43 protein-coding genes, 2 tRNA genes and 2 rRNA genes are annotated in these 43,819 nt (G+C 52.1%); 46 read left to right on the top strand and 1 reads right to left on the bottom strand.

Annotation, left to right across the window (positions count from 1 at the left end; translation table 11 throughout):
- The first annotated feature begins 19 nt into the window (after positions 1-19).
- The 10 genes from rrf to rsmI all read left to right on the top strand — a co-directional run bounded on the left by rrf (position 20) and on the right by rsmI (position 6,729).
- A 5S ribosomal RNA gene (rrf, locus tag EVJ21_RS14980) occupies positions 20-135 on the top strand.
- Between the two features lie 84 nt (positions 136-219).
- Positions 220-1,641: an aminotransferase class I/II-fold pyridoxal phosphate-dependent enzyme gene (locus tag EVJ21_RS14975; protein ID WP_236633567.1), complete on the top strand. Its 1,422-nt coding sequence runs from the start codon at positions 220-222 to the stop codon at positions 1,639-1,641.
- A 2-nt stretch (positions 1,642-1,643) separates the two neighbouring features.
- Positions 1,644-2,285 (top strand): dTMP kinase, encoded by a 642-nt coding sequence (gene tmk / locus EVJ21_RS14970; protein WP_131466508.1) that lies wholly within the window; start codon positions 1,644-1,646, stop codon positions 2,283-2,285.
- Positions 2,282-2,611 carry a cyclic-di-AMP receptor gene (locus EVJ21_RS14965; protein ID WP_070329395.1) on the top strand — a complete coding sequence of 110 codons (330 nt, stop codon included), beginning with the start codon at positions 2,282-2,284 and terminating at the stop codon, positions 2,609-2,611. Before tmk ends, EVJ21_RS14965 begins: the two co-directional genes overlap by 4 nt.
- Positions 2,611-3,621, top strand: coding sequence for a DNA polymerase III subunit delta' (locus tag EVJ21_RS14960; RefSeq protein WP_131490787.1), 1,011 nt, complete (start codon positions 2,611-2,613; stop codon positions 3,619-3,621). The genes EVJ21_RS14965 and EVJ21_RS14960 overlap by 1 nt, the downstream gene beginning before the upstream one ends.
- 6 nt (positions 3,622-3,627) lie before the next feature.
- Positions 3,628-4,458 carry a PSP1 domain-containing protein gene (locus tag EVJ21_RS14955; protein WP_070329394.1) on the top strand — a complete coding sequence of 277 codons (831 nt, stop codon included), beginning with the start codon at positions 3,628-3,630 and terminating at the stop codon, positions 4,456-4,458.
- Between the two features lie 23 nt (positions 4,459-4,481).
- On the top strand, positions 4,482-4,817 hold the full coding sequence (gene yabA, locus EVJ21_RS14950) for a DNA replication initiation control protein YabA (protein ID WP_016510808.1): 336 nt from the start codon (positions 4,482-4,484) through the stop codon (positions 4,815-4,817).
- Between the two features lie 65 nt (positions 4,818-4,882).
- The gene (locus EVJ21_RS14945) at positions 4,883-5,617 is read left to right on the top strand and encodes a tRNA1(Val) (adenine(37)-N6)-methyltransferase (protein WP_070329393.1); all 735 of its coding nucleotides are present in this window, start codon (positions 4,883-4,885) and stop codon (positions 5,615-5,617) included.
- Positions 5,610-5,888 (top strand): GIY-YIG nuclease family protein, encoded by a 279-nt coding sequence (locus EVJ21_RS14940; RefSeq protein ID WP_016510809.1) that lies wholly within the window; start codon positions 5,610-5,612, stop codon positions 5,886-5,888. Before EVJ21_RS14945 ends, EVJ21_RS14940 begins: the two co-directional genes overlap by 8 nt.
- Positions 5,860-6,729: a 16S rRNA (cytidine(1402)-2'-O)-methyltransferase gene (gene rsmI / locus EVJ21_RS14935; RefSeq protein WP_070329392.1), complete on the top strand. Its 870-nt coding sequence runs from the start codon at positions 5,860-5,862 to the stop codon at positions 6,727-6,729. Before EVJ21_RS14940 ends, rsmI begins: the two co-directional genes overlap by 29 nt.
- Positions 6,730-6,745: 16 nt before the next feature.
- On the opposite strand, the gene EVJ21_RS14930 is transcribed toward rsmI, so the two are convergent.
- On the bottom strand, positions 6,746-7,039 hold the full coding sequence (locus EVJ21_RS14930; protein WP_070329391.1) for a transition state genes transcriptional regulator AbrB: 294 nt from the start codon (positions 7,037-7,039) through the stop codon (positions 6,746-6,748).
- 330 nt (positions 7,040-7,369) lie between these two features.
- Here EVJ21_RS14930 and metG point away from each other — a divergent pair, with 330 nt between their 5' ends.
- The 36 genes from metG to EVJ21_RS14750 form a co-directional block, all read left to right on the top strand.
- A complete protein-coding gene (gene metG / locus EVJ21_RS14925; RefSeq protein WP_131490786.1) occupies positions 7,370-9,328 on the top strand; it encodes a methionine--tRNA ligase in 1,959 nt (652 codons plus the stop codon).
- 53 nt (positions 9,329-9,381) lie between these two features.
- Complete coding sequence (locus EVJ21_RS14920; protein WP_131466510.1) at positions 9,382-10,149, top strand: TatD family hydrolase; 768 nt, start codon at positions 9,382-9,384, stop codon at positions 10,147-10,149.
- A gap of 14 nt (positions 10,150-10,163) precedes the next feature.
- Positions 10,164-11,453 carry a 3D domain-containing protein gene (locus EVJ21_RS14915; RefSeq protein ID WP_236633794.1) on the top strand — a complete coding sequence of 430 codons (1,290 nt, stop codon included), beginning with the start codon at positions 10,164-10,166 and terminating at the stop codon, positions 11,451-11,453.
- Entirely contained in the window at positions 11,446-12,006 is a 561-nt protein-coding gene (rnmV, locus tag EVJ21_RS14910) for a ribonuclease M5 (protein WP_016510695.1), read from the top strand. Before EVJ21_RS14915 ends, rnmV begins: the two co-directional genes overlap by 8 nt.
- Positions 12,003-12,881: a 16S rRNA (adenine(1518)-N(6)/adenine(1519)-N(6))-dimethyltransferase RsmA gene (rsmA, locus tag EVJ21_RS14905; RefSeq protein WP_071398628.1), complete on the top strand. Its 879-nt coding sequence runs from the start codon at positions 12,003-12,005 to the stop codon at positions 12,879-12,881. Before rnmV ends, rsmA begins: the two co-directional genes overlap by 4 nt.
- An 83-nt stretch (positions 12,882-12,964) precedes the next feature.
- Complete coding sequence (locus tag EVJ21_RS14900) at positions 12,965-13,201, top strand: Veg family protein (protein WP_070329386.1); 237 nt, start codon at positions 12,965-12,967, stop codon at positions 13,199-13,201.
- A 101-nt stretch (positions 13,202-13,302) separates the two neighbouring features.
- Entirely contained in the window at positions 13,303-14,166 is an 864-nt protein-coding gene (gene ispE / locus EVJ21_RS14895; RefSeq protein ID WP_071398629.1) for a 4-(cytidine 5'-diphospho)-2-C-methyl-D-erythritol kinase, read from the top strand.
- 73 nt (positions 14,167-14,239) lie between these two features.
- Positions 14,240-15,064, top strand: a complete 825-nt coding sequence (gene purR / locus EVJ21_RS14890; RefSeq protein WP_071398630.1) for a pur operon repressor — start codon at positions 14,240-14,242, stop codon at positions 15,062-15,064.
- A 136-nt stretch (positions 15,065-15,200) separates the two neighbouring features.
- A complete protein-coding gene (gene spoVG / locus EVJ21_RS14885) occupies positions 15,201-15,500 on the top strand; it encodes a septation regulator SpoVG (RefSeq protein ID WP_070329383.1) in 300 nt (99 codons plus the stop codon).
- Positions 15,501-15,683: 183 nt separating this feature from the next.
- Complete coding sequence (glmU, locus tag EVJ21_RS14880; RefSeq protein WP_070329382.1) at positions 15,684-17,039, top strand: bifunctional UDP-N-acetylglucosamine diphosphorylase/glucosamine-1-phosphate N-acetyltransferase GlmU; 1,356 nt, start codon at positions 15,684-15,686, stop codon at positions 17,037-17,039.
- A 45-nt stretch (positions 17,040-17,084) separates the two neighbouring features.
- A complete protein-coding gene (locus EVJ21_RS14875) occupies positions 17,085-18,041 on the top strand; it encodes a ribose-phosphate diphosphokinase (protein WP_016509622.1) in 957 nt (318 codons plus the stop codon).
- 55 nt (positions 18,042-18,096) lie between these two features.
- Entirely contained in the window at positions 18,097-18,654 is a 558-nt protein-coding gene (pth, locus tag EVJ21_RS14870) for an aminoacyl-tRNA hydrolase (protein WP_070329381.1), read from the top strand.
- 45 nt (positions 18,655-18,699) lie between these two features.
- Entirely contained in the window at positions 18,700-22,227 is a 3,528-nt protein-coding gene (gene mfd, locus EVJ21_RS14865; protein WP_131466516.1) for a transcription-repair coupling factor, read from the top strand.
- Positions 22,211-23,758 carry a polysaccharide biosynthesis protein gene (locus tag EVJ21_RS14860; protein WP_131466518.1) on the top strand — a complete coding sequence of 516 codons (1,548 nt, stop codon included), beginning with the start codon at positions 22,211-22,213 and terminating at the stop codon, positions 23,756-23,758. Before mfd ends, EVJ21_RS14860 begins: the two co-directional genes overlap by 17 nt.
- Position 23,759: 1 nt before the next feature.
- Complete coding sequence (gene yabN, locus EVJ21_RS14855) at positions 23,760-25,175, top strand: bifunctional methyltransferase/pyrophosphohydrolase YabN (RefSeq protein ID WP_131444162.1); 1,416 nt, start codon at positions 23,760-23,762, stop codon at positions 25,173-25,175.
- Positions 25,172-25,444 (top strand): RNA-binding S4 domain-containing protein, encoded by a 273-nt coding sequence (locus EVJ21_RS14850; RefSeq protein ID WP_070329377.1) that lies wholly within the window; start codon positions 25,172-25,174, stop codon positions 25,442-25,444. The genes yabN and EVJ21_RS14850 overlap by 4 nt, the downstream gene beginning before the upstream one ends.
- A 45-nt stretch (positions 25,445-25,489) precedes the next feature.
- Positions 25,490-25,864: an FtsB family cell division protein gene (locus EVJ21_RS14845; protein WP_071398636.1), complete on the top strand. Its 375-nt coding sequence runs from the start codon at positions 25,490-25,492 to the stop codon at positions 25,862-25,864.
- 75 nt (positions 25,865-25,939) lie between these two features.
- Complete coding sequence (locus tag EVJ21_RS14840; RefSeq protein ID WP_070329375.1) at positions 25,940-26,494, top strand: S1 domain-containing RNA-binding protein; 555 nt, start codon at positions 25,940-25,942, stop codon at positions 26,492-26,494.
- Positions 26,495-26,693: 199 nt separating this feature from the next.
- On the top strand, positions 26,694-29,096 hold the full coding sequence (locus EVJ21_RS14835) for a YhgE/Pip domain-containing protein (protein WP_236633564.1): 2,403 nt from the start codon (positions 26,694-26,696) through the stop codon (positions 29,094-29,096).
- Between the two features lie 143 nt (positions 29,097-29,239).
- A tRNA-Met gene (locus EVJ21_RS14830) sits at positions 29,240-29,316 on the top strand.
- Between the two features lie 9 nt (positions 29,317-29,325).
- Positions 29,326-29,397: transfer RNA gene (locus EVJ21_RS14825), tRNA-Glu, on the top strand.
- Positions 29,398-29,466: 69 nt separating this feature from the next.
- On the top strand, positions 29,467-30,702 hold the full coding sequence (gene tilS / locus EVJ21_RS14820) for a tRNA lysidine(34) synthetase TilS (RefSeq protein WP_236633563.1): 1,236 nt from the start codon (positions 29,467-29,469) through the stop codon (positions 30,700-30,702).
- 35 nt (positions 30,703-30,737) lie between these two features.
- On the top strand, positions 30,738-31,283 hold the full coding sequence (hpt, locus tag EVJ21_RS14815; protein WP_016509617.1) for a hypoxanthine phosphoribosyltransferase: 546 nt from the start codon (positions 30,738-30,740) through the stop codon (positions 31,281-31,283).
- Positions 31,284-31,389: 106 nt separating this feature from the next.
- On the top strand, positions 31,390-33,417 hold the full coding sequence (ftsH, locus tag EVJ21_RS14810) for an ATP-dependent zinc metalloprotease FtsH (protein ID WP_131458693.1): 2,028 nt from the start codon (positions 31,390-31,392) through the stop codon (positions 33,415-33,417).
- Positions 33,418-33,511: 94 nt separating this feature from the next.
- Entirely contained in the window at positions 33,512-34,276 is a 765-nt protein-coding gene (locus EVJ21_RS14805) for a type III pantothenate kinase (RefSeq protein ID WP_070329371.1), read from the top strand.
- A gap of 21 nt (positions 34,277-34,297) precedes the next feature.
- Positions 34,298-35,224, top strand: coding sequence for an Hsp33 family molecular chaperone HslO (hslO, locus tag EVJ21_RS14800; RefSeq protein WP_131490783.1), 927 nt, complete (start codon positions 34,298-34,300; stop codon positions 35,222-35,224).
- Positions 35,225-35,310: 86 nt separating this feature from the next.
- Positions 35,311-36,264: a cysteine synthase A gene (cysK, locus tag EVJ21_RS14795; RefSeq protein WP_071398644.1), complete on the top strand. Its 954-nt coding sequence runs from the start codon at positions 35,311-35,313 to the stop codon at positions 36,262-36,264.
- Between the two features lie 94 nt (positions 36,265-36,358).
- Positions 36,359-37,738 carry an anthranilate synthase component I family protein gene (locus EVJ21_RS14790; protein WP_304986237.1) on the top strand — a complete coding sequence of 460 codons (1,380 nt, stop codon included), beginning with the start codon at positions 36,359-36,361 and terminating at the stop codon, positions 37,736-37,738.
- Positions 37,735-38,319, top strand: a complete 585-nt coding sequence (gene pabA, locus EVJ21_RS14785) for an aminodeoxychorismate/anthranilate synthase component II (protein WP_131490782.1) — start codon at positions 37,735-37,737, stop codon at positions 38,317-38,319. Before EVJ21_RS14790 ends, pabA begins: the two co-directional genes overlap by 4 nt.
- The gene (locus EVJ21_RS14780; RefSeq protein WP_131466526.1) at positions 38,303-39,136 is read left to right on the top strand and encodes an aminotransferase class IV; all 834 of its coding nucleotides are present in this window, start codon (positions 38,303-38,305) and stop codon (positions 39,134-39,136) included. The genes pabA and EVJ21_RS14780 overlap by 17 nt, the downstream gene beginning before the upstream one ends.
- Entirely contained in the window at positions 39,133-39,918 is a 786-nt protein-coding gene (gene folP / locus EVJ21_RS14775) for a dihydropteroate synthase (protein ID WP_131466528.1), read from the top strand. The genes EVJ21_RS14780 and folP overlap by 4 nt, the downstream gene beginning before the upstream one ends.
- The gene (folB, locus tag EVJ21_RS14770; protein ID WP_201739247.1) at positions 39,911-40,276 is read left to right on the top strand and encodes a dihydroneopterin aldolase; all 366 of its coding nucleotides are present in this window, start codon (positions 39,911-39,913) and stop codon (positions 40,274-40,276) included. The genes folP and folB overlap by 8 nt, the downstream gene beginning before the upstream one ends.
- Positions 40,273-40,776 carry a 2-amino-4-hydroxy-6-hydroxymethyldihydropteridine diphosphokinase gene (gene folK, locus EVJ21_RS14765; protein ID WP_070329364.1) on the top strand — a complete coding sequence of 168 codons (504 nt, stop codon included), beginning with the start codon at positions 40,273-40,275 and terminating at the stop codon, positions 40,774-40,776. Before folB ends, folK begins: the two co-directional genes overlap by 4 nt.
- Before the next feature lie 22 nt (positions 40,777-40,798).
- The gene (dusB, locus tag EVJ21_RS14760; RefSeq protein WP_016509635.1) at positions 40,799-41,794 is read left to right on the top strand and encodes a tRNA dihydrouridine synthase DusB; all 996 of its coding nucleotides are present in this window, start codon (positions 40,799-40,801) and stop codon (positions 41,792-41,794) included.
- Positions 41,795-41,942: 148 nt separating this feature from the next.
- A complete protein-coding gene (gene lysS, locus EVJ21_RS14755; protein ID WP_070329362.1) occupies positions 41,943-43,433 on the top strand; it encodes a lysine--tRNA ligase in 1,491 nt (496 codons plus the stop codon).
- 322 nt (positions 43,434-43,755) lie between these two features.
- Positions 43,756-43,819: ribosomal RNA gene (locus EVJ21_RS14750) — 16S ribosomal RNA — on the top strand; the annotation flags it as partial.

Here is a 43,819-nt window from a genome sequence, read left to right as displayed (position 1 = left end):
TTCAGGGAACAATCCCTTGTCTGGTGGCGATAGCGAAGCGGCCACACCCGTTCCCATGCCGAACACGGAAGTTAAGCGCTTCAGCGCCGAAAGTAGTTGGGGGTCTCCCCCTGTGAGGATAGGACGTTGCCAGGCCATATGAAGGACGACCAAGCACATGCTTGGTCGTCTCTTTTTGTATAATTTATGCGTACGGTGTCGGATAAGGAGGATTTTCACATGACTCGAAAGCCTAAAAATAATCCATTCACGTTTATGGAAATGCTTGAACAGCACGTTCGGGAAGGACGTGTGTCGTTTCATGTGCCAGGTCATCATAACGGGACCGTGACAGATGATAGCCTCCCGACAGCATTTAATAAAATCATGCCGTATGATTTAACCGAACTTGCACATCTGGATGACCTTCATCACGCTGAAGGGATTATCCAGCAAGGTGAAGAGGCTCTTGGGACCCTGTATCAAAGTAAGAGTAAGTGGTTAGTCAACGGATCGACCGTTGGCAACTGGAGCATGTTAGCTGCGACAGTCAAACGAGGTGAGCGGGTATACGTCCAGCGAAACTCACATAAATCAGTTTGGAACGCAATTGAATGGTTGGGCTTAGAGCCGATTTTATTAACTCCTGAACTAGAACGGGGTAGCGGTCTGCCGACGGTCGTTTCCCTTCGTACTGTCGAAGCGGCAGTTACGCAATATCCCGGAGGAAAAGCGTTACTGCTTACGTCCCCGACTTACTATGGGGATATGGCAGATGTACGGGCAATCAGTCGTTTTCTGCAGACGTTAACGATTCCCTTACTTGTAGACGAGGCGCATGGGGCACACTTGATTCATCCGAATCTTCCAAACCGCTCAGCGATTTTTGAAGGTGCGAGCGCTGTCGTCCAGTCCGCCCATAAGACACTCCCGGCATTCACGATGGGGGCCTGGATTCACTATAAGGAAGATATTAATGAATCGCGTTTGTTTCATGCGCTTTCTTCCTTCCAAACGTCTAGCCCGTCTTACTTGATTATGGCATCTCTTGATCACGCTCGAGCTTATCTCGAAAATTTGAGTGACCGAGATTGGTCACTGATTCAAACGAGTCATTTAGCTTTTATTATGGAAATGAGACGTGCCGGTTTCACGATAAAAGTGGGCGACGATTTCACAAAAATGACGGTACTGACTTATCCGAAGAACGGTTTGATTTTTAGTAGACATCTATCTTCGATTGGAATTGATATTGAGCTTGCGGCCGAGGACCATGTGTTATTCTGTCTGCCGTTCCGGGAATTAAAAACGCAAGAGATCCATCATTGGGTGAAGCTGATTAAAAATGCTTCTCAGCATGTCCCGCTCATTGACGAGGATGAAACAATTTATCCGTTTCCGATGACGGAGCCTGTTTCGCGCCTTCATCTTATAAAAGAAGATACACACGTCGTGCGCCTTCCGTTCGATGAAGCGATCGGACGCGTTGCAGCTGAGACGATTATCCCTTATCCGCCAGGGATCCCTTGGATTTTAAAAGGTGAGACCGTGACGGATGAGAAAATTCGTGTGTTAAAAGAGTGGATTTCGTTGGGACGGAACCTCCAGGCGAACAGACATGTTATGATAAAACAAATTGATGTTATCGTAGAGGAGTTTTAAACGTGAAAGGTATGTTCATCACTGTCGAAGGTCCAGACGGGTCTGGAAAGACGACGCAGTTGCAATTGCTGGCTAACGCCTTGACTAAAAAAGGGTATGAGGTTGTTATGACACGAGAGCCAGGAGGAACAAAAGTCGGGAATAGCATCCGGGAAGTGTTATTGTCTCCAGAGCATGACGAAATGACACCACGCACCGAAATGATGCTGTATGCAGCGTCTCGTGCACAAAACGTGGATCAGGTGATTCGTCCGGCCATCGACCGGGGTGCCATCGTTGTTTGTGACCGGTTTGTCGATGCATCCATCGCGTACCAAGGGTATGGTCTTCAGTATGACTTAGAGCAAGTTGTGTCGCTCAATAAGTGGGCGACAGCTGGAGTCACACCCGATTTGACTTTCTTATTCGACTTAAGTCCAGAGCAGTCGAGTCATCGCATGAAAGAACGCGGGCAGTTAGATCGAATCGAGAGTCGGAACGAGGCGTTTCATCAACGCGTCTATGAAGGTTTCTTGACGTTACTTCAACAAAATCCTGGCCGAATGGTCCGAATCGACGCAAGCCAGACGATTGAACTCATCCAAGATGAAGTGTTCGATATCACGATAGAACGACTACACGAAAGAGGAGTGAACGAATTATGAAAATGGTAATCGCAATCGTACACGATAAAGACAGCGCGCGTTTGTCAGACGCTTTAATTGAAGAGGATTTTCGAGCGACGAAATTGGCTACGACCGGAGGCTTTTTGAAGGAAGGTAATACGACGTTCATGATTGGTGTACCGAAAGAACGCCTTGACGATTTGCTAGGTTTGATCAAATCGAACTGCTCAAGCCGCGATCAAATGATTACGCCGATCTCGCCTATGGGTGGACATGCCGATTCATACATTCCGTATCCTGTTGAAGTCCAAGTTGGCGGAGCGACTATTTTCGTCTTGCCGATTGAAGGATTTCATCAGTTTTAATGGGAATGGTCACACATATGCGATTCCAAGAGTTGACTGAATCACAGAAAGTCGTAGCAAAAGTGATTGAGAATTCGATTGCCGCTCAAAAAATCGGGCACGCCTACATTTTTTCGGGTGACTATGAACCTTATCTGATTGAAACGGCCCAATTATTTGCCAAGGCACTTTTTTGTGAGATGCCTAGCGGGGCTGAACCTTGTGGCGTTTGCCGAAACTGCAAACGGATGGATTCTGGCAATATCGTCGACTACATGGAAGTTGAACCGGACGGGGCCAGTATCAAAAAAGAACAAATCCAGCAGCTATTGAGCGACCTGTCGTTACGGGGAGCCGAGGGCGATCGTCAAGTCTATGTGATCCACCAAGCGCATAAGATGACGACGCAAGCAGCGAACAGTTTATTAAAGTTTTTTGAGGAACCCGGTGTCGGCAAACTCGCCATTTTGGTGACGACGCAACCTCAACTGCTTCTCCCGACGATTCGTTCCCGGGCTCAACACTTAGTATTTCGCCCCATTGACCGGGTCCACCTTGCTGAAAAACTGGCAGAAGAGATGCAATGCACGAACGATTTGGCACGTCTTGCCCTGACCGTTTATCCGAAATGGGACGATGCGCGCGAGGCACTTCACAACGACTGGTTTGTACAGGCGTACGGGCTAGTGGTACAATTAGTTGAAGTATTGACAAAACGGCCGCAAGAGTTGCTTTTGTTCGCCCAAGAGAAGTGGCTCGGTCACTTCAAAGGGCGCAATGAACTCCGAGTCGGCCTCGAACTGTTCGAAAGTTGGTTGGAGGAAGCTCTCCACTTCAAAGTTCGAACCGATTATGTCCCGGAACTGTTCACGAAAGAGCAGTCGTTATATACGGCTTTCGTGAATGATCGTCCGGTACACAAAATCGTCCATGCCATCGAATTCGTTCATGAAGCGATTCGACGGCTCGAGGCAAACGTCAATCCTCAATTAACGTTCGAACGGTTAACGTTCGATTTGCAGAAGGGATAGGAGAGCGTGCTTGAAGTAGTTGGAGTCCGTTTTAAAGAAGCGGGAAAAATCTATTACTTTTCACCAGGCGAAGCAACGCTTGAACGTGGAGACCATGTCATCGTCGAGACGGTGCGAGGAATCGAATACGGTGAAATCGTCCAAGTTGGTAAACAACTAGGTGAAGACGAAGTCGTCTTGCCGTTGAAAACGATCCTTCGTGTCGCCGATCAAAAAGATGCCGAAATCGTTCAAGACAACCGATTGGCAGCTGTTGACGCTCACGCCGTCTGTGAAGAAAAAATTCGCGAACATCGACTTGAGATGAAATTAGTAGATGTTGAGTATACATTTGATCGTAATAAAGTTATTTTTTATTTCACGGCTGAGGGGCGCGTTGATTTTCGCGAGCTTGTTAAAGACTTAGCGAGCGTGTTCCGGACACGGATCGAACTCCGACAAATCGGGGTGCGGGATGAAGCGAAGCTACTCAGTGGAATCGGTCCTTGTGGTCGAGTGCTGTGTTGTTCCTCGTTCTTAGGCGAGTTCGAACCGGTGTCCATCAAGATGGCCAAGGATCAAAACCTTTCCTTGAACCCTAACAAGATCTCCGGTGTATGCGGTCGTCTCATGTGTTGTCTCAAATATGAGAACGATACGTATGAAGAATTGAAACGAGACTTGCCAGACGTCGGGAAGCGAATCAAAATTCCAGAAGGTGACGGACGTGTCGTCGGTCTCAACATCTTGGATCAGTTGATTCAAGTCGAATTGAATGACCGGACTCGTGTTGTGACGTATACGATCGATGAACTCGTCGAAGTCGGTGCGGTCAAACGAAAACCGTTGAAACAGTGATGGGGTGCTGAGCAGTGGAGAGAATGGATAAAAAAGAAGTTATGATGCGGGTCGATGCCATCGAGCAACAGATGTACGTGTTGACGGAGCATTTAAGCGTGCTCAAAGAACAACTCGCCTATTTGCTTGAAGAAAACCAACATATGTATCTCGAGAACCATCACCTGCGTGAAAAGGTTGAGCAGCTTGCAGAAGTCGAAACCCCTGATGGCGATCCGCAAATCGCTTTGTCCGGAAAAGGACAGAACAACTTGGCGGCGCTCTATCAGGAAGGGTTCCATATTTGCAACTTGCACTACGGACAAGTCAGAAAAGATGGCGATTGCCTCTTCTGTATGTCGATGTTAAATAAGCATTAATCGGGGGCGATAGACGGAGGAAATCTCTGTCCGTCGCCTCTGTTGTTATATAGGAGGGAAACAGCGTGACTGTAAAACAAGGGGAGCGCCTTGACGATTTGCTTGGACGCCCCGGTAAAATCATCCAAAGTGATGATGTCTTTTCATTCTCATTGGATGCGGTGCTACTCGCCGAATTCGTTTGGGTACCGATTCAACAAGGAAAGTTGGTCGATTTATGCGCTGGCACCGGCGCAATCCCGCTCTTTTTATCTTATCGGACGAAAGGGACGGTGACGGGCGTCGAGATTCAACCCCGGCTCGTCGACATGGCGAATCGCAGCATTGAGGTGAACGGTCTCGAAGAGCGGCTTCACATCATCGAAGGAGATGTGAAAACGGCCGCCTCCAGTCTCGGCCATGCCCGTTATGATGTTGTGACGTGTAACCCACCTTACTTCCTGGCCAATGAGACGTCGCTTCGCAATCAAAATGAGCACCATACGATTGCTCGTCACGAAGTACTCTGTACGCTTGAAGATTGCATTCGTTCGGCAAGTCAGCTTGTGAAGCCAGGCGGGAAAGTCGCGTTCGTCCATCGGCCCGAACGGCTGCTCGATATCGTCACGCTCATGCGGGCATACCGCATTGAGCCGAAGCGGATGCAGCTCGTCTACCCGAAGGCAGGACGAGATGCGAACACATTACTTATAGAGGGGTCTAAAGATGGAAAACCAGGACTCACGATCTTACCTCCGTTTATCGTTTATGAGGAAGATGATACGTATACGAAAACGATGCGAGACATCCTCGATGCGTAACTATTATGCGTATATTCTCGAATGCAGTGACCAAACCTACTACACCGGTTACACGACCGATATCGAAAAACGGGTCACTGTGCACAACGCCGGTAAAGGTGCGAAATATACGAGGGCGCGTCTCCCGGTCAGTCTTCGATACGTTAAGTCGTTCGAGACGAAACAGGAAGCGATGCGGTATGAATGGTCGATCAAACAATTGACCCGCGCTCAAAAACAGCAGCTGATGGAGGGGACGACCAATGAATTCACAGAAAAGTTATCAAACTGAGGGGCCGACGCTTTATGTCGTACCGACACCGATCGGCAACTTAGAGGACATGACGTACCGTGCCGTCCGCATCATGCGTGAAGTCGATTTGATTGCGGCCGAAGACACACGGCAAACGATGAAACTATGTCGTCATTTCGAGATCGAGACGAAATTGGTCAGCTATCATGAGCACAATAAGCAAGTTAGCGGACCCCGTTTAATTGAAGACATTCAAAACGGTAAGTCCGTCGCCGTCGTATCGGATGCGGGCATGCCTGGTATTTCAGATCCGGGGAGTGACCTCGTCCGACTCGCGATCGAGGCGAAGCTGCCAGTCGTCGTCTTGCCGGGTGCGAACGCGGCACTCACGGCACTCGTCGCATCTGGCCTCGCGACAGAACGGTTCTTATACTACGGGTTTTTACCTCGTAAAAAGAAAGAGCGGACCGAAGTGTTGGCTTCCCTTCAATATGAACCGGGTACACTCATCTTTTATGAGGCACCGCATCGGTTGAAAGAAATGTTGACCGGGGTGAAGGACGTACTCGGTAATCGCGAAATCGTGCTCGGTCGAGAGTTGACGAAAACGTTCGAAGAGTTTTTAAGAGGCACGGTTGAAGAGGCGCTCGCATGGTGCGAGGGCGAGGTGCGTGGCGAATTCGTCGTCATGGTGAGCGGCTCTACAGAGTCGGCACCGACGAGCGACTGGTGGGAAGCGCTGTCGCCTTTAGAGCATGTCGACCGGTACATCGAAGACGGACTCAAACCGAACGCGGCCATTAAGCAAGTCGCGAAAGAGCGTGGCTTGGCACGAAGCGAAGTCTACGATGCGTATCATCAAGTCGACAAAAAAGAGTAAGCAAGGATTCCCTTGCTTACTCTTCGCTGTAGTAGTTCTCGAGCATGTTTTTCAACTCGACGAGAACGCGCTGTGCGCCTTCAGGTGAAAGGATGAGTTTTCCGTCAGCCAACTTGAAGTTGTCGTCAGATACTTCGCCTGTCACTTGGCATGTCATGTTCGGTTTGTATTTTTTTAAGATGATTTGTTCGTTGTCGACGTAAATTTCGAGTGCGTCTTTTTCAGCGATACCGAGTGTCCGGCGCAATTCAATTGGAATAACGACGCGGCCGAGCTCGTCAACTTTCCGTACGATACCTGTAGATTTCATTTTGTGTTTCCTCCTCCAATGATGTCGAAATCTCATGGTGACATGAATCGTCAAAATTCGACAATGTGGCTTCAGCAAAAAGCATACTAAACTTTCCAATTGCAGTCAACTGCTTACTATTGGAAATGCGCATTTTTCGAAAAATGACGATAAGGGAATCATATATCCATAAAATTCCCCGAAAGTTTGCACCTGAAACAAAGAAAGGGTTTTTTTGGAACATTTTTTATAAGCTAGTATCAAATTAATTCCAAACAATTGGTTTGGAAATTCTTTTGTCGAACCGTGTATAATGGAAATTGCAAATGTCGAAAGGATGGAGAACATACTATGGCGAAGCCAACTTTTTATATCACGACTCCGATTTACTATCCGAGTGCGAAACTACACATTGGTCATGCCTATACGACGGTGGCCGGCGATGCGATTGCTCGCTATAAGCGTTTAAAAGGATTTGACGTCCGTTACTTAACTGGGACCGACGAGCATGGACAGAAGATTCAAGAAAAGGCCCAAGAAGCTGGCGTGACGCCACAAGCGTTTGTCGATGAAGTCGTCAAAGACATCCGTGTGCTTTGGGACAAGCTTGAGATCTCATATGACGATTACATCCGGACAACTGACGCCCGTCATAAAGCGGTCGTCGAGCACGTATTTGAGACACTGCTCAAAAATGATGATATTTACCTCGGTGAGTACGAAGGGTGGTACTCAATCCCGGACGAGACGTACTATACAGAATCACAACTTGTTGATGGAAAAAGTCCTGACAGCGGCCATCCGGTGGAACTCGTGCGCGAAGAGTGCTATTTCTTCCGCCTCAGCAAGTATGCGGACCGGTTGATCGAGTACTTCGAGTCACATCCGGATTTCATTTTACCGGAATCGCGTAAAACTGAAATGATCAACAACTTCTTGAAGCCGGGGCTGCAGGATTTGGCAGTCTCGCGGACGACGTTCGACTGGGGTGTACAAGTCCCGTCGAATCCGAAACACGTCGTATACGTCTGGGTCGACGCGCTCACGAACTATATCTCCGCGCTCGGCTACGGGACAGATAACGATGAATTGTTCAATCGTTACTGGCCGGCAGACGTACACTTGGTCGGGAAAGAAATCGTTCGTTTCCATACGATCATTTGGCCGGCGCTGCTCATGGCGCTTGACCTACCGCTACCGAAGCAAGTGTTCGCGCACGGCTGGTTGCTCATGAAAGACGGTAAGATGTCGAAGTCAAAAGGGAACGTCGTCGATCCGATTCCACTCATCGACCGCTACGGTCTTGATTCGCTTCGCTACTACTTGCTCCGTGAAGTCCCATTCGGTGCAGACGGCACGTTCACACCGGAAGCGTTCGTCGATCGCTTGAACTTTGATCTCGCGAACGACCTCGGGAATCTTCTCAACCGGACCGTTGCCATGATCAAGAAGTATTTCGATGGCAACGTACCGGCTTATGCGGGGAATGTGACGGCGTTCGATGCGGAACTTCTCCGTATGGTAAACGAAACGACGAACAAGACAGAAGAAGCGATGGAGCATATGGAATTCTCGGTCGCCCTCGCAAGCATTTGGCAACTCGTCAGCCGAGCCAATAAATATATCGATGAGACACAACCATGGGTGCTCGTAAAAGATGAGTCGAAGCGTGATGAGCTTGCATCTGTGATGACGCACCTCGCGGGCGTACTCCGCCATGTCGCGATCATGATTCAACCGTTCATGACACGGGCGCCGAAAGAAATGTTCCGTCAGCTCGGACTCGTTGACGAAGACATGTCATGGGAAGCGCTCGATACGTTCGCTGCCTTTGATGGAGCGGTCGTGACGGACGGAACGCCGATTTTCCCACGTCGAGACGTGAAAGAAGAAGTCGATGCGATTCAAGAGATGATGCGTCAAGCTTCGCAAGCGCGCATCGAAGCGGAAGCAACGCCGACTGAAACTGAAGATGAGGACGTCCGTCCAGAAATCACGATCGATGTGTTCGACCAAGTTGAGTTTCGGGTCGGGCAAATCGTCGAAGCAGATAAGATCAAGAAAGCGAAAAAACTATTGAAGCTTCAAGTCGACCTTGGCGGCGAAACGCGACAAATCGTCTCGGGCATCGCCGAATGGTATGCGCCGGAAGACTTAGTCGGTAAAAAAGTGATCGTCGTCGCCAACTTGAAACCGGTCAAACTCCGCGGTGAACTGTCTCAAGGAATGATTTTAGCAGCCGATAAAGATGGTAAGCTAGAACTCGCCACCGTCTCAGAGAATATGCCGAACGGGGCCATCGTCAAATAATTTTGAGGGAGACTTCGGTCTCCCTCTCTTTGTCTAAATAAGGAGGATGCATCATGTTGATTGATACGCACACCCATATTAACGCTGAGCAGTTCAATGAAGATGTCGAGGCGACAATCGAGCGTGCTCGCACTGCCGGCGTCTCGCCGATGCTCGTCGTCGGATTCGATACACCTACGATTGACCGTGCCATTGAGTTGGCTGAGGCGTATGAGGACGTCTACGCCATCGTTGGCTGGCATCCGGTCGACGCGATTGACTGCACCGAAGCTGAACTCGCCCGAATTGAAGCGCTTATGGCACATCCTAAAGTGATGGCACTCGGGGAAATCGGCCTTGATTATCATTGGGACAAGTCACCGAAAGATGTACAGCAGCGTGTGTTCCGTCAGCAAATCGCAATCGCGAAGCGGACGAACATGCCGATCGTCATCCACAACCGCGAAGCGACGGCGGACGTGCTCGATCTGCTAGAAGAAGAGCACGCGGAAGTTGTCGGCGGCGTGTTTCATAGTTACAGCATGTCTGTCGAATTGCTCGAACGCTGTTTAAAGCTGAATTTTTATATCTCGCTCGGCGGACCGGTGACGTTCAAAAACGCCAAAGTGCCGAAGCAAGTGGCGCAGCAAGTACCGCTCGACCGTCTTCTTGTCGAGACGGATTGTCCCTATTTGACGCCGACACCGTTCCGCGGTAAACGAAATGAGCCGGCATACGTCACTTACGTCGCTGAAGAGATTGCAGCGCTCCGCGGCATGCCTTACGAAGCACTCGCCGAGGCTACGACCGCCAATGCGAAACGGCTGTTCCGACTTCCATGATGATTAGACGTTTTGTGTTGAGTGTAGGCGTCATTGTCGTTGCCGTCTTCGCCTACATGATGATGCAGCCGGAGAAGATTACGATTATCGATAACGGTGTCAAGATTGAGCACGATACACAGGCTGATTCGGTCATCGAAGTGCTCGCCGAGGCCGGGATCACGATCGATGAGGCTGACTATGTGACGCCGGCGCTCAGTGCGGACATCCCGCCGGAGCGTGTCATTCATATCGAACGGGCCCAAACGGTGTCGCTCCAGATCGGTTACGGTCAAATGGAGACGATCGATACCCGTGAGCGGACCGTTGGTGATGTCCTGCTCCGATACGGTGTGAGCGTGCGAGAAGGTGATGATGTCTATCCGTCGGTCAGAACACCGATCACGTCAGGCATGACGATTCGCTATCAGCCGGTCGTGGCGCTTGATTTGATCATAGGAGATGATGCGACAAAAGTTTATACGATGGCATCGACCGTGGAAGAGGCGTTACGAGAAGCCCGAATTGAGATTTCAGATAAAGATACGGTCGTTCCGGCGCTCACGGCCGAAGTGCGTGATGGGATGACGATCACCGTCAACATGAGCCGAGACGTCGTTCAATATGAGAACCGCTTAATCCCGTTCGAGATCATTGAAGAAGAGGATGCGACACTTGCAGCCGGGACGACCGAAGTGTCACAAGTCGGCGTCCCTGGTCTAGAGCGGACGCGGTATGCACTGACAGTTGAAAATGGTACAATTACAAATCGGACCGAGACAGACGTCGAAATGGTGCAGACAGTGCGACCGCAAATCATTAAGGTCGGTACGAAAGTCGCAACCGAGCGCGAAGCCGAGTTTGAAGCAGCCGAAGCGCCGACTGAGACCGTTGACTCGACAAGTCCATTCCGCGAGGAAGCGGAAATCAAAATCGAGGAAACGCCTCGGGCCGACGATGTCCTCGACTTCACATCAGCCAAACAACTCCTCGTCGAGGCCACCGCCTATACGAACAATGCAGAAGACACCGTGACGTATGACGGCAGAGTACTGACGCGCAGCGGCTATGACGTGACGGATACGATCCTTTATGAAGGAATGCGGATCATTGCGGTCGACCCGGCCGTCATCCCGCTCGGAACCCGCGTCTATATCGAAGGGTTTGGCATGGCGATCGCTCTCGATACAGGCAGCGCGATTAAAGGCAATATTATCGATATCATGATGGATACGAAAGAGGAAGCGGTCACGTTTGGTCGTAAGCCACTGACGATTTGGGTGATCCCGAAGCAAGAAGAGAAAGAAGGAACTGACAATGCGTGAGAAAATACAAGAAGTGATCGTCGTCGAAGGACGCGATGATACAACCCGGCTTCAAGAAGTGTACGACGTCGACACGATTGAAACGAACGGGTCGGCCGTGTCAAAACAGACGATCGAACGGATCAAACGTGCCCAGGAGACACGCGGTGTCATCATCTTGACCGATCCGGACTATCCGGGCGACCGGATCCGGGCCATCGTCGAAGAGCAAGTGAAGGGCTGTAAACACGCCTACCTCCCTCGGGCCGAGGCGAAAGACAAACGAGGGAAAATCGGCGTCGAACACGCGACACCTGCGACAATCCGTCGTGTGCTCGAGGCGGTTTATGAAACACGAGTTGAGACGGACGAGCCACTCGTCACGCGACAAATGGTGCTCGAGGCCGATTTGATCGGTGGAGCGGATGCCGCAACTCGTCGCAAGCGTCTTGGCGTCTTGCTCCGCATCGGGGAACCGAACGCCAAACAATTTGTGAAACGAGTCGAAGCGTTGCGCGTGACCATCGAGGAATGGGAGCGGGCACTCGCTCAGTTAGAGGAGGAAAATCATTGAAAGATATTGCAACGATTCATCGCACGAAAGCGATTTTACAACGTCACGGCTTCTCATTCAAAAAGTCGCTCGGACAAAACTTTTTAATCGACTTGAATATATTAAATAAAATCGTCGACGCCGCAGAACTAGGTGAAGCGAGCGGTGTGCTCGAGATCGGTCCGGGAATCGGCTCGTTGACGGAACAATCGGCCAAGCGGGCGCAAAAAGTGGTCGCGCTTGAAATCGATCAACGCCTTCTACCGATCCTTGAAGACACGATGGCGCCTTACCCGAACGTTCACGTCATTCATGGGGACGCGCTCGAGCTCGACATTCGCAGCATCGTGGAACGTGAGTTCTTGAGTGAAGGGATTGACGATATCGCGGTCGTCGCCAACTTGCCATATTATGTGACGACGCCGATTATCATGCGTTTGCTCGAGAGCCGGATCAAATTCCGTTCGCTCGTCATGATGATTCAAAAAGAAGTGGCTGAGCGCATCGGGGCGAAACCTGGCACGAAAGCGTACGGTTCGTTATCAATCGCGATCCAGTATTATGCGGAAGCGAGTGTAAGCTTTATCGTACCGAAAAGCGTGTTCATGCCGGCTCCAAACGTCGACTCGGCCGTGATCACGCTCAAGATGCGTCCGCGCCCGGCTGTCGATGTCGAAGACGAAGCCTTTTTCTTTGAAATCGCCCGCGCTAGTTTCGCGCAACGTCGAAAAACGATTTTGAACAACTTGACGAATCATCTCGGCAAAGATAAAAAAGTAGACCTTGAACGTCTCTTGAATGAAGCGGGAATCGACCCGAAACGGCGAGGCGAAACGCTTTCGCTTCAAGAGTTTGCACGCTTAGCAGACACAATTTTACCACTTAAAAATAGTTGACGACTGGATAGCGAGTCGCTATAATATTTACTCTTTATTTCCGTTTTAGAATATGCTATACTTGTAACAGTGAGGTGAAGCGTATGCCAAAGACGTTGCAAGAAATCAGACAAAAACTCGAATCACATGTTGGAGAACGATTGACGTTGAAAGCAAACGGCGGTCGTAAGAAAGTCGTTACTCGGTTTGGAACGCTCGTTGAGACGTATCCCGCGGTGTTCGTTGTCAAGTTGGATGAAGAGCATCACAACGTGGAACGTGTCTCTTATAGCTACGCTGATGTCCTAACGGATACAGTTAAAATTGAATTCAGTAATTGATCGATAAATGAGGGGCGGATGCATTGGCAGCTGCTTCTTTTTTTGTGCGTCCGTTTACGGTACAATGGCGAACAGGAGATACATTGGGAAGGGTGAACGATATGCGTACGATCAGTGTGAAAGCGCCGGCAAAAATCAATTTGACACTAGACGTCCTCGGGAAGCGGACGGACGGCTATCATGAAGTAGAAATGGTGATGACGACAGTGGACTTGTCCGACCGGCTCGAATTGACCGTACTCGATACGGATGAGATTCGAATCCAGTCTGAGCACGCCTATGTCCCGAGCGATCATCGGAACTTAGCTTACCGTGCGGCCGATTTGTTGCGGAAGCGGTTCGACATCGCAGAAGGAGTCGAAATCGTCCTCGATAAACAAATCCCGGTCGCAGCAGGGCTCGCCGGAGGATCAAGTGATGCGGCGGCGACGCTTCGGGGAATGAACGAACTGTTCGAGCTTGGTTTGACGCTCGAGGAGTTAGCAGAGCTCGGAGCCGCGGTCGGTTCAGACGTCTCGTTTTGTGTGATGGGTGGAACCGCGATCGCCCGGGGCCGCGGTGAGATATTAGAGACGATTCCGTCACCGCCGCCGTGCTATGTCGTGTTGGCGAAGCCGAAGCTCGGTGTATCGACGGCTGACGTGTATCGAGCCGTTCAGATGGAGAAAATCGTCCATCCAGACACTGCGGCGATGGTTAAAGCGATTCGTGAACGGGACTTTGACGGAATTTGTGCGAACCTCGGTAACGCGCTTGAAGGTGTCACGCTTGAACTGCATCCCGAAGTCCGTCAAATCAAAGAGACGATGCTGCATTGTGGTGCTGATGGCGTGTTGATGAGCGGCAGCGGCCCGACTGTATTCGCGCTCATCGAGCACGAGCAAAAAGCGCACCGCGTCTATAACGGACTGAAAGGATTTTGTCCGGAAGTGTTCGTCGTTCGGATTCTCGGCAAAAAACATTGAACAAAGACGAATGAAAGTGATATATTCTGTTTAGAACATTCGTCTATTATTGACAAAGTGAAGGGGAATCCGTATGAAAATTCGTAGAAGTGGTCGTCTCGTCGATATGACCCGTTATATGCTTGACCATCCACATCAGCTCGTCTCGTTATCGATGTTTTCGAGCCGCTATCAGTCTGCTAAATCATCGATCAGTGAAGATTTAGTCATCGTCAGTGAAATGCTCGCCCACGACGGTACCGGGAAATTGATTACCGTCCCAGGTGCGGCCGGGGGAGTCATGTTCATTCCAGGGTGGAGCAAAGACAAGTCGCTATCGATGATCGATAGCTTGTGCGATCAACTGTCGAAACCGGAGCGTCTGCTTCCGGGAGGCTATTTATACTTAACCGACGTGCTTGGTAATCCGCGTCAAGTGAAACCGATGGGACAAATCTTTGCCTCGGTGTTTGCGGACCGTAAAGTCGACGTCGTCATGACGATTGCGACAAAAGGGATTCCGCTCGCCTACGCGGTCGCTGAGCAATTAGGTGTTCCGTTCGTCATCGTCCGGTCCGACAGCCGTGTCACGGAAGGGTCGACCGTCAGTATCAATTACGTTTCCGGCTCGTCAAAAGCGATCCGTACGATGGCGCTCGCCCGTCGAAGCTTGCCACGAGGCGCAAACGTCTTGCTCATCGATGACTTTATGAAAGCAGGCGGGACGATCCGTGGGATGATGAGCCTGTTGAATGAGTTCGAGGCAAACCTCGCGGGTGTCGGTGTCTTGATGGAAGCCGAAGGTGCCGAGAAGAAAATGGTAAGTGAGTACGTCAGCTTGATGAAGTTGACGAACGTTGATGCAGATGAAGGACTCGTCACAATTTCACGCGGTAACGTCGAACAGTTCTTAAAGTGATTGGCAAAAATTTGATTTCGTTTTATGATGAGAGGGTATATCAGTCATACGGAGTCAATCGGTTCGCTTGAATCACTTTAACCTTTTAGTGAAAGTACACCATGGCATAGACAACGAAGAAAAGGGGATGCGAAACATGCAGATCACAGACGTAAAAATTCGCAAAGTGACGACGGAAGGTAGGATGAAGGCGCTCGCTTCAATCACGCTTGACCAAGAGTTTGTCGTGCATGACCTTCGAATCATCGAAGGAAGCACCGGGCTCTTCGTCGCGATGCCGAGTAAACGAACGCCGGAAGGCATTTTCCGAGACATCGCTCACCCGATCAATGGAGATATGCGCCAAAAAGTCGAGGCGGCTGTGCTCGAAGCCTACGGCACGGTCGATGTTTCCACTTACGAAGCACAGGAATCATACAACGGTATAAACGAATAATGACTCGACAGCGGATGGGGACCCTTCCGCTGCCTTTTTGCGTTTGATTAGTTACGAATGGTTACAACGGTTGAAACCGCGTCACGGTTTCGATATAGTAGAAACGGTGTATTCAGGATTTAAATATAGAAAAAACCGAACGATTGAATAAAAACAGTCGATTAAGATAGGGGCGAATCAAGAATGGATCGTTTTGCAGTCATTTTGGCAGCAGGTAAAGGGACGCGTATGAAGTCTAAGCTCTATAAAGTGCTTCATCCGGTCCTTGGAAAACCGATGGTCGAACATGTCGTCGACCAACTCGACAAAATCGGGGTCAGTCGTCAAATCGTCATCGTCGGTCACGGGGCTGAAGCGGTACAAGAGACGCTAGGCTCGCGCGTCGAGTACGCGGTCCAAGAACAGCAACTTGGAACGGGCCATGCGGTTCAAATGGCAGAAGCTGAGCTCGCTGGTAAATCAGGTGCGACGCTTGTCGTCTGTGGTGACACACCACTTCTCACAGCGGAAACGTTGGAGGCGCTCCTTGCCCATCATGAGGCGCAGCAAGCGAAAGTAACGGTACTGACGGCGATCGCTGACGATGCGACCGGTTATGGTCGTGTCATCCGTGGAGAAGACGGTAACGTGACGAAAGTCGTCGAACATAAAGACGCCTCTGCTGCAGAGCAAGCGATTCTTGAAATCAATACGGGAACTTACGTGTTTGACAACGAATTATTGTTTGATGCCCTCAAACAAGTCGGTAACGATAACGTTCAAGGTGAGTATTACTTGCCAGACGTCATCGCGATTGCGAAAGAAGCAGGCGAAGTTGTCGCGGCCCATACCGCGCCGACGTTCGGTGAGACGATCGGTGTCAACGATCGCGTCGCTCTCGCGCAGGCTGAAACACTCATGCGCAAGCGGACGAACGAACGCCTTATGCGTGAAGGTGTGACCTTCATGGACCCGGCCTCGACATACATTTCGCCGGACGCCGTCATCGGATCAGATACGATCATCTACCCAGGGACAGTCATTCTTGGCAAGACGGTCATCGGTTCGGAGTGCGTGATCGGACCGAACTCGGACATCCGCAACAGTGTGATTGAAGACGGTGCGACCGTTCGTCAATCGGTACTCAGTGATAGCCGTGTCGGAAGTCATGCGCAAGTTGGGCCGTTCGCCCACCTTCGTCAACAAGCAGTCCTTGGCGCCAATACGCGCGTCGGCAATTTCGTGGAAATCAAAAAATCAACGTTCGGGGACGGTGCGAAAGCATCGCATCTCAGCTATATCGGAGATGCCTCGATCGGTGAACGTGTCAATCTCGGATGTGGATCGATCACGGTCAACTATGATGGTAAGAATAAGTTTGAGACGGTCGTTGAAGCAGACGCGTTTGTCGGATGTAACGTCAACTTGATTGCCCCGGTAACAGTCGGGAAAGGTGCGATCGTCGCTGCCGGTTCAACGATTACAAACGATGTCCCTGAAGAAGCTCTCGCGATTGCGCGCGAGCGTCAAACGAACAAAGAAGGTTACACGAAACGCTAAGTTGCTGCCTATTACTATGGAAAACGATGGAGGAGAATCCTAAACATGTCTACTGTATATGAACGTGAAATTCGCCTATTTAGCTTAAACTCGAACCGCCCGTTAGCTGAAGAAATTGCCAAAGAAATCGGTGTCCCACTCAGCGACTGCCAAGTGAAGCGGTTTAGCGACGGAGAACTTTACATCAATATCGAGGAGAGCGTCCGAGGCGACGATGTGTACATCATCCAATCGACGAGCTCACCAGTGAATGAAACGCTCATGGAATTGCTCGTGATGATCGATGCGCTGAAACGGGCCTCGGTTCGCACGATCAACGTCGTCATCCCATACTATGGTTACGCACGCCAAGACCGTAAAGCACGGTCGCGTGAGCCGATCACAGCGAAACTCGTTGCCGATCTGCTTACGGTAGCCGGAGCGACACGCGTCATCACAATGGACTTGCACGCCGCTCAAATCCAAGGTTTCTTCAATATTCCAGTAGACCAATTGTTAGGTGTCCCGCTCATCTCGACGTATTTCGAGACAGATGAGTTCAAAGCAAAAGATATCGTCGTCGTCTCACCAGATCACGGCGGTGTCACGCGCGCGCGGAAGCTCGCAGAACGTTTGAAAGCACCAATCGCCATCATCGACAAACGACGCCCGGAAGCGAACGTGGCCGAAGTCATGAACATCGTTGGCAGCGTTGAAGGCAAAACAGCCATCTTGATCGATGATATCATCGACACGGCCGGTACGATCACACTCGCAGCAGACGCAATTGTCCAAGCGGGAGCAAAAGAAGTATACGCTTCATGTACCCACCCGGTTCTGTCTGGCCCGGCAATGGAGCGAATCGACAACTCGTCAATCAAAGAACTCGTCGTCCTTAACACGATCGATTTGACTGGTCGCGAGTACTCGAGCAAAATCAAGCAGATGTCGGTTGCCCGTTTGCTTGGGGAAGCGATCATGCGTGTCCACGAGCACAAATCGGTGAGCACGCTGTTCGATTAAAAAAACGAGGCCCGAAGGCGTTCGCCTTTGGGCTTTTTTGTTCAGGAGGAACATGATGAAATGTATCGTCGGTCTCGGGAATCCGGGTAAGAAATATGGAATGACCCGTCATAATATCGGGTTTTTAGCAATTGATCGGTTAGCGGACAAGCACGGGATCACGCTTGACGAAGCCAAGTTTAAAGCAGTCATTGGAACGGGAAGAATCAATGGAGAGCGGGTCGTCCTCGTCAAACCGCTCACGTACATGAATCTATCAGGTGAAGCGGTCCGTCCGATTCTCGATTACTATAAAATCGATATCGACGATTTACTCGTCATCTATGATGATTTAGACATGGTCCCAGGCAAACTCCGCCTGCGTCCGAAAGGGAGTGCCGGTGGACATAATGGCATCAAGTCATTGATTCAGCACCTCGGGACGATGGATTTTAAACGGCTTAAGCTTGGCGTTGGACGTCCGCCGCACCCGATCAAAGTTGTTGATTGGGTACTGATGAGTTATCGAAAAGAAGATATGTCCGAATTGAACGATACGCTCGACCAAGCCGTGGCTGCCGCAACAGATTTTGTGGACACGGACTGGGTCGCGCTCATGAATCGATATAACTAAAGGGTCACAGCACCCTTTTTTGTCGTATAAGGTGGAGGAAAACAAATGAACGCTTTAGAGAGATTTATGGTGACACTGCCGGAGACGAACGTGATTCGAGACCGGTTGCCTAAAGTCGACCGTCAACTCGTCACGGGATTGACGACAAGTGCCAAAGCGCTCGTTTTGGCCGGTTTGGCGAAACAGTCGACACGCCGTCTCGTTGTCGTCACCCATAACATGTACCAAGCCCAAAAGATGTTCGACCAGCTTGAGCCGCTTGTCGGACCGAGCAAGACGTTGCTCTATCCGATTGACGAGACGCTCGCCGGTGAACTGTCGCTCACATCCAGTCCCGAGCTCCTCGCCGCGCGAATCGAAGCCAGAACACGTCTCCTGACCGAAGAGGGAGGCGTCCTTGTCGTCCCGCTCGGTGGCTTGCGTCGTTTCGTACCGAGTCCGACCGATTGGCTGTCGAGTCATCGGACGATCAAACCAGGGCAAGAACTTGATTTAAAGCCGTTTGCCTCAACACTGATTGAACTTGGTTACGAGCGGACGGCCACGGTGACGGCACCGGGTGAGTTTTCGGTCCGCGGCAGCATTCTTGACGTCTATCCGCTCACGGAAGCGAGACCGTATCGAATTGATTTGTTCGACACGGAAGTCGATTCCGTCTTCACGTTCGATGCGGAGACGCAACGGTCGTTAGGTGTCGTTTCGGAAGCGGTCATCACGCCGGCGACCGAGTTCGTCGCATCGGTCGAACAGTTGAAAAAAGCCGGGCAAGCGCTCGAACGGCAATACGACCGGACGCTCGAGCTGATTGAAACCGAGACGATTCGACAAGCGCTTGAATCAGGTATCGCCCGCGACATCGAGCAGTTCGGGCGCGGTGATGTACCGGAGAAGCTCGGGAAGTACACGCCGCTACTTTATACGTCGACGCTGCTTGACTATGTGGGTGCTGATTCGGTCCTCATGTTGGACGAAGTGGCCCGCATCGAGGACGCGGCGGACGTGCAAGACCGTGAAGAGGCCGAATGGTTCTCGTCACTGATCGAACGCGGGGAGTCGGTCAGCAACTATACGCTCGCCGTGCCGATGCACAAAGTGTTCCGAAGCTTGAAACAAGTCGCGTTCTCGCTGCTGCCATCACGGCGTTCGGGGATCCCGGAGACGAATACGGTCCATCTCAGTTGCCGCCCGCTCCCTGCCTTCCACGGACAGATGCACTTGTTGAAGCAAGAAGTCGAGCGGTGGCAACAAAGTGATCACCGGATCGTTTTCCTCGCCGGGGATCAAATGCGGGCAGACAAAGTCGTGGCGCTCCTTGAAGACTACGGGATCCCGTCTACGTTCACGAATGTTGACGGGGAGCTGTTGCCACGCCATGTCCACGTCATGATCGGACAGGTCGAAGGCGGATTCGAGTTATCGACGAGCCGCCTCGTCGTCGTCTCGGAAACGGAACTGTTCAAGCGGGTCACGAAACGGAAACGGCAGACGAAGAATTTGACGAACGCCGAACGGATCAAGAGTTATCAAGAGCTGAAGCCGAATGATCATGTCGTTCATATCCATCACGGGATCGGGAAATACTTAGGGATCAAAACGATCGAAGTCGGTGGGATCCATCAAGATTACCTCCATCTCGTGTACGCCGGGGATGACGCGCTTTACGTGCCGGTCGATCAAATCGACCTCGTCCAAAAGTACGTCGGGGCCGAAGGGAAAGAGCCGAAGATTTATAAACTCGGTGGGACGGAATGGAAGAAGGTCAAATCAAAAGTCGCCAAGTCGGTCGAAGACATTGCCGACGAGTTGATCAAACTTTATGCGGCCCGAGAGGCATCGGTCGGCTTCGCCTTCCCGGCGGACGATGACGAGATGAGCCAGTTCGAATCGACCTTCCCGTACGCCGAGACGGAAGACCAAGTTCGATCGATTGCCGAGATCAAGGCGGATATGGAACGGTCACGCCCGATGGATCGCCTGCTTTGCGGCGACGTCGGATATGGCAAGACCGAAGTCGCGATTCGGGCGGCGTTCAAGTCGGTGCTCGCGGGCAAACAAGTCGCGTTCCTCGTGCCGACAACGGTGCTCGCGCAGCAACATTATGAGACGATGCTCGAACGGTTCAGTGAATTCCCGATCAACGTCTCGGTCATGAGCCGTTTCCGCTCGAAGAGTGAGCTGGCGGCGACGAAAAAAGGACTGAAAGAGGGAACGATCGACGTCGTCGTCGGGACGCACCGCGTGCTGTCGAAAGACGTGACGTTCGCCGATCTCGGCCTCGTCATCATCGATGAAGAACAGCGGTTCGGGGTCAAGCATAAAGAGCGCCTGAAACAGCTGAAGACGAACATCGACGTCTTGACGCTGACGGCGACACCGATTCCGCGGACGCTTCATATGTCGATGATCGGAATCCGTGATTTATCTGTCCTCGAGACACCGCCGGAGAACCGTTATCCGGTTCAGACGTACGTCATGGAATACGACGGCATCGTGTTGCGAGAAGCGCTCGAGCGCGAGCTCGCCCGTGGCGGCCAAGCGTTCTTCTTATATAACCGAGTCGAAGGGATCGAGCGGAAAGCCGAAGAGATTCGGGCGCTGTTGCCGGATGCCCGTATTGCGACGGCACACGGCCGGATGACCGAGACCGAGCTTGAAAGTCAGCTCATCAGTTTTCTTGAAGGAGAAGCCGACGTCCTCGTCTCGACGACGATTATCGAGACCGGCATCGACATCCCGAACGTGAACACGCTCATCGTGCACGACGCCGATAAGATGGGGCTGTCGCAGCTGTATCAGCTTCGAGGACGTGTCGGCCGATCGAACCGGATCGCGTATGCGTACTTCACGTATCGGAAAGACAAGCGATTGACCGAAGTTGCGGAGAGCCGCCTCCAAGCGATCAAAGAGTTCACCGAGCTCGGCAGCGGGTTTAAGATCGCGATGCGTGACTTATCGATTCGCGGGGCCGGCAACCTGCTCGGTGCCCAACAATCCGGGTTCATCGACTCGGTCGGGTTCGATCTGTATTCACAGATGCTGTCAGAAGCAATCGAAGAGCGGAAAGACCGCATGCGCGGTCAAGCGAAACAAGTCGTCTTCAAACCGGAAGTCACGTTCCAAGCGGATGCCTACATTCCGGACGATTACTTGTCGGACAGTGAACTGAAGATCGAGATGTATAAGCGTTTCAAATATGTCGATACACCAGAAGCATTGTTCGCGCTTCAAGACGAGCTGATCGAACGGTTCGGAGAATTCCCGGAACCGGTCGCGTTGCTCATCCAACTGACGCGTCTGCGCATTTACGGGGAGCTGGCGAAAGTGACACGGATCAAACAGTCACCAGAGCGGATCGATATCGTGCTATCGATGGAATCGACGACGGCACTCGATGTACCGTCGTTCATGGAATGGACGATGCCGCTCGGACGAAAACTCGGAGTCGGGCAAGACAACGGGGCGCTCAAACTGTCACTCAGCGGACGTATGCCAGTTGTCGAGCTGTTGAATGATGCCGACACGGTCCTTGAGGAACTCGTGAAGCGGTTGGTGGTCCATGCGGACGCCAAGTAAGTTTGCGACAGGTGTCGTTTTATTTGCGCTCGCAGGATACATTTCAAAATTTATTAGTTTTGCCTATCGGGTCCCGTATCAGAACATTGCCGGTGATTTTGGGTTATACGCTTACCAGACGGTATATCCGTTTGCGGCGATCGTCGCCTCGCTCGGGATTTACGCGATGCCGGTCGTGATTGCCAAAATCGGGGTCGGGGCACAAGGTCCAAGACAGAAGTTAGAAGTCCTCTGGGGCAGTTTTTATGCGCTCCTCGGCCTCGCTGTCGGCCTCGTGGTCGCGATGTTCGCGCTTGCGCCTGTCATCGCGCGCTTGCTCGGTGACCCCGAACTGGCGACGACGCTCCGGGTCATCAGTCTCAGCTACTTGTTGATGCCTGCGCTTGCGGTGCTGCGCGGGTCGTTTCAGTCAATCGATGACTTGCGACCGAGCGCGCTGTCGCAGGTGCTTGAAAACTTGATTCGGGTCGCGGTGTTGCTCATCTCACTGCTCGTCGGTGTCCGCTTTGGACGTGACGCATATGAACTCAGTCGCTATGCTTATGCGGCGACGTTAGTCGGCGGGAGTGTTGCTGTCGTCGTCTTATCGATTTGGGCGAAAGGGTTCCGAATCGTCGCGGTCCGTGCCGCAACACTGCGCGCCGTACTGCGTGTTCTCTTGACGAGCGGGCTTGCGGTCGGATTTGCGTCGCTCGGTATTCTTTGGATGCAACTCGTCGATTCATTCACGATCGTCAATTTGATGGGCGGCGATTATTCGGCCAAAGTGAGTAAAGGCGTGTTCGACCGTGGCTATCCGCTCGTGCAGTTTGCGATTCTCTTCACCACGGCACTCGGGATGGCGAACGTGCCGAACTTAGTCCGCCATTACCGGGCCGGGCGACTCACGGCGACGGCAACGGGCCTCAGTTCGATGATTCGAGTGACGACCACGGTCGCTGCGGCTGCAACGATCGGGCTGATGGGCGTCATGTGGCCTTTGAACGTAGCGTTGTTTGAAAATGCTGACGGTACAAGAGCGCTTGTATTGTTATCGACGAGTACGTTCGCGGCCTCGCTCGCAGTCGCGAGTATGACGTGCCTTCAAGCGATCGACAAAGAGCGGACGGCCGCTTTTGGTATGCTGTTTGCCATGATTGTAAAGTTTGCGATCAATTTGCTGCTCGTTCCGCGTTATGGGATTGACGGGGCGGCAGTCGGTACATCGCTCGCATTTTTAGCGATGGCGGCCTTTAATTTTAATCGTCTCGACCAGAACATCCCGCTCGGTACGTTTCGGTTGCACCATTACGGACTGCTCTTAAAGACCGTCCTACCTATGGGCATCGTCTTGCTCGGTTTGAACGCGTTAGCGTCTGAGTCACTATATAACCGCGTCAACGCACTCGGTTGGCTCGGTTTGATGGTGGTGTGCGGCGGCGCTTTGTACGTCTGGCGAGCGGTCAGGGAACAGGTGCTGACGATCGAAGAATGGGAGATGATTCCGTTTGGAAATCGACTCATCAATTTGATTGATAAAAAGGAGACCTAATATGAGTTATGGAATTACCGTCGTCGGACTCGGCTCCGGCGAACTCGAGCAACTTCCGCTCGGGGTATATCGTCATTTGAAACAGCAACCGCTCGTCTGGTTGCGCACGAAAGAACATCCGGTCGTCAAAGAGCTCGAGGCGGAAGGGGTTCATTTTGAATCGTTTGACCACATTTACGAATCAAACGATACGTTTGAGGCCGTCTATAAACAAATCGTTGAGACGTTGCTCGACAAGAGCGACGAACTGGCGATCACATATGCGGTCCCGGGCCATCCGTTCGTCGCCGAGCGGACGGTCGAACTGCTCGTCGAACAAGGGGCGGACGTGACGTTCCTCGGCGGACAGAGCTTTTTGGACGCCATGTTTCAGGCGCTCCAGATTGATCCGATCAATGGGTTTCAACTGCTCGATGCGACCGCACTCGACGTTGAACGGCTCCAAGTCACGCAGCACGTGTTAATCGGTCAAGTGTACGACGGGTTTGTGGCCGGGGATGTGAAAGTACAATTGATGGAACGTTATCCGGACGAACATCTTGTCAAGCTCGTCACGGCGGCCGGAACAAAACGAGAGCGAATTTCCGAAGTTCCGCTCTACGAGATGGACCGGGTCGCTGAAGTCGACAATTTGACGACGCTCTATGTCCCGCCACTCACTGACGAGACGCACCTCGCGCGGGAGTTTGCGACGTTGACAGATATCATCGCGACACTCCGCGGTCCGAACGGCTGCCCATGGGACCGAAAACAGACGCACGCATCACTGCGGAAATATTTACTCGAAGAGGCGTATGAGTTGATCGAGGCGATCGACGAAGAGGACGATGATGCGATGATCGAAGAACTCGGAGACGTATTGCTCCAAGTCATGCTTCATGCGCAAATCGGGGCCGACGAAGGGTACTTTAACATTCGTGACGTGATCGGCGCGATCAGTACGAAAATGGTCCGTCGCCATCCGCACGTCTTCGGTGACGTGACGGTCGCAGACGCCGACGACGTGGTTTCGAACTGGAATGCGATTAAGCAAGACGAAAAAGGGGAAAATAAACATTCGCAGCTCGATGGTGTGCTCGTGACCCAACCGGGGTTAATGCGTGCCGAGCAACTCCAAAAGAAAGCGGCTCAAGTCGGGTTCGAGTGGGATGACGTAACCGGAGCGTTCGAGAAGCTCGAAGAAGAGTTACAAGAGTGGCGAGACCGTCCCGAAGACGAACAAGAACTAGGGGACGTACTGTTCTCAGTCGTCAACGTAGCCCGTTATTTCGGGTTGAACGCGGAACAAGCACTTGAACGGACCAATCAAAAATTCAAGAGACGATTTGAATATATCGAAGCGAACGGATCGCTCAGCGACATGACGCTCGAACAGATGGATCGGCTTTGGGATGAAGCGAAGGAGAAGGGATTATGAGACTAGATAAATTTTTGAAAGTGTCGCGCTTGATCAAACGACGGACGTTAGCGAAGGAAGTGGCCGATCAAGGCCGTATCCGCTTGAATGGCCAAGTCGCCAAGGCCAGTACGGACGTCAAGGCCGGTGATGAGCTCCAAATCCGATTCGGGAATAAGCTGGTGACGGTCATTATCGATTCGATTGCCGAGCATGCCCGGAAAGAGGATGCGAAAGAAATGTACCGGTTGATCAAAGAAGAAAAGGTGAACAGTGGTACGGAAGCATAAAAAAAAGGTATACTGAACATAATAGGTCAAGAGGAAGGTGATTCGATGAATGGACGTAACCCGATGGAACGCAAACAGCGGATTCGGGCTCTCGACGAACGGAGAGAACAGCTGGAAAAAGAACAGAGCCGGCGACGTATCCATCTTCGACGCCGCCTAGCCGTGGCCTCACTTGTCTTTTTGTTGTTGATTGTCTTCATCGGCCAGAGCTATTTCTCAAAGATCGGATATGTAGCGGATCAAGAGCTAAAGCAAGACGAGGCTCGTGTCGAGCTTCGTGAAACGAAGGAAGAACAAGCGGAGCTAAAAGAGCAGGTTGAACGTTTACAAGACGAAGAATACATCGCCAATCTTGCGCGCAACGAGCTGTTGTTCTCGAAAGATGGCGAGATTATTTTTTACTTCTCACCAGAGGAATAAGTAGGTTCGTTGACCGTTGACGAATCGACTCGTATAATTGTAGGGAATCATTCAAAAAAAGGAGTACATTATTTTATGTCAATTGAAGTAGGAAGCAAGGTACAAGGTAAGGTTACAGGGATTACGCATTTCGGAGCGTTCGTAGAGCTCCCTAATGGAAAAACGGGTTTGGTGCACATCAGTGAAGTGGCAGATTCTTATGTCAAAGACATCAATGAAGTCCTAACGGTCGGTCAAGAAGTCACAGTCAAAATCTTGAACATCGAAAGTGATGGCAAAATCGGGTTGTCTATCAAAAAAACTGTCGATCGTCCTGTTAGCGAACGCCCAGAACGTCCAGCCGGCGAACGCTTCTCACGAGGCCCTAGTTCAGGCGGCCCTGGTCAAGGTGGCCCACGTCCGGGCGGTCCACGTCCAGGTGGTCCTGGTCAAGGTCCACGCGGCGGCGGTGGCCCACGCGGTGGCGGCGGTCCCCGTGGCGGTGGCGGCGCACGTCGTGAAGTACGTCGTGAGCCAGAAACGTTTGATACGTTGATGACCAAGTTCTTGAAAGATAGCGACGAACGCCTTACAACGTTGAAGCGTCAAACTGATTCAAAACGCGGTGGACGTGGAGCCAAGCGCGGGTAACCCTTCGTAAACCATCAGCTTCTACTCGTAACGATAACGCCACGGACACAGGTCCGTGGCTTTTTTTCATGGCGCGACAATTGTCGGCGCTTTTTTTGTTATAAAAAATAACTAAAAAAGGTTGCAATTTTTCGACGGAGCGAGCACAATAGGGAACATGAAAAATAGTTATGTTTTATAAGTAAAGGTGGAGAAACAAATGAACGGATGGAAGTTGTGGAAAGCAGAATGGCAGAGCATCGGTAAAAATCCGCGGGTATGGATTCCGATTCTCGCGGTCGCGCTCGTGCCGCTCATGTATGCGGGCATGTTCTTGTGGGCATTTTGGGACCCTTACGGCCAAATGAAAGATTTGCCCGTCGCGATCGTCAATGATGACCAAGGGGCCACGTTTGAAGGGGAGGAACTCGCTGTCGGTGACGAACTCGTCGATAAGTTGACGACCTCGGAAGCGTTCCAATTCGTCGAAGTGTCGAAAGCAGAAGCGGACGCCGGGTTACAAGATCACGCCTTTTACATGGCAATCGAAATCCCGGATGACTTTTCAGAGAAAGCGACGAGCGCGCTGTCCGCTGACCCTGAGCAATTGGAACTTCGATACATCGCGAACGAGTCGTATAACTTCCTCGCCGCTCAAATCGGAGGTTCGGCGATGGAACAAGTGAAAGGCGAACTGTCGACTGAAGTGACGAAACAGTATGTCAACGCCATGCGGGACGGATTGAAAACCGTCGCTGACGGATTAGATGAAGCCGCAACCGGTGCGACGGAGCTTGCTGACGGATCAACGACCGCTAAAGAAGGGGCCGTTAAGCTAGCGGACGGCTCGCGACTGCTAGCTTCAAAACAGCAGGAACTAGCGGACGGCGCAGCCAAGCTCGATGACGGACTCGGTGCGCTTGAGTCTGGGACGGCTGATCTCGTCGACGGGAGCCAGCGTATCCAAACTGGGAGTTCCACGCTGTCAGACGGTGTCCATCGTGTCGACGCCGGGGCCGCCGTGCTAAAAGACGGTACGACTCAGCTCGTCGACGGAACGAGCGCGTTCTCTTCGAAGTTAGGCGAGTTGCATAGCGGGACGCAACAGCTTGACGCTGGAATTCATGAACTCGCAGCCGGACTCGAGGACGCACAGGCCGGAAGCGGCCAACTCGTCAACGGCTCGAGCACACTCGCAGAAGCGCTTAGTGCGGCTAGTGCCGGAAACGAAGCACTTGTAGCGGGAACGGTAGGTGTCACCGCTGGCATTGACCAAATGAAAACGGAGTTGTTAGGCCAGCAAGAGCAACTGATCGCCAAGTTGTCTGCGCTCGCCGAATCAGGCACGCCCGCAACGCCAGACATGTTGCAAGCAATCGTCGCTGAGTTGTCTACAGGTATGCAGGCAACGGAAGCAGGTTTCGCATCGCTTTCAGAGGGCGCGTCTCGTGTCACGGAAGGCCAAACGGCACTCGGAGACGGGTTGGGACAAGCAGAAGCCGGTGCCACTGAGCTCGCAGCCGGATTGGTTGCGTTGAATGACGGACAGACTCAGCTCGTCAACGGGGCCGCGGCGCTGAGCAAGGGGTCAAGCCAAATCGAGCAAGGTGCTAAAACCGCGATGGATCGTTCGGGTGAACTTGCATCGGCAAGCGTTCAATTGAACGAAGGGGTGGCGACGCTTCATGACGGGACGACGGAACTGGCGTCGGGGAGTGATCAATTGGCTGACGCCACGCTCGCCTTGTCTGAAGGAAGTACGAAACTCGCCAACGGGGTCAAAACGGCGGGTCAAGGAACGGGTACCCTCGCTGAAGGGGCATCGCGTCTGGCTGAAGGGGGCCAAACACTCGGTTCTGGAAGTTCGGACCTGGCGGAAGGTCTGACTGAACTAGAGTCCGGGAACGGAAAACTTCGTGACGCCTTACTCTCGGGTGCGGAAGCGGCTGACGTCGACATTAGCGATGAGAACGTTGAAATGATGGCGGGACCGATTCAAATCGTGAACGACTCGATTCATCACGTACCGAACTACGGGACAGGATTTGCACCATACTTCATGTCGCTCGGTCTCTTCGTCGGGGCACTCTTGTTGTCAATCGTCTATCCGCTCTATGATCCGGCTGGCAAACCGAAGCGGAGTTTATCTTGGTTGTTATCGAAATCGGGCGTATTAATCGTCATCGGTTTCGTTCAGGCGCTCGTCTTAAACGTGGCGATGATGGCGTTGCTCGGACTCGAGGTCGAGTCACCGCTTCGCTTCTTCGGTTTCAGCTGGCTCGTCAGTATTACGTTCTTATTGATTGTTCAGTTGCTCGTCACGACGCTCGGGAACCCGGGACGGTTCGTTGCCATCGTCTTATTGATTCTTCAATTGACGACGTCGGCCGGGACGTTCCCGCTTGAATTGATTCCACGTGCCTTGCAGCCGTTCAACGCGTTACTTCCAATGACGTATACGGTGGCCGGCTATAAAGAGATTTTGTCGGCGGACGGGCTCAGTTATTTACAAGGGGCGATTCTATACTTGGCGCTCGTGTCGGTCGGTTGCTTCTTCTTGCTCTGGGGATATTTCCGCATCGCTTGGAAGAAAAAATATCGACCGGCTCCGTCGGAAGCGTGATGCACAATCAACCGAAAATCGTGTATAGTGTATGAAATGGCACTATACACGTTTTTTTGTGAAAAAAGTTTTAAAAAAGAATTGACACGGACGTGGCTACTGGTTATTATAGAAAATGTGCTTAGGACACAACACAATAACATGGCGGTGTAGCTCAGCTGGCTAGAGCGTACGGTTCATACCCGTGAGGTCGTGGGTTCGACTCCCTCCGCCGCTACCATTTTATTTAGGCCCGTTGGTCAAGCGGTTAAGACACCGCCCTTTCACGGCGGTAACACGGGTTCGAATCCCGTACGGGTCACTTACCTAAGCGAAAAGAAGCCATCTCAACTTGAGATGGCTTCTTTTGTTATATCAAGGAGGAGCGACGATGACGAAAGTGCTGGTGGCCGTATCGGGTGGGATGGATTCGATCGTCTTGTTAGACCGCGTCGTGAGAAGCGGTGCTGACGTCGGGGTCGCCCACGTCCATCATGGACTTAGGCCTGAGTCCGATGAAGAGTTTGAGTTCGTGAGACAGTTGGCGAAAGCGTACGGTGTGCCGTTTCACGGGAAGCGTCTTGCGTTTCCGGACGGGGGATCGCAAGCCGTCTATCGGACGGCGCGGTATGCATTTTTTGAAACGGTCATGCGTGAAGACGGGTATACCGAACTGATGACGGCTCATCACGGCGATGACGAGCTCGAAACGGTACTCATCCAGCTTCATCGAAACGTCGTCGAAGTGACGGGGATCCCGGAACGTCGTCCGTTCGCCGGAGGGACAATCGTTCGTCCGTTGCTGACGGAAACAAAACGACAGCTCTTGGCGTACGCGTTAGCGAACGGACTCGTCTGGCGAGAAGACGCGACGAATGAGCAGGCGAATTATTTGCGCAACAAGATCAGACACCACATCGTCCCGCAGCTCCTCGATGTTTGGCCGAACGTGGTTCAAGACGTCGGTAACGCGGCCCGTCGGCAGCGTGAGCTCTGGCATAAGCGCTACGACGACGTCGGGAAGTGGATGGTGCGCCACGTCCGTTATAATATGAAAACGTTTCATGTGAAACTTGAAGACGTGGCCGGTTTGAACGAACCCGAACGATACGTACTCGGCCGACTCTTATCGGCTAGATATGGTGTCGAGATGGGCGAAGCCATCCGTCGTCTCCTCGGTAGTCCAAAAGGAACAGGACGATACGACCTTGAAGGCGGCGCGCGCCTGCAAAAGTATGATGGGGTGATCAGCCTCGTCCCCCATACCGATCTAGTGCTGACTGAAGCACCGGGTGACCGAGTGATCTCGAGCCTCCCGGTCCAGACGTCTTTTGGCGACCGCGAGCTCTCACTTGAAGTCATCACAGGCAAGGACGGGATCCCCCTCGAGGCGCTCACATTCCCGTTGACCGTCCGCTCCGTCCGGCCAGGGGATGTGATGAAACTCTCGATCGGGACGAAAAAAGTCGCCCGAATCTTGGTCGATGCGAAAATCCGGCGTGAAAATCGTCCGTTTGTCCCCTTAGTAGTTGACGCGACAGGGAGGATTGTCGCTATAGTAGGAGTAAGAGTTTCGGATTTTCCGGATAAGTCAGATGCGATTTGCCCACGATTAATGGTAAAATGATGATTGTGTCGGATTAGAAAGAGGAGGATTTCAAGATGTCATTAATGAACGATATGGAAAAGGTGCTTATTTCAAGTGAAGAGATTCAAGTAAAGGTGAAAGAACTCGCGACAACGCTCAGCGAAGAATATAAAGAAGAGTTTCCACTTCTCGTTTGCGTATTGAAAGGCGCGATGCCGTTCATGTCAGACCTTGTCAAAGAAATGGACATCCATTTAGAGATGGACTTCATGGACGTATCGACGTATCACGGTGGAACGTCATCGACAGGTGAAGTGAAAATCGAGAAAGATTTAAACACGTCTGTAGAAGGACGAGACATCTTGATTGTAGAAGATATCATTGATAGCGGGCTCACGCTCGGCTATCTCGTCGATCTCCTCAAATATCGGAAAGCCAAGTCGGTGAAGATCGTTACGTTGCTCGATAAACCGACGGGTCGCAAGAACGGTCTATCGGCAGACTATAGCGGTTTCGTGATTCCGCACGAGTTTGTCGTCGGCTACGGTCTCGATTACGAAGAGAAATATCGTAACCTTCCTTACGTCGGTGTGCTCAAGCCGAGTGTTTACGGGGGCTAACGTTTTTCTTTTGAAAATGTGACGTGTTAAGATAAAAGAAATATCCCAAAGTATACACATATACTGAATGGGCGAGAACATCGTTTCTCGGAATAGGAGGCAGAGAATGAATCGTGCAGTGAAAAACACCTTAGTGTTCGGTGTGATTTTCCTGGCCTTGATCTTGTTCCTTCAATATTTACAGAACCCGAGTAGCCAGAGCGAAACGCTCTCTTATTCGAAGTTCTTGGAATATGTGGAAGATGATCGGATCGAAACGGCAACCGTACAGGAAATCCCGGGAGCCATCTCAATTACAGGTGACCTTACAGGAGACGAAGACCAGCGTTACGAAACGAATATCCCGGCTAACGAGGCCGAATACGCCGAAGTGCTCTCGCAACTTCGTGCGAATACCGACATTCAAATCGAAGAGTCAGAGTCGAGTGGTAGCTGGTTTAGCATCGTATTCGCGATCTTACCGTTTATCATCATCTTCATCTTGTTCTTCTTCTTGCTCAACCAAGCCCAAGGCGGCGGTGGCGGCGGTCGTGTGATGAACTTCGGGAAATCGAAGGCGAAACTCTACGACCAAGAAAAACGTCGTGTAACGTTTGATGACGTTGCCGGGGCGGATGAGGAGAAACAAGAACTCATCGAAGTCGTCGAATTCTTGAAAGACCCTCGCAAGTTCTCGAGACTTGGAGCGCGCATTCCGAAAGGCGTCTTGCTCGTCGGTCCTCCGGGAACAGGTAAGACGTTACTCGCTCGTGCAGCTGCGGGAGAAGCCGGTGTACCGTTCTTCTCGATCTCAGGTTCTGACTTCGTCGAAATGTTCGTCGGTGTCGGGGCGTCGCGTGTCCGCGACTTGTTCGAGAACGCGAAAAAGAACGCACCGTGTATCATCTTCATCGATGAGATCGATGCGGTCGGACGCCAGCGTGGTGCCGGTCTTGGTGGCGGCCACGACGAGCGTGAGCAAACGCTCAACCAACTTCTCGTCGAGATGGATGGATTTAGTGACAACGAAGGAATCATCATGATTGCCGCGACGAACCGTCCGGACATTCTTGACCCGGCCCTTCTTCGTCCAGGTCGATTCGACCGTCAAATCACGGTTGACCGCCCGGATGTTAAAGGCCGTGAAGCAGTACTCAAAGTTCACGCCCGTAACAAACCGCTCGATTCGACAGTTGACTTGAAGTCGATCGCTCAGCGGACGCCTGGATTCTCAGGTGCTGACCTTGAAAACTTGTTGAACGAAGCAGCGCTCGTCGCAGCCCGGTCTGACCGTTCAGCGGTCTCGGTCGTGGATGTCGAGGAAGCGATTGACCGTGTCATCGCTGGTCCTTCTAAGAAGAGCCGCGTCATCTCGGAGAAAGAACGCCAAATCGTCGCCTATCATGAGGCGGGTCACACGATTATCGGGATTGAACTCGAGAACGCAGACGAAGTGCACAAAGTGACAATCGTTCCACGTGGAAACGCTGGCGGATACGTCGTCATGCTTCCGAAAGAAGATCGTTACTTCATGACGAAACCTGAACTCGAAGATAAAATCGTTGGTCTCCTCGGGGGCCGCGTGGCGGAAGACGTCATCTTCGGTGAAGTATCGACAGGAGCAAGCAATGACTTCCAACGCGCGACTGGTATCGCTCGGAAGATGGTCATGGATTACGGGATGAGCGACAAGCTCGGACCGCTCCAACTTGGATCGAACCATGGAGGACAAGTCTTCTTAGGTCGCGATTTCCAAACGGAACAAAACTACTCGGATGCGATTGCACAAGATATCGACCTCGAGATCCGGGACATCATCAACCGTTGTTACGCGAAAGCGAAACAGATTTTGACGGACCGTAAAGACGATCTCGAGCTCGTCGCGAAGACGTTGCTCGAAGTCGAGACGCTCGATTCGAAACAGATTCGTCACTTGATCAAGACGCGCGAATATCTTCCGCACGAACCAGAAGAGCCGTCTGAACCATCGAAAGATGATGCAAGCGATGAGGCGAAGAAAGATGAGGCGGCCGTCAAGCACGGACAAGTCATCGATCAGCCTGGAGTCGTTCAAGAAGCGAAGCCGGACGTTGTCCCTGAAGGCGATAAGCCGGAAGCGACACCGACGGAACGCCCGAACAACGAATCACGGTAAGTGTAAGAGACGAATGCCCTAAATAAGGCATTCGTCTTTTTTCGTGTTATAATTCGAGCGAACTGTAATTGACAACAAAGTGAGGAACCATATCATGATTTTAGTGATCGATGTTGGGAATACAAATATTGTCCTCGGGATGTACGATGGTGAGACGCTCGTCCATCATTGGCGCATCTCGACGGACCGCACGAAAACGACCGATGAGTACGGTATGCTCGTCAAGTCGCTGTTTGACCACTCGAACGTCTCGTTTGACCAAATCGACGGCGTCATTTTGTCTTCGGTTGTTCCACCAGTCATCTTCCCGCTCGAACAGATGTCACAGCGCTACTTCAACGTCCGGCCGATCGTCGTCGGTCCTGGCGTGAAAACAGGTCTCGACATCCACGTCGACAATCCGCGTGAAGTCGGGGCGGACCGCATCGTCAACGCGGTCGCAGGTATTGCCAAGTACGACGGTCCATTGATCATTGTCGACTTCGGTACGGCGACGACGTATTGCTACATCGATGACAAACGCCGTTATCACGGCGGGATCATCTCCCCGGGGATTATGATCTCGGTCGAGGCGCTCTATCAACGGGCCGCGAAATTACCGCGCATCGAGCTCGCGACCCCGCCGACCGTCGTCGGGAAAAATACGATCCAAGCGATGCAATCGGGCACGTATTACGGGTATGTCGCCCAAGTCGACGGTATCGTCAGTCGCGTCAAGCGTGAAGTCGGGGAAGCGACCGTCATCGCGACAGGTGGGCTGGCCCGTTTGATCAGTGAACATGCCGAAACGATTGACGTCGTCGACTCGTTCTTGACGCTCGATGGACTTCGTCTCATCTATGAGCGCAACCAGAAATAAACTTTAAAGGAGTTACTCAATATGATTCAACCAGAACAACAAGCGTTACTTGACCAAATGAAAGACGACTATCTCGTCCGTGCCCTCGGGTTCGGTGGAGAAGTCCGGGCGTTCGCCGTACGGACGACGAAAACGATTTTCGAAACGCAACTTCGCCATCAGACGACACCGGTCGCCTCAGCCGCGCTCGGTCGGACGATGACGATCGGGACGATGATCGGTTCAATGCAAAAAGGAGCCGCGCGCGTCACCCTTAAAGTCGAAGGCGATGGACCAATCGGGAAAATCATCGTCGATGCGGACACGGCAGGAGACGTTCGCGGATACGTGTCACACCCGCGTGTCGAGGGCGGAACATTCGTCAACGACCACGGATTGACGAAGTTGAAAGTTGGCGAAGTCGTCGGCCGCGGCACGGTCTCGGTCATCAAAGACCTCGGGCTAAAAGACTTCGTTGGCGGTTCGTCCGAAATTCAAACAGGTGAGATCAGTGAAGACTTCACGTACTACTTCGCGACGTCGGAACAAGTGCCTTCAGTCGTCGGAGCAGGCGTGCTCGTGCTTCCGGAAGATGAATCGATTTTAGCTGCCGGCGGGATTATCGTCCAGTTGATGCCGGACGCTTCAGAGCAAACGATTCAAGCGTTAGAAAACGCATTGAAGACGTTCCCGCCAGTGTCGGTCCTCATCGGAGAAGAGAAGACGCCGGAAGAGATGCTGCATATGCTCCTCGGAGATAGCTTAGAAGTACTCGACCACCAAGCGATACAGTTTAACTGTACGTGCAGCCGCGATCGGATGGAAAGTGCGATCATCGGGCTCGGTACCGAAGAGATCCGTCAAATGATCGAAGAAGATGGCGGCGCGGAAGCGGTTTGTCACTTCTGCGGTGAAAAATATCACTTCTCGGCTGAACAGCTCGAAGTGATGAAACAGCTAGCACGCTGAGGCTGTCGTTCCAAATTGCATATTTTCAATCCGATAGGGTATTATTACAATATCGGAATAGTCGGAATTATGAAGGAGGAAATGAAATGCGTATCGTAGATTCAGTGACAGACTTAATTGGCAAGACTCCAATCGTGAAGTTAAACGGGCTGACTGGCCCGGATGACGCGACGGTTTACATGAAGTTGGAATATATGAACCCTGGTTCGAGTGTAAAAGACCGGATCGCCTTAGCGATGATCGAGGCCGCTGAGGAAGAAGGCGTCTTAAAGCCGGGTGACACAATCATCGAGCCGACGAGTGGGAACACGGGCATCGGACTCGCGATGGTCAGTTCTGCTAAAGGCTATAAGGCAATTCTCGTCATGCCGGAAACGATGAGTATGGAACGACGCAATCTGCTTCGCGGATATGGTGCCGAGCTGATTTTGACGCCTGGTCCTGAGGGGATGGGCGGAGCGATCCGTCGGGCGACAGAAGAAGCTGAGAAAAACGGCTACTTCCTCCCGCAACAATTCAATAATGCGGCCAACCCGAACGTCCATGAAATGACGACCGGCCCTGAGATCGTTGATGCGTTCGACGCGTCAGGTCTTCAAGTCGATGCTTTTATCGCTGGTGTCGGTACAGGCGGAACGATCACAGGAGCGGGTAAAGTATTGAAAGCCCACTATCCAGACGTGCAAATTTTAGCGGTCGAACCAGTCGACTCTCCAGTCTTATCTGGAGGGAAGCCAGGACCTCATAAAATTCAAGGCATCGGGGCCGGCTTTATCCCGTCGATTTTAGACACTGAGATTTACGAAGGTGTCCTTCAAATCACGACAGAGCAGGCGTTCGAGTACGCGCGTCTCGCGGCTCGGACGAACGGTGTGCTCGGTGGCATCTCGTCAGGTGCAGCCATCGCGGCCGCGGTCGATACGGCGAAGCGCCTTGGAAAAGGCAAAAACGTGCTCGCGATCATCCCGTCAAACGGAGAACGCTACCTTAGCACGCCGCTCTATCAGTTCGACGAAGAATCAGATAGCGTTCGCGCATAAACAAACGGCAGTTACCAGAAGACATCTTCTTTCGGTAACTGCCTTTTCTTGTGTACAATTAGAGGCATGAATGAGTGGAACGGGGGGATTTGGCGTGAAAACGACAGCGTTCAAAACGATGCGAACGACAAAAGAGAGAATGTATGAGACGTATATGACGTTGACGGAAGCGGGCGAGCGCTATGCGTGGCTCGAGAGCGGGAGGGCTGGACGTTACACGATGGCCGGGATCGAGCCGTTCGGTGCGCTTCACGTGAAAGATGGGACTGGAACGCTCGTCATTTCAGATAAGACCGAGACGTTTTATGGCCAACCGCTCGACATCGTCGAGCAAGTGCGGGCCCGTTACGTTGCCGCAAGACCAGAAGGAGCACCGCCATTCTTCGGCGGGATGATCGGTTATGTCAGTTACGATGTCGCCCGGACACTCGAACGCTTGCCGCGTCAAGCGGAAGATGATTTAGGGACGCCCGACGTCTCGTTCTTGTTGTTTGACGAAGTGGCGGTATTCGACGAAGCGACGTCGCTCCTCTATTTGCTAGTCACCGCCGATGAAGAAGTAGAAGCGAAGCTCGAGCGCTGGGCTGCCTTATGGCAGACAGAGACGCATTACGCGTTCAGACCGGTCGCGCAAGCACCGCTCGAGCGAGCGCGTTCTCTATCGCAAGGTGAATTCGTCGAAGCTGTGCAGAAAATTCAAGACTACATCGTCGAAGGCGACGTGTTCCAAGTGAACCTGAGCGTCCGCCAATCGGAAGCGCTGCTCGCGGACCCGCGCCACGTCTATGACACGTTGCGCCAAATGAATCCTTCACCGTACATGGGGTACTTCGTCGACGATTTTTTGACGATGGTGTCGGCTTCGCCAGAACTGTTGATTGAGAAACACGGGACGTCGATCTCGACACGCCCGATCGCCGGGACACGGCCGCGCGGACGGGACGAGGCAGAAGATATGGAACTAGCGCGGACGTTGCTCGACAACGAGAAAGAGCGGGCCGAGCACGTCATGCTCGTTGATTTGGAGCGGAACGACCTCGGGAAAGTGGCCGCTTATGGGACGGTGCACGTCGACGAATTGATGGTCATCGAGAAGTACTCACACGTACAGCACATCGTTTCGAACGTGCGCGGCACGATGCGAGACGGTGTGTCCGGGTCAGAGGCGCTCGGGGCGATGTTCCCGGGCGGAACGATTACCGGTGCCCCGAAAATTCGGACGATGGAAATCATTGAGGAACTCGAACCGGTTCGACGTGGGATTTACACGGGGTCGTTCGGCTGGATCAGTTGGGACGACGACCTCGTCTTTAACATCACGATTCGGACGATGGTCGTCAAAGACGGCATGGCCCATGTCCAGGCCGGGGCGGGGATCGTCATCGACTCCGACCCGGTCGCTGAATATGAAGAATCGTTGTCGAAAGCGAAGGCGCTATGGGCCGCGAAAGAAATGACGGAGGCGACGGTATGATTTTACTCATCGATAACTACGACTCATTCACGTACAACTTGGTTCAATACTTTGGTGAGCTCGGAGAGGACTTGATCGTGCGTCGTAATGACGACGTTACGATCGAAGAGATTAAACAGATGGGTCCGAGTTATCTCGTCATCTCGCCAGGTCCGCGGACGCCGAGCGAAGCGGGAATCAGCGTCGACGCGATTCGGACGTTTGCTGGGAAGATCCCGATTTTCGGGGTGTGTCTCGGTCACCAAGCGATCGGTCAGGCGTTCGGCGGGAAAGTCGTCCATGCGGACCGCCTCATGCACGGGAAGACGTCACCGATCGAACATGACGGCAAGACGTTATTTAAAGACATCCCACAGCAGACGATCGTGACGCGGTATCATTCGCTTGCCGTCGAGCGCGCTTCATTGCCGTCCTGTTTAGAAGTGACGGCTGAGACGAGCACGGGAGAGATCATGGCGCTACGCCATAAAGAATTGCCGATCGAGGGCGTCCAATTTCATCCTGAAGCCATCTTGACGGAACATGGGAAAGACATGATTAAAAATTTTATCGAGGCGTATCGTCATGTGGCTTTGGCATAACGGCGAACTGCGCGGCAGTTCAGAAGTGACGGTGCCGGTTCAGGACCACGGTTTTTTGTACGGGATGGGATTGTTCGAGACGTTCCGGACGTTTGACGGGGTCCCGTTCTTGTTCGACCTCCATTGGTGCAGGCTTGAGAAAAGCATGGACGCTCTTTGGATCGATCTACCTTATACGAAGCAGGAAATCAGACAGGCGATTCAAGACGTCGTGCGTCAAAACGAGGCGCCGAACGTATATATCCGACTGAACGTCTCCGCCGGTGTCGCTCCGCTCGGTCTGCACGACGGGCGTTACTCACGGCCGAACGTGACGTTGCTCGTCAAACCGTTACCGGACACGTTCGAACCGACCGAGAAACGGCTTGAGGCAATCCCGTTTCCGAGAAGTCGACCGGAAGCGGCGTTCCGTTTGAAGTCGCATCACTATATGAACAACATCCTTGGAAAACGGGCCTTGGTCGACCGGGAAGCGGAAGGTTTGTTCGCGGACGAGGCGGGACGTGTCGTCGAGGGACTCGTCTCAAACATCTTTTGGGTGGAACAGGATGGGCGGCTATGGACGACGCCGCTTGAGACCGGGGCGCTTGCCGGCGTGACCCGGCACTGGCTGATGGAGACGTTTGACGTGCTCGAGCGTGATGTGACGTTTAAAGAACTCGAGCAAGCGTCCGAAATTTGGCTCACGAACTCGGTGCAACAAATCGCACCGGTCACCGCTTATGCCGGCCGGACGTATCCAGGCAAGCAGGGTGCTCGATTTACAGCGTGTTGGTCCGAGTTACGACGAGCAATTGAAAGTGAGGGAACAGCATGACAAAAATTATGGGCATTTTAAACGTGACGCCAGATTCGTTTTCAGACGGTGGGCGTTATAACGCAGTCGAGCAAGCGCTCGAACACGCTAAACGGCTCGTTCAGGACGGGGCCGATGCGATCGACGTCGGAGGCGAGTCGACAAGGCCGGGCGCACAGTTCGTCACGGCGGATCAAGAGATCGCCCGCGTCGTCCCGGTCATTCGCCGCCTGAAAGAGGAGCTTGACGTCCTGATCTCGATCGATACGTACAAACCTATCGTTGCGCGAGCGGCACTTGAAGCAGGCGCTGACATCATCAATGACGTGTGGGGGTCGAAGTGGGACGATCAATCGATGGCGGAAGTGGCCAAAGAGTTTAACGTCCCGATCATTTTGATGCATAATCGAGACAATCGAAACTATGGACACTTCATCGAAGAAGTCGTCGGCGACATACAAGAATCAATCGCGATCGCCCGTGCCGCCGGTGTTCGTGATGACCAGATTTGGTTAGACCCCGGCATCGGCTTCGCCAAAGACTACAACCAAAACTTAGAGCTCATGAATCGGCTCGACGTCATCACGAATCTCGGGTTCCCCGTTCTGCTCGGGACGTCACGTAAGTCGTTCATCGGCCAGACACTTGATTTACCGACCGAGGAGCGGGTCGAAGGGACGGTCGCGACGACATGTCTCGGGATTGTGAAGGGGTGCGCCTGGGTACGGGTGCATGATGTGTTAGAGAACAAACGGGCGTCACGGATGATGGATGCGATGTTAGGAGGCGGACAAGTTGGATAAGATGTTTGTGAACGGGATGCGTTTTTACGGTTACCACGGTGTATTTGAAGAAGAGAACCGGCTCGGTCAGCGATTTAATATTGATTTGATGTGTGAGTTAGACCTGACCCCTGCCGGCCAGTCCGATAATTTGGAGGACGGCGTCAGCTATGCCGGACTCTATCAACTGACAGAAGACATCGTCACAGGCGAAGCGGTCAACTTACTCGAAGCACTCGGTGAACGGATCACGACGGCCGTGCTCGCCCACAGTGACAAGATTCAAAGTGTGACGGTCAAGGTCATCAAACCGGACCCGCCGATTCCGGGTCATTATGATTCAGTCGCGATTGAGATGACGCGGAGGCGTAACGGATGATGTATGTGGCGCTTGGTTCGAATATCGGTGAACGGGAGCGTTATTTGTTCGGTGCCCTTCAAGAGATGGAGGCGGCCGGTCTTCATGTGACGAAGCAATCGAATGTATACGAGACGGCACCGGTCGGCTATACAGATCAACCATCGTTTTATAACATGGTCGTCGAAGTCGAGACATCGCTAGGGGCGGACGATGCGCTCGTTCGTCTCCAACAGGTTGAGCGCGGTCTTGGGAGAGAGCGTCTGTTTAAGAACGGGCCGCGTACGATCGACCTTGACATCTTGCTCTATAACGGCGAATATATACAATCGAAGCACTTAACTGTTCCGCATCCGCGAATGCATGAACGTGCTTTTGTCCTCGCCCCGCTCGCGGAGATTGCTCCGACGCTCGAGGTGAATGGGAAGACGGTACGACAATTATGCGACGCCTTGCCGGAATCGGAGCGGCGCGACGTCGTACGTCTACAGTCGTTAACGTCATTAGTCGGTTCTGTTTAACGCTATTGAAGGAAGTGAAGCAATGTCAGGGTTCAAAATTGGTAACGTTGATATAAAAAATCGGGCGGTCCTCGCCCCGATGGCCGGAGTGACGAACCCGGCATTTCGTTTGATTGCGAAGGAATTCGGTGCCGGACTCGTTTGTGCGGAGATGGTCAGCGACAAAGGGATTTTATTTGAAAACGCGAGAACGCTGCGCATGTTATACGTCGATGAGCGCGAAAAGCCGCTCAGCCTGCAAATTTTTGGCGGTTCGAAAGACACGCTCGTGAAAGCGGCGCAATACGTGGATCAAAACACGAACGCCGATATCATCGACATCAACATGGGGTGTCCGGTCCCGAAAGTCACGAAATGTGAAGCGGGTGCCAAGTGGCTCCTCGATCCGGATAAGGTTTATGAGATGGTGAACGCTGTATCGAAGGCGGTGGACAAACCTGTGACCGTCAAGATGCGCACCGGCTGGGACAGTCAGCACATCTACCTCCTAGATAACGTCAGAGCGGCCGAATCCGGTGGCGCGGCGGCGATCGCGATTCACGGACGGACGCGGTCCCAATTGTATGAAGGAACAGCCAACTGGGAGCTTATTGGTGAGGCGAAGAAAATTGCGGGCATCCCGATTATCGGGAACGGTGATATTACGACGCCGCAACAAGCGAAGCATGCCCTCGACCATTACGGTGTCGATGCGGTCATGATCGGGCGGGCTGCCCTCGGAAATCCATGGATGCTCTATCAGACGGTGCAGTACCTCGAGACGGGTGAACTTCCGGCCGAGCCGGAGGCACGCGAGAAAATTGACATTTGCATGCTGCATCTCGATCGTTTGATCGACTTGAAAGGCGAGGTGGCGGCGGTTCGTGAAATGCGTCAACACGTGGCCTGGTACTTGAAAGGTCTCAAAGGGAACGGGCCGGTCCGTAAGCAAGTCTTCGAGTTGGAATCACGGGATGCCGTCGGGAGTGTGCTCTACGATTTCGTCGGACAGATCGAGAACGCGCCACAAGAAGTGTGAACTAGTGTAAAAAAGTGATTTATGGTAAGCTTGTTTGGCGAAAAAGTGATACGCAAAGAGCGAACAGCTTAGGCTGTGCTGTTGGCCGTGAGGTCGACAGCTTTTTGTTAGGACCAAACCCAATATGTATAGAGGAGTGAATGGAGTAGTGAGTCACGAGTTGGAAATGAACGACCAAATGCAGGTTCGATTTGAAAAGATGACTGAGATGCGTGCGCAAGGACTCGACCCGTTCGGACATCGGTTCGAACGCTCAGCCCATGCCGGTGAATTACATGAGCAATATGAAGCGATTGAGAAAGAGGCGCTCGCTGAGCAAGACGTAGAAGTCACGCTCGCGGGACGGATTATGACGAAACGTGGAAAAGGGAAGGTTTTCTTCGCCCACATCCAAGATGTCACGGGACAGGTTCAAATTTATGTCCGTAAAAATGACGTAGGGGATGAGGCGTTTGATTTGTTCAAATCGTCTGACCTCGGTGATATTGTCGGCGTGAAAGGTAAGCTGTTCAAAACGAATGTTGGCGAGTTATCGATTCACGTCGAGACGTTTGAACTTTTGACGAAAGCGCTCCGTCCGCTTCCAGACAAATATCATGGCTTAAAAGATGTCGAACAACGTTATCGTCAACGTTATCTCGATTTGATCACGAACAATGATTCGCGCCAAACATTCATTTTGCGTAGCCGAATCATTTCAGAGATCCGTAACTTCTTGAACCATCGCGGTTACTTAGAAGTTGAGACACCGATGCTCCATACGATTGCAGGTGGAGCAGCTGCCCGTCCGTTCTTGACGCACCATAACGCCCTCGATATGGAACTTTATATGCGCATCGCGATCGAGCTTCACTTGAAGCGCCTCATCGTCGGTGGCCTTGAACGTGTTTATGAGATTGGCCGTGTCTTCCGTAACGAAGGGATCTCGACACGACACAACCCAGAGTTCACAATGATCGAGCTCTATGAAGCTTACGCTGATTACAACGACATCATGGATTTGACAGAAGAACTCGTTGCGCACGTTGCTAAAGAAGTACTCGGTACGACAGACGTGAAGTATGGAGAAGATACGATCCATCTTGGTGTCGGTTGGAAGCGGGCCCATATGGTCGACTTGGTTAAAGAAGAGATGGGTGTCGACTTCTGGCAGCAGATGTCTGATGAACAGGCGCGTGAACTTGCGAAAGAGCACGGAGTAGAAGTCCAAGACCATATGACGTTCGGTCATATCGTCAACGAGTTCTTCGAACAAAAAATCGAAGAGACGTTGCTTCAACCTACGTTCGTCACGGGACATCCGGTCGAAGTGTCGCCGCTTGCGAAGAAGAACGATCAAGACCCGCGCTTCACAGATCGTTTCGAGCTGTTCATCGTTCGTCGTGAACACGCGAACGCGTTCACAGAGTTGAACGATCCAATCGATCAACGTGAGCGCTTCGAAGCCCAACTACTTGAAAAAGAAGCTGGGAACGATGAGGCCCATGAACTTGATAACGACTTCCTAGAAGCGCTCGAGTACGGGATGCCGCCAACAGGTGGTCTCGGAATCGGGATTGACCGTCTTGTCATGTTGCTCACAGACGCACCATCGATTCGCGACGTATTGCTCTTCCCGACAATGCGTCACCAACAGTAACAAGTTACGACCTCTCACCATTGCGGTGAGAGGTTTTTGGTTTCTACAGCCAAGCTATAACATGGCAGGAAACTTTTTCAGAAAAACTTTTACCGAAACTATTGCATTCTATTTGAGGATGGGTTAAAGTAATAAACGTTGCCGCTGATGGCAGCGGAAAAGAATTAAAAAAGTGGTTGACAACTGTGTCGATGACTTGTAATATTGTAAGAGTCGTTAAGAGCGACAGACGAACTTTGAAAACTGAACGATGAGGCAAAAAAAAGTTTTACAAGTTTTGATTGAAGCGCAAGCTTCGTCATTTTCAAGAGCTATATCAAATTCTTTGGAGAGTTTGATCCTGGCTCAGGACGAACGCTGGCGGCGTGCCTAATACATGCAAGTCG

It is taken from the genome of Exiguobacterium sp. SH0S2 (genome assembly GCF_004337185.1).
Lineage (GTDB): Bacteria > Bacillota > Bacilli > Exiguobacteriales > Exiguobacteriaceae > Exiguobacterium > Exiguobacterium aurantiacum_A.
The sequence above is the reverse complement of the archived record's forward strand: the minus strand, read 5'-3'. Positions and strand labels throughout refer to the sequence as shown.

Coding starts and splice junctions, on each gene's coding strand:
- EVJ21_RS14840 (WP_070329375.1), top strand. CDS start 25,940: ATGTCAATTGAAGTAGGAAGCAAGGTACAAGGTAAGGTTACAGGGATT.
- EVJ21_RS14845 (WP_071398636.1), top strand. CDS start 25,490: ATGAATGGACGTAACCCGATGGAACGCAAACAGCGGATTCGGGCTCTC.
- dusB (WP_016509635.1), top strand. CDS start 40,799: ATGTCAGGGTTCAAAATTGGTAACGTTGATATAAAAAATCGGGCGGTC.
- EVJ21_RS14940 (WP_016510809.1), top strand. CDS start 5,610: ATGCGTAACTATTATGCGTATATTCTCGAATGCAGTGACCAAACCTAC.
- ispE (WP_071398629.1), top strand. CDS start 13,303: ATGCGTACGATCAGTGTGAAAGCGCCGGCAAAAATCAATTTGACACTA.
- folP (WP_131466528.1), top strand. CDS start 39,133: ATGACAAAAATTATGGGCATTTTAAACGTGACGCCAGATTCGTTTTCA.
- pth (WP_070329381.1), top strand. CDS start 18,097: ATGAAATGTATCGTCGGTCTCGGGAATCCGGGTAAGAAATATGGAATG.
- glmU (WP_070329382.1), top strand. CDS start 15,684: ATGGATCGTTTTGCAGTCATTTTGGCAGCAGGTAAAGGGACGCGTATG.
- pabA (WP_131490782.1), top strand. CDS start 37,735: ATGATTTTACTCATCGATAACTACGACTCATTCACGTACAACTTGGTT.
- folK (WP_070329364.1), top strand. CDS start 40,273: ATGATGTATGTGGCGCTTGGTTCGAATATCGGTGAACGGGAGCGTTAT.
- ftsH (WP_131458693.1), top strand. CDS start 31,390: ATGAATCGTGCAGTGAAAAACACCTTAGTGTTCGGTGTGATTTTCCTG.
- rnmV (WP_016510695.1), top strand. CDS start 11,446: ATGCGTGAGAAAATACAAGAAGTGATCGTCGTCGAAGGACGCGATGAT.
- yabA (WP_016510808.1), top strand. CDS start 4,482: ATGGATAAAAAAGAAGTTATGATGCGGGTCGATGCCATCGAGCAACAG.
- spoVG (WP_070329383.1), top strand. CDS start 15,201: ATGCAGATCACAGACGTAAAAATTCGCAAAGTGACGACGGAAGGTAGG.
- EVJ21_RS14965 (WP_070329395.1), top strand. CDS start 2,282: ATGAAAATGGTAATCGCAATCGTACACGATAAAGACAGCGCGCGTTTG.
- EVJ21_RS14850 (WP_070329377.1), top strand. CDS start 25,172: ATGAGACTAGATAAATTTTTGAAAGTGTCGCGCTTGATCAAACGACGG.
- hslO (WP_131490783.1), top strand. CDS start 34,298: ATGATTCAACCAGAACAACAAGCGTTACTTGACCAAATGAAAGACGAC.
- EVJ21_RS14930 (WP_070329391.1), bottom strand. CDS start 7,039: ATGAAATCTACAGGTATCGTACGGAAAGTTGACGAGCTCGGCCGCGTC.
- EVJ21_RS14975 (WP_236633567.1), top strand. CDS start 220: ATGACTCGAAAGCCTAAAAATAATCCATTCACGTTTATGGAAATGCTT.
- rsmI (WP_070329392.1), top strand. CDS start 5,860: ATGAATTCACAGAAAAGTTATCAAACTGAGGGGCCGACGCTTTATGTC.
- EVJ21_RS14835 (WP_236633564.1), top strand. CDS start 26,694: ATGAACGGATGGAAGTTGTGGAAAGCAGAATGGCAGAGCATCGGTAAA.
- EVJ21_RS14780 (WP_131466526.1), top strand. CDS start 38,303: ATGTGGCTTTGGCATAACGGCGAACTGCGCGGCAGTTCAGAAGTGACG.
- EVJ21_RS14805 (WP_070329371.1), top strand. CDS start 33,512: ATGATTTTAGTGATCGATGTTGGGAATACAAATATTGTCCTCGGGATG.
- cysK (WP_071398644.1), top strand. CDS start 35,311: ATGCGTATCGTAGATTCAGTGACAGACTTAATTGGCAAGACTCCAATC.
- EVJ21_RS14900 (WP_070329386.1), top strand. CDS start 12,965: ATGCCAAAGACGTTGCAAGAAATCAGACAAAAACTCGAATCACATGTT.
- mfd (WP_131466516.1), top strand. CDS start 18,700: ATGAACGCTTTAGAGAGATTTATGGTGACACTGCCGGAGACGAACGTG.
- EVJ21_RS14920 (WP_131466510.1), top strand. CDS start 9,382: ATGTTGATTGATACGCACACCCATATTAACGCTGAGCAGTTCAATGAA.
- EVJ21_RS14860 (WP_131466518.1), top strand. CDS start 22,211: ATGCGGACGCCAAGTAAGTTTGCGACAGGTGTCGTTTTATTTGCGCTC.
- EVJ21_RS14960 (WP_131490787.1), top strand. CDS start 2,611: ATGGGAATGGTCACACATATGCGATTCCAAGAGTTGACTGAATCACAG.
- tilS (WP_236633563.1), top strand. CDS start 29,467: ATGACGAAAGTGCTGGTGGCCGTATCGGGTGGGATGGATTCGATCGTC.
- metG (WP_131490786.1), top strand. CDS start 7,370: ATGGCGAAGCCAACTTTTTATATCACGACTCCGATTTACTATCCGAGT.
- yabN (WP_131444162.1), top strand. CDS start 23,760: ATGAGTTATGGAATTACCGTCGTCGGACTCGGCTCCGGCGAACTCGAG.
- hpt (WP_016509617.1), top strand. CDS start 30,738: ATGTCATTAATGAACGATATGGAAAAGGTGCTTATTTCAAGTGAAGAG.
- purR (WP_071398630.1), top strand. CDS start 14,240: ATGAAAATTCGTAGAAGTGGTCGTCTCGTCGATATGACCCGTTATATG.
- EVJ21_RS14875 (WP_016509622.1), top strand. CDS start 17,085: ATGTCTACTGTATATGAACGTGAAATTCGCCTATTTAGCTTAAACTCG.